The 55,678-nt window shown below is 70.1% G+C and carries 48 protein-coding genes and 11 pseudogenes (1 of these 59 cut by a window edge); 33 read left to right on the forward strand and 26 right to left on the reverse strand.

Annotated elements, in window-relative coordinates; all coding sequences use genetic code 11:
- From ABZZ38_RS23040 to ABZZ38_RS23050, 3 genes are all read left to right on the forward strand, one after another.
- The coding region (locus tag ABZZ38_RS23040) for a hypothetical protein (protein ID WP_356742981.1) at nt 1–1,142 on the forward strand (1,142 nt) is incomplete at its 5' end.
- Entirely contained in the window at nt 1,139–2,440 is a 1,302-nt protein-coding gene (locus ABZZ38_RS23045) for an ATP-grasp domain-containing protein (protein ID WP_356742983.1), read from the forward strand. The genes ABZZ38_RS23040 and ABZZ38_RS23045, both read left to right, overlap by 4 nt.
- Before the next feature lie 5 nt (nt 2,441–2,445).
- Nucleotides 2,446–3,588, forward strand: a complete 1,143-nt coding sequence (locus ABZZ38_RS23050) for a GNAT family N-acetyltransferase (RefSeq protein ID WP_356742985.1) — start codon at nt 2,446–2,448, stop codon at nt 3,586–3,588.
- Between the two features lie 416 nt (nt 3,589–4,004).
- On the opposite strand, the pseudogene ABZZ38_RS23055 reads toward ABZZ38_RS23050, so the two are convergent.
- Nucleotides 4,005–4,686, reverse strand: a pseudogene (locus ABZZ38_RS23055) (PP2C family protein-serine/threonine phosphatase); the annotation flags it as partial.
- A 720-nt stretch (nt 4,687–5,406) separates the two neighbouring features.
- Here ABZZ38_RS23055 and ABZZ38_RS23060 point away from each other — a divergent pair.
- The 3 genes from ABZZ38_RS23060 to ABZZ38_RS23070 all read left to right on the forward strand — a co-directional run bounded on the left by ABZZ38_RS23060 (nt 5,407) and on the right by ABZZ38_RS23070 (nt 7,668).
- Complete coding sequence (locus ABZZ38_RS23060; RefSeq protein ID WP_356742987.1) at nt 5,407–5,748, forward strand: STAS domain-containing protein; 342 nt, start codon at nt 5,407–5,409, stop codon at nt 5,746–5,748.
- Nucleotides 5,749–5,820: 72 nt separating this feature from the next.
- Nucleotides 5,821–6,537: a MarR family transcriptional regulator gene (locus ABZZ38_RS23065; protein WP_356742989.1), complete on the forward strand. Its 717-nt coding sequence runs from the start codon at nt 5,821–5,823 to the stop codon at nt 6,535–6,537.
- A gap of 258 nt (nt 6,538–6,795) precedes the next feature.
- A complete protein-coding gene (locus ABZZ38_RS23070; protein WP_356742991.1) occupies nt 6,796–7,668 on the forward strand; it encodes a DUF1963 domain-containing protein in 873 nt (290 codons plus the stop codon).
- A gap of 342 nt (nt 7,669–8,010) precedes the next feature.
- Here the strand turns inward: ABZZ38_RS23070 and ABZZ38_RS23075 are convergent, their stop codons facing one another.
- The gene (locus ABZZ38_RS23075) at nt 8,011–8,199 is read right to left on the reverse strand and encodes a hypothetical protein (RefSeq protein ID WP_356742993.1); all 189 of its coding nucleotides are present in this window, start codon (nt 8,197–8,199) and stop codon (nt 8,011–8,013) included.
- 224 nt (nt 8,200–8,423) lie between these two features.
- The gene (locus ABZZ38_RS23080; protein ID WP_356742995.1) at nt 8,424–9,842 is read right to left on the reverse strand and encodes an MFS transporter; all 1,419 of its coding nucleotides are present in this window, start codon (nt 9,840–9,842) and stop codon (nt 8,424–8,426) included.
- Between the two features lie 96 nt (nt 9,843–9,938).
- Here ABZZ38_RS23080 and ABZZ38_RS23085 point away from each other — a divergent pair, with 96 nt between their 5' ends.
- The 5 genes from ABZZ38_RS23085 to ABZZ38_RS23105 are packed head-to-tail and all read left to right on the forward strand — an operon-like array spanning nt 9,939 to nt 13,851.
- Nucleotides 9,939–10,523 carry an XRE family transcriptional regulator gene (locus ABZZ38_RS23085; protein WP_356742996.1) on the forward strand — a complete coding sequence of 195 codons (585 nt, stop codon included), beginning with the start codon at nt 9,939–9,941 and terminating at the stop codon, nt 10,521–10,523.
- Nucleotides 10,524–10,577: 54 nt separating this feature from the next.
- On the forward strand, nt 10,578–11,396 hold the full coding sequence (locus ABZZ38_RS23090; protein ID WP_356742998.1) for a hypothetical protein: 819 nt from the start codon (nt 10,578–10,580) through the stop codon (nt 11,394–11,396).
- A 29-nt stretch (nt 11,397–11,425) separates the two neighbouring features.
- Nucleotides 11,426–12,064 (forward strand): PadR family transcriptional regulator, encoded by a 639-nt coding sequence (locus tag ABZZ38_RS23095; protein ID WP_356743000.1) that lies wholly within the window; start codon nt 11,426–11,428, stop codon nt 12,062–12,064.
- Between the two features lie 59 nt (nt 12,065–12,123).
- On the forward strand, nt 12,124–13,086 hold the full coding sequence (locus ABZZ38_RS23100; RefSeq protein WP_356743002.1) for an ATP-binding cassette domain-containing protein: 963 nt from the start codon (nt 12,124–12,126) through the stop codon (nt 13,084–13,086).
- Nucleotides 13,087–13,098: 12 nt separating this feature from the next.
- Nucleotides 13,099–13,851 (forward strand): ABC transporter permease, encoded by a 753-nt coding sequence (locus ABZZ38_RS23105; protein WP_356743004.1) that lies wholly within the window; start codon nt 13,099–13,101, stop codon nt 13,849–13,851.
- A gap of 83 nt (nt 13,852–13,934) precedes the next feature.
- Here ABZZ38_RS23105 and ABZZ38_RS23110 read toward each other — a convergent pair whose 3' ends face one another.
- From ABZZ38_RS23110 to ABZZ38_RS23120, 3 genes are all read right to left on the reverse strand, one after another.
- On the reverse strand, nt 13,935–14,324 hold the full coding sequence (locus ABZZ38_RS23110) for a cupin domain-containing protein (protein WP_356743006.1): 390 nt from the start codon (nt 14,322–14,324) through the stop codon (nt 13,935–13,937).
- The gene (locus tag ABZZ38_RS23115; protein ID WP_356743105.1) at nt 14,321–15,520 is read right to left on the reverse strand and encodes a serine hydrolase domain-containing protein; all 1,200 of its coding nucleotides are present in this window, start codon (nt 15,518–15,520) and stop codon (nt 14,321–14,323) included. The genes ABZZ38_RS23110 and ABZZ38_RS23115 overlap by 4 nt, the downstream gene beginning before the upstream one ends.
- Before the next feature lie 113 nt (nt 15,521–15,633).
- Complete coding sequence (locus ABZZ38_RS23120; protein WP_356743010.1) at nt 15,634–16,530, reverse strand: alpha/beta hydrolase; 897 nt, start codon at nt 16,528–16,530, stop codon at nt 15,634–15,636.
- A 107-nt stretch (nt 16,531–16,637) separates the two neighbouring features.
- Between ABZZ38_RS23120 and ABZZ38_RS23125 the strand changes: the two genes are divergently transcribed.
- Nucleotides 16,638–17,672, forward strand: a complete 1,035-nt coding sequence (locus ABZZ38_RS23125; protein ID WP_356743015.1) for a helix-turn-helix domain-containing protein — start codon at nt 16,638–16,640, stop codon at nt 17,670–17,672.
- Nucleotides 17,673–17,792: 120 nt separating this feature from the next.
- Here the strand turns inward: ABZZ38_RS23125 and ABZZ38_RS23130 are convergent, their stop codons facing one another.
- From ABZZ38_RS23130 to ABZZ38_RS23145, 4 genes and pseudogenes are all read right to left on the reverse strand, one after another.
- The gene (locus tag ABZZ38_RS23130) at nt 17,793–18,623 is read right to left on the reverse strand and encodes a nucleotidyltransferase domain-containing protein (RefSeq protein WP_356743018.1); all 831 of its coding nucleotides are present in this window, start codon (nt 18,621–18,623) and stop codon (nt 17,793–17,795) included.
- A 117-nt stretch (nt 18,624–18,740) separates the two neighbouring features.
- Nucleotides 18,741–19,040: pseudogene (locus ABZZ38_RS23135) on the reverse strand (IS5/IS1182 family transposase); the annotation flags it as partial.
- 256 nt (nt 19,041–19,296) lie between these two features.
- A pseudogene (locus tag ABZZ38_RS23140) lies at nt 19,297–20,127 on the reverse strand (family 1 glycosylhydrolase); the annotation flags it as partial.
- 68 nt (nt 20,128–20,195) lie between these two features.
- A pseudogene (locus ABZZ38_RS23145) lies at nt 20,196–20,528 on the reverse strand (ABC transporter permease subunit); the annotation flags it as partial.
- Nucleotides 20,529–20,531: 3 nt separating this feature from the next.
- Between ABZZ38_RS23145 and ABZZ38_RS23150 the strand changes: the two are divergent.
- The 4 genes and pseudogenes from ABZZ38_RS23150 to ABZZ38_RS23165 form a co-directional block, all read left to right on the forward strand.
- Nucleotides 20,532–20,714: pseudogene (locus ABZZ38_RS23150) on the forward strand (transposase); the annotation flags it as partial.
- Nucleotides 20,715–20,800: 86 nt separating this feature from the next.
- Nucleotides 20,801–21,781, forward strand: a complete 981-nt coding sequence (locus ABZZ38_RS23155) for a YihY/virulence factor BrkB family protein (protein ID WP_356743107.1) — start codon at nt 20,801–20,803, stop codon at nt 21,779–21,781.
- A gap of 585 nt (nt 21,782–22,366) precedes the next feature.
- A complete protein-coding gene (locus tag ABZZ38_RS23160) occupies nt 22,367–22,885 on the forward strand; it encodes a hypothetical protein (RefSeq protein WP_356743021.1) in 519 nt (172 codons plus the stop codon).
- A gap of 159 nt (nt 22,886–23,044) precedes the next feature.
- Nucleotides 23,045–23,476 carry a hypothetical protein gene (locus ABZZ38_RS23165; RefSeq protein WP_356743023.1) on the forward strand — a complete coding sequence of 144 codons (432 nt, stop codon included), beginning with the start codon at nt 23,045–23,047 and terminating at the stop codon, nt 23,474–23,476.
- 71 nt (nt 23,477–23,547) lie between these two features.
- On the opposite strand, the pseudogene ABZZ38_RS23170 reads toward ABZZ38_RS23165, so the two are convergent.
- A pseudogene (locus ABZZ38_RS23170) lies at nt 23,548–23,732 on the reverse strand (DDE-type integrase/transposase/recombinase); the annotation flags it as partial.
- On the opposite strand from ABZZ38_RS23170, the gene ABZZ38_RS23175 reads away from it, so the two are divergent.
- From ABZZ38_RS23175 to ABZZ38_RS23190, 4 genes and pseudogenes are all read left to right on the forward strand, one after another.
- On the forward strand, nt 23,652–23,858 hold the full coding sequence (locus ABZZ38_RS23175; protein WP_356743109.1) for a hypothetical protein: 207 nt from the start codon (nt 23,652–23,654) through the stop codon (nt 23,856–23,858). The pseudogene ABZZ38_RS23170 and the gene ABZZ38_RS23175 sit on opposite strands and share 81 nt — an antisense overlap.
- Nucleotides 23,859–24,067: 209 nt before the next feature.
- Entirely contained in the window at nt 24,068–24,493 is a 426-nt protein-coding gene (locus ABZZ38_RS23180) for a DUF3592 domain-containing protein (protein ID WP_356743025.1), read from the forward strand.
- A gap of 110 nt (nt 24,494–24,603) precedes the next feature.
- Nucleotides 24,604–25,890, forward strand: a pseudogene (locus tag ABZZ38_RS23185) (IS1380 family transposase); the annotation flags it as partial.
- Nucleotides 25,891–26,402: 512 nt separating this feature from the next.
- Complete coding sequence (locus ABZZ38_RS23190) at nt 26,403–26,606, forward strand: relaxase domain-containing protein (protein WP_356743027.1); 204 nt, start codon at nt 26,403–26,405, stop codon at nt 26,604–26,606.
- Nucleotides 26,607–26,632: 26 nt separating this feature from the next.
- Here ABZZ38_RS23190 and ABZZ38_RS23195 read toward each other — a convergent pair whose 3' ends face one another.
- A complete protein-coding gene (locus ABZZ38_RS23195) occupies nt 26,633–27,037 on the reverse strand; it encodes a transposase (RefSeq protein WP_356743029.1) in 405 nt (134 codons plus the stop codon).
- 224 nt (nt 27,038–27,261) lie between these two features.
- On the opposite strand from ABZZ38_RS23195, the gene ABZZ38_RS23200 reads away from it, so the two are divergent.
- From ABZZ38_RS23200 to ABZZ38_RS23210, 3 genes are all read left to right on the forward strand, one after another.
- Entirely contained in the window at nt 27,262–28,518 is a 1,257-nt protein-coding gene (locus tag ABZZ38_RS23200; protein ID WP_356743031.1) for a cation:proton antiporter, read from the forward strand.
- Nucleotides 28,519–28,722: 204 nt separating this feature from the next.
- Nucleotides 28,723–29,103: a hypothetical protein gene (locus ABZZ38_RS23205; RefSeq protein ID WP_356743033.1), complete on the forward strand. Its 381-nt coding sequence runs from the start codon at nt 28,723–28,725 to the stop codon at nt 29,101–29,103.
- Nucleotides 29,104–29,281: 178 nt separating this feature from the next.
- The gene (locus ABZZ38_RS23210; RefSeq protein WP_356743035.1) at nt 29,282–29,905 is read left to right on the forward strand and encodes a PH domain-containing protein; all 624 of its coding nucleotides are present in this window, start codon (nt 29,282–29,284) and stop codon (nt 29,903–29,905) included.
- A gap of 25 nt (nt 29,906–29,930) precedes the next feature.
- Here ABZZ38_RS23210 and ABZZ38_RS23215 read toward each other — a convergent pair whose 3' ends face one another.
- Nucleotides 29,931–31,082: a helix-turn-helix domain-containing protein gene (locus ABZZ38_RS23215; protein ID WP_356743037.1), complete on the reverse strand. Its 1,152-nt coding sequence runs from the start codon at nt 31,080–31,082 to the stop codon at nt 29,931–29,933.
- Between the two features lie 212 nt (nt 31,083–31,294).
- Here ABZZ38_RS23215 and ABZZ38_RS23220 point away from each other — a divergent pair, with 212 nt between their 5' ends.
- From ABZZ38_RS23220 to ABZZ38_RS23245, 6 genes and pseudogenes are all read left to right on the forward strand, one after another.
- A complete protein-coding gene (locus tag ABZZ38_RS23220; RefSeq protein ID WP_356743039.1) occupies nt 31,295–32,590 on the forward strand; it encodes an NfeD family protein in 1,296 nt (431 codons plus the stop codon).
- Complete coding sequence (locus ABZZ38_RS23225) at nt 32,587–33,375, forward strand: slipin family protein (RefSeq protein WP_356743041.1); 789 nt, start codon at nt 32,587–32,589, stop codon at nt 33,373–33,375. The genes ABZZ38_RS23220 and ABZZ38_RS23225 overlap by 4 nt, the downstream gene beginning before the upstream one ends.
- A 17-nt stretch (nt 33,376–33,392) precedes the next feature.
- On the forward strand, nt 33,393–34,025 hold the full coding sequence (locus ABZZ38_RS23230) for a DUF3040 domain-containing protein (protein WP_356743043.1): 633 nt from the start codon (nt 33,393–33,395) through the stop codon (nt 34,023–34,025).
- Between the two features lie 24 nt (nt 34,026–34,049).
- Nucleotides 34,050–35,435, forward strand: a complete 1,386-nt coding sequence (nhaA, locus tag ABZZ38_RS23235; protein WP_356743045.1) for a Na+/H+ antiporter NhaA — start codon at nt 34,050–34,052, stop codon at nt 35,433–35,435.
- Nucleotides 35,436–35,978: 543 nt separating this feature from the next.
- Complete coding sequence (locus ABZZ38_RS23240) at nt 35,979–36,488, forward strand: hypothetical protein (RefSeq protein ID WP_356743047.1); 510 nt, start codon at nt 35,979–35,981, stop codon at nt 36,486–36,488.
- A 73-nt stretch (nt 36,489–36,561) separates the two neighbouring features.
- Nucleotides 36,562–37,994, forward strand: a pseudogene (locus tag ABZZ38_RS23245) (SPFH domain-containing protein).
- Nucleotides 37,995–38,993: 999 nt separating this feature from the next.
- Here the strand turns inward: ABZZ38_RS23245 and ABZZ38_RS23250 are convergent.
- Nucleotides 38,994–40,055, reverse strand: a complete 1,062-nt coding sequence (locus ABZZ38_RS23250; RefSeq protein ID WP_356743049.1) for a helix-turn-helix domain-containing protein — start codon at nt 40,053–40,055, stop codon at nt 38,994–38,996.
- Between the two features lie 373 nt (nt 40,056–40,428).
- On the opposite strand from ABZZ38_RS23250, the gene ABZZ38_RS23255 reads away from it, so the two are divergent.
- Nucleotides 40,429–40,578: a hypothetical protein gene (locus tag ABZZ38_RS23255; protein WP_356743051.1), complete on the forward strand. Its 150-nt coding sequence runs from the start codon at nt 40,429–40,431 to the stop codon at nt 40,576–40,578.
- Between the two features lie 795 nt (nt 40,579–41,373).
- Here the strand turns inward: ABZZ38_RS23255 and ABZZ38_RS23260 are convergent.
- The 3 genes and pseudogenes from ABZZ38_RS23260 to ABZZ38_RS23270 form a co-directional block, all read right to left on the reverse strand.
- The gene (locus ABZZ38_RS23260; RefSeq protein ID WP_356743053.1) at nt 41,374–41,766 is read right to left on the reverse strand and encodes a hypothetical protein; all 393 of its coding nucleotides are present in this window, start codon (nt 41,764–41,766) and stop codon (nt 41,374–41,376) included.
- Between the two features lie 134 nt (nt 41,767–41,900).
- Nucleotides 41,901–42,070, reverse strand: a pseudogene (locus ABZZ38_RS23265) (IS5/IS1182 family transposase); the annotation flags it as partial.
- A 358-nt stretch (nt 42,071–42,428) separates the two neighbouring features.
- Nucleotides 42,429–43,328 carry an alpha/beta hydrolase gene (locus ABZZ38_RS23270; RefSeq protein ID WP_356743055.1) on the reverse strand — a complete coding sequence of 300 codons (900 nt, stop codon included), beginning with the start codon at nt 43,326–43,328 and terminating at the stop codon, nt 42,429–42,431.
- Between the two features lie 183 nt (nt 43,329–43,511).
- On the opposite strand from ABZZ38_RS23270, the gene ABZZ38_RS23275 reads away from it, so the two are divergent.
- Both ABZZ38_RS23275 and ABZZ38_RS23280 read left to right on the forward strand, forming a co-directional pair.
- On the forward strand, nt 43,512–44,300 hold the full coding sequence (locus tag ABZZ38_RS23275; RefSeq protein ID WP_356743057.1) for a group II intron maturase-specific domain-containing protein: 789 nt from the start codon (nt 43,512–43,514) through the stop codon (nt 44,298–44,300).
- 232 nt (nt 44,301–44,532) lie between these two features.
- Complete coding sequence (locus ABZZ38_RS23280; protein WP_356743059.1) at nt 44,533–45,360, forward strand: hypothetical protein; 828 nt, start codon at nt 44,533–44,535, stop codon at nt 45,358–45,360.
- Between the two features lie 114 nt (nt 45,361–45,474).
- Here ABZZ38_RS23280 and ABZZ38_RS23285 read toward each other — a convergent pair whose 3' ends face one another.
- From ABZZ38_RS23285 to rhaI, 4 genes and pseudogenes are all read right to left on the reverse strand, one after another.
- Complete coding sequence (locus tag ABZZ38_RS23285) at nt 45,475–46,176, reverse strand: (Fe-S)-binding protein (RefSeq protein ID WP_356743061.1); 702 nt, start codon at nt 46,174–46,176, stop codon at nt 45,475–45,477.
- Nucleotides 46,176–47,705 carry a rhamnulokinase family protein gene (locus ABZZ38_RS23290; protein WP_356743065.1) on the reverse strand — a complete coding sequence of 510 codons (1,530 nt, stop codon included), beginning with the start codon at nt 47,703–47,705 and terminating at the stop codon, nt 46,176–46,178. Before ABZZ38_RS23290 ends, ABZZ38_RS23285 begins: the two co-directional genes overlap by 1 nt.
- Nucleotides 47,706–47,851: 146 nt before the next feature.
- Nucleotides 47,852–49,894, reverse strand: a pseudogene (locus ABZZ38_RS23295) (bifunctional aldolase/short-chain dehydrogenase); the annotation flags it as partial.
- Between the two features lie 72 nt (nt 49,895–49,966).
- A complete protein-coding gene (gene rhaI, locus ABZZ38_RS23300; RefSeq protein ID WP_356743067.1) occupies nt 49,967–51,136 on the reverse strand; it encodes an L-rhamnose isomerase in 1,170 nt (389 codons plus the stop codon).
- A gap of 126 nt (nt 51,137–51,262) precedes the next feature.
- Between rhaI and ABZZ38_RS23305 the strand changes: the two are divergent.
- A pseudogene (locus ABZZ38_RS23305) lies at nt 51,263–51,527 on the forward strand (LacI family DNA-binding transcriptional regulator); the annotation flags it as partial.
- A 102-nt stretch (nt 51,528–51,629) separates the two neighbouring features.
- Here ABZZ38_RS23305 and ABZZ38_RS23310 read toward each other — a convergent pair.
- From ABZZ38_RS23310 to ABZZ38_RS23330, 5 genes are all read right to left on the reverse strand, one after another.
- Nucleotides 51,630–52,079 carry an SDR family oxidoreductase gene (locus ABZZ38_RS23310; RefSeq protein ID WP_356743070.1) on the reverse strand — a complete coding sequence of 150 codons (450 nt, stop codon included), beginning with the start codon at nt 52,077–52,079 and terminating at the stop codon, nt 51,630–51,632.
- Nucleotides 52,076–52,822, reverse strand: coding sequence for an SDR family oxidoreductase (locus tag ABZZ38_RS23315; RefSeq protein WP_356743075.1), 747 nt, complete (start codon nt 52,820–52,822; stop codon nt 52,076–52,078). Before ABZZ38_RS23315 ends, ABZZ38_RS23310 begins: the two co-directional genes overlap by 4 nt.
- Nucleotides 52,819–53,790 (reverse strand): fumarylacetoacetate hydrolase family protein, encoded by a 972-nt coding sequence (locus ABZZ38_RS23320; protein ID WP_356743079.1) that lies wholly within the window; start codon nt 53,788–53,790, stop codon nt 52,819–52,821. The genes ABZZ38_RS23315 and ABZZ38_RS23320 overlap by 4 nt, the downstream gene beginning before the upstream one ends.
- A gap of 183 nt (nt 53,791–53,973) precedes the next feature.
- A complete protein-coding gene (locus tag ABZZ38_RS23325) occupies nt 53,974–54,915 on the reverse strand; it encodes a VOC family protein (protein WP_356743082.1) in 942 nt (313 codons plus the stop codon).
- A gap of 11 nt (nt 54,916–54,926) precedes the next feature.
- Nucleotides 54,927–55,678, reverse strand: the 3' portion of a protein-coding gene (locus ABZZ38_RS23330; protein WP_356743085.1) for an amidohydrolase family protein. It continues 253 nt past the right edge of the window; the window shows 752 of its 1,005 coding nt (coding positions 254–1,005); its start codon lies beyond the right edge, outside the window — the gene reads right to left on this strand; the stop codon is at nt 54,927–54,929.

A 55,678-nucleotide genomic window follows, 5' to 3' on the forward strand; every position in this document is an offset into this window, starting at 1 on the left:
TCTGGGAGTTCCATATGGCCGACACCGCGCACACGGAGCTGTCCACGACCTACGCGCCGAGCCGGGTCCTGCGTGCCAGCGCGCCGGCGGCCGGGCTGCTGCTGATCGCGGTTGCCCTCGGCGCGGGCACGGCGCCGGTCTGGGCGCTGCTCGTCGGCGCGTGCGCGGCAGGGCTCGTCACGGCGCCCGTCGGCGCGTCGATGCGGGCGCTGTGGCCGCACCTGACAGCGGATCCAGGTCTGCGCCAGCGCGCGTACTCCTTCGAAGCGACGCTCAGCGAGCTGCTGTTCGTCCTCGGGCCCACGGTGGTCACCTTGTTCGGCGCTCTCGCCGGCGCCGGCAGCGCCTTGCTGGTGACGGCGGTGCTGCTGGGCGCCGGTGGCCTCGGATACGGGCAGGCGCCAGCGGTACGCCGCCGCCCCGGCGCGGCACGTCGCCCGGCCGGCCCGGTCCGGGGAACGGCGGACGCCGAGCAGCGTGGTGGACCCGCGCGGGCCGCGGCGCTGTCGGTGCTCGTCGCGATCGCCCTCACGGCGGCGCTGTCGAGCGCCCTGGCGATCGCCGTCACGGCGACCCTTCAGGACCAGGGCTCGCCCGCCGCGTTCGCCGGCACTCTGGTGGCCGTCCAGTCGGTCGGCAGCGTCATCGGCGGTCTGCTGTACGGCGCCCGCACGTGGGGCGGTCCGACCTACCGCCGCTATCTGCGGCTGCTGGTCGTCCTGACGGTCGCGCTGGCCCTGCTGCCGTCCGTCCGTCCGGCTCAGAACGCCGGAGCGGACGAGACCTGGACGATGCTGCTGCTGGGCGGACTGCTCCTGTTGAGCGGCCTGCCCATAGCGCCGGCCGGGGCGGAGGAGTTCCAGCTCATCGGTGACATGACCGACCAGGAGAAGGCGACACAGGCCTTCGCGGGCGTCGGCAGTTTCATCGCGATCGGGGGCGCGACCGGGTCCGCCGTGGGAGGACTCGTGGCGGAGAACCTCGGTGCGACCGCCGCGTTGTCCCTCCCGGCCGCCTTCACCCTCGCCGCCCTGCTGGTCAGCCTGGCGGCACGTGGCCCTATCCTCGCGGCTGTGGCGGCCGCCGGCCGGACCCCGCCCCGCCCGCATCCCACCCCTGAACACGGAGAACAGCGCGTATGACCCCCTCGTCCTCCCCGGCCCGGCCGGGTGTACTCGCCGTCGTCGAGAGCCAGTTGTCCAACTTCGGTCTCACCCCGCTGCGCGCCGCCCACGAACTCGGTTTCCACGTCGTGCTGGTGAGCAACGACCCCGACCGCTACCGCGTCGTCAGCCTCGCCCAGGAGGTTTTCGCGCGGCACATCGACGAAATAGTCCGAACGGACACCAACTCCGTCGACGCCGTGGCCGCGGCCCTGGAGCCCTTCCGCGCCGCGGGCCGGCTGCGTGGCGTCATGACGGTGACCGACTACAACATCCCGATCGTCGCCGAGGTGGCCGCCCGCCTCGGTCTACCCGGCCTGAGCCCACAGAGTGCCAGGACCTGCCGGGACAAGCTCCTGATGCGACAGGCCTGCGCCGCCGCCGGTGTCGCCGTGCCGGGCTTCCACCAGGCGACGAGTGAGGAGGACGCGCTGGCCGCCGCCGACCGGTTCGGCTACCCCTGCGTCGTCAAACCGATGACGGAATCGGCGAGCATCGGCGTCACCCTGTGCCGTACGCCCGCCGAAGTCAGGGACGCCTACCGGGAGATCAGCGGCAAGCCGACCGACTTCCGCGGCCAGCCCCGACGGCCCGGAGCCCTGGTCGAGGAGTACCTGATCGGCTTCGAGGTGAGCGTCGAGTCCGTCCTCGCGGGGGGCGAGCGGACCTTTCTCGGCGTCACGGACAAGGCGCTCGGGTCCCATCCGCACTTCGTGGAGATGGGCGACACCTTCCCGTCGATGCTGTCGCCATCGGTGCGTGAGGAGTGCACCGAACTCGCCCGCCGCGCGCTGGAGGCGGTCGGCCACGACTTCGGGGCCGCGCACGTCGAGGTGAAGATGACCGAGAAGGGCCCTTTCATCGTCGAGGTCAACGGCCGCATGCCCGGCGCCGAGATCACCCAGCTCATCCGCGAAGCCACCGGGATCTACCTCCAGCGTGAGGTCGTCCGGCTGCACGCCGGACAACCCGCGGACCTCACCGCGACCCGGAGCGGGGCGGCCGCTTCCCGCTACCTCGCCGCGCGGGAGTCCGGAACACTCACCTCGATCGACGGAGTGGACCTGGCCCTGCGCGTCCCGGGTGTCGTGGACGTGGACCTGGAGGCGCACCCCGGCGACACCGTACGTCCCGCTGAGAGCAACCTCGACCTGCTCGGCTACGTCGTCGCGGTCGGCGACACCACGGGCGACGCGGTGCGGCGGGCGGAGGCCGCGCTGGGCCAGCTGACGCCTCGGATCGAGGCCTCGGCCGGAACGCGCGGGGGTGGACGATGACCACCGTGACGGGCCGACGTCCGAAGTCTCCCGACGTGACCGTCGGCCGTGCCCTGGAGGAAGGGGGCACGGAACGGTGGGACGAACTGCTCGGCCCGCGCGGCTTCTATGCCGCGAGCCCCTGGCTCCGCCACGCCCAGGCCACTGCCGATCCGGCGCCGTACTACTTCACCGCCGCGGTAAGCGGTGAGGTCGTCGGGGTCCTGCCCGCCTACCCGCTGCATTCGGGCACGCCGTTCGTCTTCTGCAGCCCGGGCCGCGTGGTCGACACCATTCACCGGGCGGCGACCGGTGAGGCGGCGCCCTGGGCCGCCGAGCTGCTGCCGGCCCTGGCCTGCGGCGGGCGAAACCCCTCGCACACCAAGGCGGGAGTGGCCCGCGAGCTGGGGCCGGACGGGCAGCGCGAGACCCTGACGGCACTGGTCGAGGCTGCGGAAGCGGAGGCCTGGGACGCGGACATGGAGTCCGTTTCCTTCCTGTACGTGGACGAGGACGACACGCTGCTGCGTTCCGTCCTGGACGGGCGCGGATACGCCGCGATGCCCGGGCAGACCGCCTATTCGCTGACCGTGCCGAAGGAGGGCGGCTTCGATGCCTATCTGTCCCGGTTCGGCTCCCACCGCCGGCGAAACATCACGCGCGAGATGCGATTGCTGGACGCGGCGGGCGTCAGCTACCGTACGCAGCCGCTGAGCGAGGGCCTGATCGACGAGCTCGTCCCACTGGAACTGGCGCTGTACGCCAAGCACGGCACGCCGGCGGACCCGGACGCGTTCCGGTCCGTGCTGCGGAGCGTCAGCGTCAACGCCGCGTCGGCGGCCCGCGTCACGACCGCGCACCTGGAGGGGCGACTGGCCGGCTTCGCTCTCACCTTCACCCACCGGGGCGAGCTGTACGCGCGCCAGGCGGGCTTCGACTACGACGCGCAGGGCAGGGTGCCGCTCTACTTCGGCCTCGTCTACTACGAGCTGCTCCGGCTGGCGTTGAGCGAGGGGCTCACCGAGATCCACTACTCCACCGGGTCGGACCAGGCGAAACTGTCGCGTGGCTGCACACCCCGTCGGCAGATCGCCTATGTGAAGGCCCGTCGCGGCGAGCGGCAGGCGCGGTTGGCCCTGCTGGCGGAGCACTGCGCGACCGTGCGATGAAGCGAGTGGGGTGAGGGGAGTGGAGTGAGGGAGACACCCCTCACGCGGACTTCGCTTCCGTCGCCAACGACAGCCGCTCGGTGCGGAACCGACGACGCGGGAGAGGACGAACGTCACCGCGGAGAGAGCCGCGGTGACGACCAGGAACCAGGAGCACGAAACCCGGAGCCCGAGCCGGCGTCCTGTCGCCGGCTCTTCGGGGACGATGCGGCACCCGAGGTGTCACCGTCGCCGCGCCCCGAGAACCCGCCGGGCGGCCGTCGGGCAGGTCCGGGGCCGGCCTTCGAGTGCGCGGCCCTGTGGCGGAACTCGGTGGCTCAGCGTGGGGCGTTCGCCTGGGCAGGGGGTGAGAGCAGCCGGGCGGCGATGGCGAGGGTGTCGTCCTGGTGGAGGGTGTCGGTGAGCATGTCCGAGGCGATGGCGCTGGGGATGATGGCGGTGGGGTGGGGGTGGTGGCGGCGGGCGGCTTCGATCAGCCGGGCTTCTCCCTCCAGGGGGTTTCGGCGGCTTTCGGTGAGGCCGTCGGTGTAGAGCAGAAGCAGATCGCCGGGGTGGAGGGTTGTGGTCAGCAGGCGGTCGCTGCCCGGTGAGGGAAAGCCGACCCCCCGGCCGCGCTTCGAGGTAGTCGGCTGTGTGGTCCTCGCGGACGACGAGAGCTGGGGGGTGGCTGCCGTTGGCGAGGGCGAGGCGGCCGGTCGTGGGATTGAGGCGGGCAAGAAGCAGGGTGGCCATGACGTCTCGGTCGAAGGGCCTGAGGATGGTGTCGGTACGGGCCACGATGCTGCTCAAGGGGTGGCCTTCCAGGGCGAGGGTGCGCACGGCGTGGGTGACGGTGAGCGCGGTGCGGGTGCTGGTGACGCCGTGTCCGAGGGCGTCGACGAGGGTGATGTGGATGGTGCCGTCGGGAAGGGCGAACCAGTCGTACAGATCTCCGCCGCTGGGGGCGTCGTCGCTGACGGGTGCGTAGCGGACGGCCAGTTCGAGGCCGTCGACGTGGAGCGGCCTGGGCCGCAGGGCGTCTTCCAGGGCACGCAGCGTCTGGCCGTGGGCCTGGCGCAGAGCCTGGTCGCGTTCTTCCAGTTGCACGTACAGTGCCATGACGCCGCTGTTGGTTTCGGCCAGCTCGTGTTCCAGCCGGTGAAGTTCCCCGGCGAGGGAGTCGGCGCGTTCGAGCGCCGCCAGTTCCAGTGCCAGCGCCGGCGCCCCCCACCACCGCCTCCGCCGCACGCCCCGGTGCTGCGTGCGTCCCGCGCGTTCCGTGCTGGGTGGTCGGCCGCGCCGTCCGGCAGGCAGGCTCTGCCGGCTGGCCGAGGTGGCGCCACGTCCTCCGGTGCCCGGGCCACCGTGCCGCTGTCCGGCCGCTGCCGTTCCACCGCGCGCGGCAGACCCAACGGGCCGGCTCGGCGCGCCACACCGAGCCGACTGACGGGCGCCATGCCCGCCCGTCAGGGCCTGCAGCCGGGCCGGCGCTCCGCCGAACTGTCCGGCGGGCCGATGCACACAGCCGTGTCGCCCAGCCGTCGACACGCTCGTACCACCCACACCGCATGACACGGCGGTCACGGTTGGGCGAACACCCCATCGGCCAGGCGCATAGGGAAACAGTTGACAGGAGGCAATGGTTTTGTGCCATGCTGGTGGCAAGCCAGCCTGGTCTCGTGGGAGGCCTCACGCCGTCCCCCGTCACACCACTTCGGTGGCCCGGGAGCGGTACAGGTGGTCTTACTCGGCTGTGTGCGGCCGCATGCCGCACGCTTGACGGCGTCAGGGTCCTGCTGACCGCCGTGATGGGCTCGACCCCTGATTGGGGGGCGAACCGTGCACGACTTCGCTGTAACCGTCGAACAACACCCCGACGTGATGTTGCTCAAGGTCGTTGGGGAAATGGATCTGGCGACTGCGCCCGCAGTCGCCGACGCCGCCCTGGTTCTCCCTATGGGCGGCAAGACCTTGAGGGTGGATCTCTCAGGGGTGTCCTTCATGGACTCCAGCGGCCTCAACGTGCTGCTGCGCCTGCGTCGCCGCATGTATGGAGAAGCAGGTCACCTGCTGGTGTCCGGGCTTCAGGAACAGCCGGCCGCCCTGCTGCGCCTGACCGGAACCTATGAACTGCTCACCGCGGCCGACACCATCGGTGCGACGCTGCTCACCAGCGGCTGAGCGCCAACTCGGTTGCGGTACGCGCCCCGCCGTTGACGTGGTGTCGCGGCAGGCCGAGGCAGCGGAGGGTCCATGCCGGCCGCAGTGACGCGACGGGCCGCCCAGTGGTCCGGGTTCGTCCCCGGTCCGACATGCGGTCGCGCATCTGCTCTGGATGCGACCGCGTCGCCCTCTTCTCGATCGCACGTGCGCTACGACGGGGTTGGAGAGACGACCGTACCGGCTGGCTCCTGGTGGGAGACCGGGCATCGTCCACAAGAAGGTGACGGCGAGTTGAGACACGCGGGTTTGCCTGAGGATCCTCTGTACGACTTCGCCCGCGCAGTGGCGGAAGCCGCCGAAGCGCTGGTCACCACGTGGGCCGGCGCCGCTCAGGCCACCTCTCCGCCGCGGTTGTCCGCACTTCAGTGGCAGGCGCTGCTGAGCGTGCGGCGGTCTCCCGGTATCAACCTCACATGCCTTGCCGAGGCGGCCGGTGCGGTCGTGCCTGCCGCGAGCAGACTGTGCGACAGGCTGGAGGCGGCAGGGCTTCTGCGTCGAGAGCAACAACCCCCCAACCGCAGGGAGATCGGCCTCTTCCTGACGACCCCCGGCCACGACGCCGTGAACGCACTGGTCGAACAACGCTCGCGGGCGATTCACCAGGTTCTCACCGCTGTGGCCCCTGGCCAGCGAGCACAGCTTCTCGCGGGACTGAACGCCTTCGCGCACGCTGTGACCGACTCGGCCGAACGGCCGGAGGAGCCCCCAGCTGAAACACGAGACGCTGTGCTGCGAGAGACGCGATGACGCTGTCGCCCGAACTCTCCTCGCCCCTCCTGACGCCTGTGTGGGAGGAGATCATCTGGTTCCGGAAGGGCCGGACGCCCTGCCAGGCCGGGCGGAGCCATCGTCCGATAACGGCGGCACCACGAAGGGCGCGCCCAAGCGGCGGCGGTTAGTACTGCACCGCATCTGGGGTGGCGGCCGGGCGCGGCTTCACCTGATCGTTCCGGATGGTTCCCGTGGCCGCAGGTGCCCCGGTCGGGGAGAGTAGCGTGTGGCCGTATGCTTCTCGACACCGTCACATCCCGCACGCTGGCCGTCCGCCACCTCGGCGAGGGACTGGGCAACCGGGTCGCCGATCTGGCCCGTCCCGGATACCGCCTCGACCTCATCACCGAGGGTGAGCCGACCCGGGGCCATAACCGCTTCGGCGGAGGCGCGCTGCTGGAACCGGGCACGCCATGGCCCGTGGCCGACGGGATGCCGCTGAGTCTGCTGGCGGTGCTCGACCTCGCCGAGTTCACGCCACTGCTGGCCGATGAACTGCCGCCGGACGCGGACGGCTTGTTGCTGAACTTCTTCCACGGCACCCTGAACGCCGCCGACTCACGTGGTTCCTGGGAGGATCCCGCGCTGTGGCGCGTCGTCCCCGCCGCCGTGACCGAAGCCGTCGAAGTCAGTGCCCCGGACCCGGCTGCGCGCTTTCTGCCTACCCCGGTGCGGCCGGTCCCCGTCGTGACGCTGCCGGACTGCGAGGAAGTGGAGGTGCAGGATCTCATCCAGGGGCCCGGCTCGGACCGCTTCGACTACGACGTGTGGGTCCGGTACTCCACCGAGATGAGGGATTTGACCGAAGAGGACCACCGGCTGCGCTGGCCCGTCAGGGGCGGGAAACACCAGGCGTTCGGCTGGCCGTGGGCGCTGCACTCGTCCCCGACCGCGGACGCCCGCAAGCAGTTCGCCAGACGGACTCCGGACATCGCGGTGCCCGAGGACTGGCGGCTGCTGCTGCAACTCGACTCGGACGGCATTCGTACGGACGCGGGCTTCGCGGGCTGGCAGTGGGGCGACATGGGTCAGTTGCACTTCACCATCCCTTGCGCCGACCTGCGCGCGGGCGTGTTCGACCGCGTCGAGGCCGGCGAGCAAGGGTGACGCCGTTCCAGCGGCCGAGCGTCAGCTTCGCCACCACGGCCGAGCCGCCCTACTAATGCAACCGCATCTGGGGATGGTGGCCTCGGCGTTTGTAGTGGCAGCGGCGGGCTCGGGCTTGGCTGGTGCGTCGGTAGCGTGACCAGCGCAGGCGGAGATCGTTGCTGGGGCAGTGGGGCAGTGGGGCAGTGGGGCGTGACGACGACGTGTGCGATCATCCGGCGGATTTCCGGGACGCTGAGGGGTAGGGGGTTCGGTCGTCGCATCCGCTGCCCCTTCTGGTTTCTCGGGCGCGGACGGCAGTCAGGTAGACCATGGCCGCCATAGCGGAGTGATGCGCCGGTATCAGGCCCGGTAGCGCCTGACCTGGTCGTGGTCCAGGCCGCACTCGCCTTTGGCGGCCTGGAAACACTCCTCCGCCTGCCATCGCGCGCCCGCGATCCTGGCCAGGTCCTTCAGGCGGGAGGCGACGGGACCGTAGCAGACGAAGGAGGCGAATTCGCTCGGGCCGCTGATGCTGCGCCGGGCCGGCACCCAGTGCCCGAAGCCACCTATGGCAGCCGCGCATCTTGAACGTCATGCTTGTCCTCCCCGCTCAGGCAGCGAGATCAGTGCCGATACCGCTGTGCGGCGGGGCCTGGTGCCACCCCATGCGCTGCGTCAGGCTGCGCCTGGACGTGCCGGTGGCCGACGTCCCGTCCTTCGGGAGGCACCCAAGGCCTTCCAGCAGCTGACGCCTTCGGCGGCCGGCGTGCGGCTCAACGCGCCGGCGCGGGCCCGGGGCGCGGGGTGTTGTTCTTCGGACCGGCTGCGCGGGCGATGAAGAGGAGGAGTACTCCGCACGCGGCGACCAGGACCCAGCCCGGGCGGGACGCGTGGGCGAGCTCCGCAGGGTCGGCGGCCGTGACCAGACCGCCGGCGATGGCGATGCCGACGGCGGAGCCGAACTGGCGTGCGGTGGAGGTGATCGCGCCGGCGACACCGGCGCGGGCCGGGGGCAATCCGCTGACGGCCGTGTTGGTGATCGGGGCGTTGGCGAAGCCGAAGCCGACGCCGATAAGCGCGTAGGCCACCAGGAGCAGGGCCACGCTCGTGTGCGTCTCCAGCCGGACCAGGCACAGTCCGCCGGCCGTGAGGAAGCCGCCGGCCAGGGCCAGTGGCAGCCGCGGTCCGACGCGACCGACCAGGCGGCCGGACCAGGGCGCGCAGACGGTCGCACCGACCGCCATGGGCAGGGTCGCCAGACCGGCCGCCAACGGTGTCCATTCACGGGTGTGCTGCAGGTAGAGGGTGTTGAGCAGCAGCGTGACGTTCAGCGCGGTGAAGACCGCCACGGCGCCCACAACCGCACCGCCGAAGACCGGGCGCCGGAAGAGCGCCAGGTCCATCAACGGTTCGTGCAGACGGGACTCCACCCGTATGAAGGCGGCCATCGCCACGGCGACCACCGCGTATAGGGCCAGTGCCGCCGCCGACGTCCAGCCGATGCGCGGTCCTTCGATGAGGACGCCGACCGAGGCTCCGATGACCACGGTCAGCAGGGCCTGACCGGGAAGGTCGAGCCGCCCGGCACGCCGCGCCCGGGACTCCGGCACGAACACCGCGGTGAGCACCAGGGCCGCCACGACAACCGGCACGTTGATCCAGAACACCGACCGCCAGCCGAGCGCGGCGATGAGAGCGCCGCCCGTGACCGGGCCGGCCGCCATGCTCAGACCGAAGACCGACGCCCAGATACCGATGGCCTGCGCTCGCTCCTTGGGATCGGGCATCGCGTTCACCACGATGGCCAGGGCGACGGGACTGAGCATGGAAGCTCCGATGCCCTGCGCCGCGCGGGCCGCGATGAGCACCTCCACCGAAGGGGCCACCGCGCAGACCAGCGAGGCCGCCGCGAATACGACCAGCCCCGTCCGGAACACCCGTCGGCGTCCGAACCGGTCCGCCAGAGCACCCGCCGTGATCAGCAGGGCCGCCAGGACGAGGGTGTAGGCATCCACCGTCCATTCGAGGCCGTGCGTCCCGACGCCCAGGCCGTGGCCGATCGCGGGCAGGCCCACATTGACGATGGTGGTGTCCAGGCCCACCAGGAACATGCTCAGGCAGCAGACGGCCAGCACCGTCCAGCGCCTGCGCGCGCTGAGGAGGGGTGGAGCGGGATGGGTCGTCGTGGTCACGGTCTGCCTCTCACGTCCGGGAGTGTCTTCCCGGTCAGAATCCAGCCGGACGGCGACCACGGCCCAGCTTTTTTGCGAAGGCTGCAAAATGGGCCCATGGACGCGGAACTGGAGCAGATAATCGACAGCATCGGGCCACGTCTGCGTAGGTTGCGCCGGGACCGCGGACTCACGCTGGAAGCGCTCGCGATCACGACCGGCTTCTCGGTGAGCACGCTGTCCCGGCTTGAATCCGGCAAGCGCCGCCCCACGCTGGAGCTGCTCATCCCGCTCGCGCGGGCGCACCGCGTCGCACTCGACCAGCTGGTCGCCGCGCCGGCCAGCGGCGACCCGCGAGTGCACCTCCAACCCCTGCGCAAGGGGCACGGCAGCGTCCTGGTGCCGCTGACGCAGTATCCGGGCCGTGTGCAGGTGTTCAAACAGGTACTGGCTCCCCGTGAGCCGAAGCTGGTCACCCATGAGGGCTACGAGTGGCTCTACGTCCTCGCGGGCGAGCTGCGGCTCATCCTGGGGCAGAGGGAACTCGTTCTGCGTCCCGGTGAGGCGGCCGAGTTCGACACCGGGGAGCCGCACTGGTTCGGCCCGGCCAACGCCGAGGCCGCGGAGATCCTGCACCTGTTCGGGCCACAGGGCGACCAGGCAGTCCTCCGTGCGAGGCCATCCCCGCCCGGCCAGCCGTGAACGCCCCCTGCGTGCTCACCGCAGGGGTGAAGTGCCCGCCTCTATCCCGAACGGGTGGCTGGGTCGGGAAGCGCGACCGTGGTCGACCAGGAGCCCATCGGCAGGACGCCGCGCTCCAACCCCGCGACGTACACCAAGGCGTTCAACCTGATCCGCAATCTGTTCGCGGGTACCGACGCGGCCGCTCGCCGCGGCCTGACGGCGAGCTCCTTCTCCTTCAACTCGCCGGGCGGGCGCTGTGAACCGTGCACCGGGTACGGCGTACGGCAGGTCGACATGAACTTCCTGCCCGACGTCTGGGTCACCTGTGACGTCTGCGACGGCAGGCGGTTCGGGCCCGATGTACTGGCGGTGACCTGTCAGGGGCTGGCCATCGACGAGGTGCTGGACCTGACCGTGGACGAGGCGGCGGAGCTTTTCGACACGCCCGCGCTACGGCCGGTGCTCACGGCGCTGCGCCGAACGGGCCTGGGCTACCTGCGGTTGGGGCAGAGCGCCACCGTGCTGTCGGGCGGCGAGGCGCAGCGGCTGAAGCTCGCCGCCGCGCTGGCCAAGGGGGCGCGGCAGCCGGGACTGGTGGTGCTGGACGAGCCGGTCACCGGTCTCCACCCGGCGGACGTCCAGGTGCTGGTAGACGCGTTCGACGCGCTCCTCGCCGCGGGCAACACCGTGGTCCTCGCGGAACACGACCTGCATCTGGCCGCCGCCGCGGACTGGCTGATCGACATGGGCCCGGGCAGCGGGGCGGCCGGCGGCGGCGTGCTGCACTGCGGACCCCCGGACGCCCTCCGCCCGGGCTCGGGTCCGACTGCCGCGTACTTGTGCGAACTCCTCGAGCCGACCACCCTCGGAGGATCACTCGATGCCGTATAGTCGGTTCCGACTAAAGGAGGTGCAGGCAGATGGCGGTGCGCAAACGGCCGGTGTCCAACCTGCTGGGACTCGCGGTACTCGGGCTGCTGCTGGAGCAGCCGATGCATCCGTACGAGATGGCCGCGACCCTGCGGGAGCGCAACAAAGACACCAGCTTCAAGGTCAAGACCGGCTCGCTCTACGACGTGGTCGAATCCCTGGCGCGAGCGGGCTGGATCGCCGAGCACAGCACCGAGCGCGCCGGACGCCGGCCGGAGCGCACGGTGTACGCCCACACGGAGCTGGGCCACCAGGAGTTCATGAGCTGGCTCGATGAACTCGTCCGGACTCCGGTGAAGGAGTACCCCAGCTTTCTCGCCGCGGTGAGCTACCTCGGTGCCCTGGGACCCGAACGCGCCGTCCAGGCCCTCCAGGAACGCATCACCCGCCTGGACGACCAGATCGACCAGGCCCGTCAGGCGCGGGCCGCGGTGCTGGACCAGCAGACGCCACGGCTGTTCGTGATCGAACTCGAATACGCCTTGACCATGGCCGAAGCCGAGCGGGACTGGGCCCGGCGGATCGTCGGCGAGATCCACGACGGCACGCTCTCGTGGCCCGAACTCACCACCAGGGATGGGCGCGAGGTATGGACCGATCAGGACGAGATGGAGAAGCAGCAGGCATGAGCGCATCACCCGCGACCCACCAGCGGGCCGAACCGAATCCGCCAAGGAAGGCATTACCCATGATCCAGGCCAAGGGGCTGGCCAAGACGTTCCACACCAAGCAGGGTCCGGTCGAGGCAGTGGCCGGAGTCGACTTCACCGTCCAGGCGGGCGAGATCGTGGGCTTTCTCGGGCCCAACGGTGCCGGCAAGACGACCACCATGCGGATGCTGACCACCCTGCTCCCGCCGAGTTCCGGCACCGCCGTCATCGCCGGCTGCGATCTGCTGCAGCGCCCCGCGAAGGTCCGCACGCACATCGGCTACGTCTCCCAGGCGGGTGGCGCCAAGCCCAGCTCCCTGGTCCGCCGCGACCTGGTGCTCCAGGGCCGCCTCTACGGCATGTCCCGCTCCGAGGCCGAGGCCCGCGCCGACGAGGTGATCGTCCAGCTCGGCCTCGAGGAGCTCGCGGACCGTGTCATCCAGACGCTTTCCGGCGGCCAGCGCCGCCGCGTCGACATGGCCCTGGGCCTCATGCACCAACCCAAGCTGCTCTTCCTCGACGAGCCCACCGCCAACCTCGATCCGGAGAGCCGCAACGACGTCTGGGAACACATCCGCCGTCTGCGCGACGAGCACGGCACCACCGTGTTCCTCACCACCCACTACCTCGATGAGGCCGACAGCCTCTGCGACCGCGTCCTGATCATCGACAAGGGCCGCATCATCGCCGAGGACAGTCCGCGCAGTCTGAAGGCCGCCATCTCCCACGACACCATCGAGCTCGAGGTCGACGGCGACACCGCACGCGCCACCGATCTGCTCACCTCTCACCGCGACGTCCACGATGTATCGGTCAACGGCACGGTTCTGTCGATCAGTTGCCGGGACGCCGAGCGCCTCCTCGTCGACCTGCTGCGCACGCTGGAATCCGCGCATGTCCGGGTGGAGTCCCTCCGCGTGCTGAAGCCCACGCTCGACGACGTTTTCATGACCATGACCGACCGGCGTTCGCAGCGCGGCGCCGACGCGGTCCACGCCTGAGGGGAGCCGAGGATGCACACGATCCGCGACGCGGCCATCATCTTCCGCGATGAGGCCGCCGCCGTGGCCCAGAAGAGGATGGGACTCCTCATCGGTCTCGTCCAGCCATTCGTCTACATGGCCCTGTTCGGCCCCCTCCTGGTCAAGATGCTGCCGGAGAACGGCCCGGCGGCCTGGCAGGTCTACATCCCGGGCCTGCTCGTCCAACTCGGCCTGTTCGCCACCGGCTACGCCGGCTTCGGCCTCATCCCCGATGTCCGCTCGGGATACCTCGAACGGCTGCGGGTGACCCCGGCGAGCCGACTGGGGTTGCTGCTGGGCCGAGTGCTCTGGGACGTTCTGGCGCTGCTCATCCAGTCGGTGGTCATCGTCCTCATCGCCCTGCTCTTCGGACTGCGTGCCCCGGTGGGGGGCGTGCTGGCCGCCATCGCCCTGATGATGCTCGTCGGCATCAGCCTGGCCTTCCTCTCGTACTCGCTGGCGCTCAAGCTGACGTCGGAGTGGCTTTTCGCACCCGTCCTCAACGGCATCGCCCTGCCTCTGATGCTGCTGTCCGGCATCCTCCTGCCCCTGACCTACGCTCCTGGCTGGCTGAAGGCCGTCGCCTCCGTCAACCCCCTGCGCTACGCGGTGGACGCCATGCGCGGCCTCTTCGCCGGCGAGTACGGCTCATCCGCCGTTCTGACCGGGGTGGCCGTGGTACTCGGTCTGATGGTCGTGTCGGGGCTGGCGGGGACCCGCATCTTCGCCAAGTACAACGCGTGAGCTGACGTTCACGGCGGCGCGCCGGGGCATGCCCACCAACTCAGTGCCATGCCCCGGCGCGCCCCCACACAAAGCCCAGGCACCTAGGCTTCGGTCCGCTTCTCCAGGCGGCTGCCACGTGGCAGGGTGACCGACATGATGTCGCTGGGAGCGTCCAGCGCGATGCGGTGCCATCGCCCGCGCGGCACGATGACCGCGGTTCCGGCCGTCACCTTGATCTCCTCCTCCTCTTCCCCCGGCTGCTCGGGACGGAGGTGGAGGCGTATCCCGCCGGTGAGGCAGGAGACGACTTCGTCCGCGTCGGGGTGGATCTCCCAGTGGTCTCCGTGGACATCGGCGTCGGTCTCCACGTGGAAGGCCATGAGCTGCCAGCCGTCCCGCTCGGGGTCGAACACGGGCTGCTCCGCGTGGACCTGTCCGCCGGGGCGAAGGTGGATGAAGGAGGTGAAGAGATCGATCGGGGTCACGGTCATGACGGGATGCCCTTCCTGCGGTGGTCGTGGGTCTGATCGTTTCCGTTGCCGCACAGCGCCTCTCGGTACAGCGTCGACAGCGCGTCGTCGATGGGGTGGTGCTGCGGCGTCCCCGAGGAGTCCACCTTGTTCCACCTCTGGAGGTTGACCGCGAAGGACATCCGACGCGTGCCGTCGGCCCGGGTCAGGGACACCGTTCCGGCACCCCATACCGTGCCGTCGTGGCCCCAGAAGGTTCCGCAGTCCGTGCTGACCTTGTGCAGACCGAGGCCGTACTCGATCGTCGATCCGTCGAGGGCGATGACCGGGATCGTGCGCTGCATCTGCGCCAGCGACGCTCGGCCGACGATCTTGCCGTCGAGCAGCTTGCCGTAGAAGCGGTTGAGATCCTCCATGGTCGACACCAGAGCGGCGCCCGTCCCCGTCCAGGACATGTTGTAGACGCTGTAGTCGCGCGGCGGGTCGATCAGGCCCCAGAGAGCCTCGTACATCCGCGAGTGCGGTCCCTTGATGCGCGGCCCGGCGGGGAACCCGGTGTGCCGGAGCCCGGCGCGCTCGACGACGTTCCGGGTGATGTACTCGTCGGCCGTGGTACCGGTCACTCGTTCCAGGAGCCGGCCGAGGAGCAGGTAGTTGGTGTTGGAGTACACCCCTTTCGGGCCTCCGGGCTCGCCGGTGGGAGGCGCGTCGAGCCCCAGCCGGATCAGCTCGGCCGGGCGGAACTGCCTGAACCGGTTGTCGTCCAGGCTCTTGGACGAGACGTCCGGCCGAGAGGGGAACCCCTGGAGGGACGGGAACGCGTAGGGGATGTAGTCGGGAATGCCGCTTGTGTGGTTGAGCAGCATCCGCACTGTGATCTTCCTACCGCGCTCTCCCGGCACCAGGCGGGGCAGATAGCCGCCGATCGGCGCATCGAGCCCGATCCGACCCTGCTCGACCTGCTGCATGATCGCGGCGGCGGTGAAGGTCTTGGTGATGCTGCCGACACGCTGCCGCATGTCGGGCGTGACGGGACGGCCGGTCCTGACATCGGCGACCCCGGAGGCGCCGCGCCATGTCCGGCCGCCATCGCGCACCTCGGCGTACACACCCGGTATCCCCGCGCGGTGGACACCGTCCAGGGCGGACTGCAGCCCCGCACGATCGAAGCCGGTGGTGGAGTCGATCGACGGCACGGTCCTCGTCTCGTGGGGCACGGGCGCTGCCGCCACCGTGCCGGCACCCACACTCAGTGCGGCCACGCTCGCGCACCACACCATTCGGATCTTCAAGGCATTGGTCCTTTCGTGATCAATACGGGGAACGGCGCTCACTCGGCCAGAGCGCGGCGCAGCACGGCGCAGAGGTCGGCGATCTGCCGCTGGGAGATCTCGGCGGAGAGGATCGCCTGCGACCCGTGGAAGGTTCCGGGCCACTGGTGCAGCTCGACGGAGACACCCGCCTGCAACAGGCGCAGCGCGTAGGTGATGTCCTCGTCCCGGTTCGGGTCGAACTCGGCGGTGGCGATGTAGGCGGGTGGCAGGCCGGACAGGTCGGTCGCCCGGGCCGGGGCGGCGTACGGCGTGGCGGGGGCGGAGCCCAGGTAGTGCCGCCACGAAGCGGTGACGACATCGCGGTTCGACCAGGGCGTGTCGGTGAAGTGCCGTGCCGACCACGTCTCCTGACGGTCGTCGAGCTCGGCCTCGTTGAGCAGCTGGAAGCAGATTCGCGGCCCCCGCTCGTCACGCGCCCGCAAGGTCACCGCTGCCGTGAGCCCCGCGCCCGCGCTGTGACCGCCGACCGCGATCCGCTCCGGGTCGATGCCGAGTTCGGCCGCGTGCTCGGCCGTCCAGGTCAGTGCGGCGTAGGCGTCGTCCAGTGCGGCCGGGAACGGGTGCTCGGGGGCCAGGCGGTAGCCCACCGAGATCACCACCGCGCCGGAGTCCTTCGCCAGCCGGGTGGCCCACGGGTGCTCGGTGTCCACGTCACCCATGACGTATCCGCCGCCGTGCAGCCAGACGACGGCACCTTGTGCGCCGCTCGGGCGGTAGATCCGCACCGGCACGTCCGGATCGCCGGACACCGTGCGGTCCTCGATCTCCATGTCCGAGGTGTCCGGCGCCGGCTTCGCGGCGGCCAGCTCGGCGTACTTCTCGCGCCCGGCGACCGGGTCGGTCACGGGGAGACGGGGGAACAGCGGGATGAACGCTTCGAGTTCGGGATCCATGACGATCATCCTCGGGGTCGTCGCCCGAGAGCACATCCGCCATCCGTCGCGCATCCCGCCCCGATGACGCGCCGTTCGGCGCGCCCCCGGCCTTCTATCCTTCTGTCATGGAGGCACTGGCGGTGCGGTTGTCGGGACTCGATCCGTACGTCGACGGCGCGATCCGCATCGTCGCGTTCTACGACACGCTGATGCGCCGACGGGTGGACCTCCCGGCGCTTGCGCGGGCCTCGGCGGGCCTGGCCGAGTGCGTGGCCGGGATCCGGGTGCACGGCACGGGGCGGGCGATCCGCGTCTCCCCCGAGGGCAGGGACGTCGCCGCCCCGCCGGCACCCGCCACGACCACGCTGCCGATCGCGCTCGACGAGGAGGAGATCGGCACGGTGTGGCTGGAACGCGCCGGCCCGGCCAACCCGCTCGACGACGTCCTCCTCGAGCGGTTCGCCATCGCCGTCGCCGCGGCCGTCGAGCGGTACGGCCCGGCCCGCACCACCATGTCCGACCCCGCCCTCGTCGAACTGGCGATCAGCTCCGACAGCGACGAGGCGGCCAGAGCACGGGCGTTACGGCTCCTGGGGTTCGCCGCCGGCCTGCCGGTCCGCGTCGTCGCCGTCCGCTCCTCGCTCCCGCTCGACCGGATCGGCAGCCTGGTCTGCCGGGCCCGCCTGGTGAAGGCGGCACCGCTCGGCGACGTGGGCGTCGTCCTGGCGACCACCGTGGACCGGGCCCGGTTTCCGGCAGGCGCACGGGCGGGCATCGGCGACGCCGGCAGCCCCGACCGGTCCTGGCGGGAGGCCCGCACCGCACTCCGCTTCACCACGCCGCGCGAACCCGTCGTCCGCTACGCCGACTTGGGCGCGCTGGCGCTCCTGGCCGAGGTACCCCGGGACGCCTTGCGCGACAACGCCGATGTGGCCGGGATCGCCCGCGTCGCCGACAAAGCGGAAGACCTGGAGACCCTGGACACCTACTGCGCCACCGGCTCACTCCGCCGGGCCGCCGACCTCCTCCACCTGCACCACAGCAGCGTCGCCCGCCGCGTCGAACAGATCGGCAGGACCCTGAACATCGACCTCACCGAACCCGCCGGCCTGACCCGGGCCAGGCTCGCCCTCACCGCATGGCGGTTGCTCGACGACTGAGGAAGTCCCACTTCGCCACTGAAGCACCCGTCGAACTCGCCAGGCCCAGTCAAGGGTGGTCTCGATCGGCGTTGCGGAGGAAGGGCCCAGGCTGGGGCCGGTGGCCCCAGCCGAGGGCGGTCAGCGAGGGTCGTCGAGGAGGCTGCTGATCCGTTCGTGAAGTTCGTGCGGCAGGCGGGTGGTCCATCGGTGGGCTGCCTCGGCTGCCAGGTCCCGGCTCCAGCGCCAGCTGTTGCGCGCTGCCGTGCGCACATCCTGGTCGCGGGCGGCGGCCGTGGTGGAGGCGTAGCGGTTGCGGTCGGTGGTGGGAAGGTCCTGTTCGAGCGCGCGGCTGGGGGTGAGCCAGTGGGCCGTGCTGTCGCGCAACAGGCGGCAGAGCTGGAGTTGCTGGGGGGCGATGACGGTGTGCAACAGGGCGTGGGCGCGGGCGATCTCGCCGCGGGCCAGGACGTGGGCGAGCATGAGCGTCCAGTTGGTCAGCTCGTCGGTGAGCTGCTGGGCGGTGGTCACCGGCTCGGGCGGACGGAAGACGGCCAGCTGCCGGGCGGCACGGGTGAGCCGGCCGGTTCGGTCGAGCAGGACGGCGTCGTCGGGGCGGGGCAGGTGCACCATTCCTTGCCAGGTGGGGACTTCGTCGATGCCGGGACCGGCCGGGGTGAGGTGGAACTCGCCGCGCATCAGGTCATCGAAGACGACGGCGAGGATGCCGTACATGTTGGTGTAGGCGAGCTGGAGCGGTGCGAGCTGTGCCAGGAAGGCCGGACCGTCGAAGTCGGCGAGGCGATCGTCCTGGATGTAGAGGTATGCCTCGATGTCGGAATGGGCATCGGCCTCGCCCACGGTCCACGAGCCGTAGAGCAGTACGCCCTCCAGACGGGAGTCGGCGTGGGCGAGCTGTCGCAGGCGTGCGATGCGGTCGTCCAGGGCGGAACGGGCAGAGTGAACGGACATGGTGTGGTTGTGTCCCCTGAGGTGAGCGTGCGGGCACGCTGACGGGGCCCGGCACCTGCCGGGCGGATGTCTGTGGACCGTCACGGCCCGCTCAGGAGAAGTTGCCCATAATCGAGATCATAAGGGACGTGCACAGCCGCCGAGTCGGCGGTGGCAGACCAGGGTGGCCCCGAAACCGACGAGAGCCAGAAAATGCTCGGCTTTGCGCTCGCAGCGGCAGCGCGGGCGGCGGCACCCGGACAGCCACGCCACCGTCCGCTCCACGGTCCACCGGTAGTGAACCGGCTTCCGGGAGGACTCGATGCCTCTGCGGGCGAGGCGTGGCGTGATGTTTCGCGAGCGGAGCCGTCTCCGCATGTGGTCGTGGTCGTAGCCCGTGTCTCCATGGAGCTCGGCGGGCAGCCGTCGACGGGGCCCGCCTGGAGGTACGCTCCGCTCGACCTGCGTCCTGACGATGCTTTCAGCCGCTTCATCACCGGCCGCGGCCTGTTTCGGGCGCGGCCGGAGAAGGGACTCCCGGCGAACCCGCCGCAGCGCCGCGCGCTCGGTTACAGCATCGGCTGAAGGGGCGGCGGTCCGCTTGCTCCGGCCGCCTACCTCACCCAGGTCGCCGAGACCGGCAGGGCGTACAACGGCCGCCGACGCCCCGTACGAGCAGGCGCACCCCGCGATCCTCGGCGGGGATGCCGCGGCCGTACACCGGGTCGAGCCACCAGCGGTTGGTGTGGCCGTCCATGCGGGCCGCGGCGGCGATGTCCTCGGGCCGGGTGGAGGCGGCTTCGACGGTGGAGTGATTGGTGACCAGGCCGACCTGGGCCCCGGGTGCGGCGGCGCGAATGGCCTGGGTGGCCAGGCCGTGCCCGAGGAGGAGGTGGTACGAGGCGCGGACGGCGGCCGTGAGGTCGGTCAGGCCCGGGGCCATGCGTCCCTCCAGGTGGCCGATCCAGCCGGGGCAGAGCGGCTCCTTGAGGGTGGCCCACTGGGTGACGCGGTCACCGAGGCGCTCCGCGACGACGGAGGCGTACGCGGCGAGGTGCTCGGCGGTGGCCCGCTCGGTCCAGCCGCCGTGGCTGTCCCGGACCCGGTCCTGGAGGGCCTGCGGCAGGTCCCAGTGGTACTGGGTGACGGAGGGCGTGATCCCGGCGTCGAGGAGCCCGTCGACGAGCCGGTCGTAGAAGTCGATCCCGGCCGCGTTCACGGGCCCGTCGCCGCCGGGGACGGCGCGCGGCCAGGCGACGGAGAGCCGGTAGGCGTCGGTGCCGAGGCCCTTCATCAGGGCGACGTCCTCGGGCCAGCGGTGGTAGTGGTCGCAGGCGGTGTCGCCGTGGTCACCGTTGTCGATCGCGCCGGGGACGCGGGAGAACGTGTCCCAGATGGACGGAGCCCTGCCGTCCTCGGCGACGGCGCCCTCGATCTGGTACGCGGAGGTCGCCGTGCCCCAGGCGAAGTCCGGAGGGAAGGCCTCCAGGTCGAGCGAGGCGGCGGAGTCGGTGGATTCGGACACGGAGAACCTCTTCGTGATCGGTGCGGAGATGGTGGGGAGAGCCGCGAGCAGGGCGGTGGAGAGGGACGTCACTTGACCGCGCCCGCGGTGAGGCCGGCGACGAGGTAGCGCTGGAGGAGGAGGAAGCCGACGACGACGGGCACGCTCACCACGAGCGAGGCGGCCATCACCTGGTTCCAGTAGACGTCGTTCTGGGTGGCGTACCCCTGGAGACCGACGGCGAGGGTCCGCGTCGTGTCGTTGGTCATGACCGAGGCGAAGAGGACCTCGCCCCATGCGGTCATGAACGCGTAGACGGCGGCGATGATGCCGGGGGACGCCGCCGGGACGATGACCCGGAACAGCGCGCCGATCGGCCCGCAGCCGTCGACCTTCGCGGCCTCGTCGAGTTCGCGCGGGAGTTACTGCCCGAGCCGGGGCCGAAGCTGGTGGCGGGCCGGCCGCGAGTGCCGGACCGGCAGGCCCTGTGCGGGATCCCGTTCGTGCTGCACACCGGCATCCAGTGGGAGTACCTGCCCCAGGAGCTGGGCTTTGACTCGGGTATGACGTGCTGGCGACGCCTGGCCGAGCATTCCGAGGCCGGGGTGCCTCCGCCCCGCCACAGAGTGTGATGGGGCTTCGCTGCTGGATGTATCCGCTGTCGCCGTGGGTACGCTGGGAGTGGGTGTTCTTCATGGAATGGCTGACGAGGCTACCCGGCATCGCACGGCTGCGGCGTACGCACGTGTGGCGGGCGTTCGAGCGGTTGACCACGGTCCACTGGGCCCGGCTCGCCGCCGCCATCACCTTCACGAGTTTCGTCGCTCTCTTCCCGCTGATCACCGTGGGCGCGGCGATCGGCGCCAAGCTGCTGAGCGAGGACCAGCTCGGGAAACTCCAGGACAAGATCGTCGACCAGGCGCCGGGCCTTTCCGACCTGCTGGACCTGGAGCGCCTCGTCGCGCACGCCGGAGCCGTCGGGCTTATCGCGGGCGCGCTGCTGCTTGTGATCGGCATCAACTGGGTCGGCGCCCTGCGCGGGTGTTTGCGCGCGGTGTGGGAGAAGGAGCAGGACCCGGGAAATCCAATCCTGCTGAAGATCAAGGACACCGGGGTGCTGGTCGGTCTCGGCGTGGTCGGGCTCCTCGCGATCGGCAGTTCGGTGTTCGCGAACAGTGCGGTTGGCTGGGCCGCCGACAAGGTCGGGATCGAGGGCGGGGCGGGACGGGCGCTGCTGTTCTTCGCGGGGCTGGCCATCGCCCTGCTCGTCGACTTCCTGCTGCTTGTCTACCTGCTCACCCGGCTGGCGCGGGTGCATCCCAGCCGGCGCGCAGTAGTGGTGGCCGGTCTGATCGGTGCGGTCGGCTTCGAACTGCTCAAGTGGTTGCTGACGGACTATCTGCAGGGTGTCGCGGGGAAGAGCATGTACGGCGCTTTCGCCGTGCCGGTCGCCGTCGTGTTGTGGATCAACCTCATGGCCAGGCTGGTGCTGTACTGCGCCGCCTGGACGGCGACAGAGACGGGGATGTCGGTGCAGTCCGGCGAGACAGCCGAGGGTGAGAGCCCGGAGCCCGGGATCGGCCGCCCAGCTGGCGATGCACCACAGCAGGCGTCGGCCAACAGCGGCGCATCAGCAGCACCGCGCCGCACGACGCCTCCGGCGCACGACCCGTGATCCGAGCGCGGTAGCTGCGGAGGGTATGACATTCGAACTCGTAAGGATTTGCCCCCGCTTTCTGAGCGGGCGGCCCTCGTCGACAACTTCCGCCTGGGAAAGCACGTGGCGCTCAAGCCGTCGAGCATGGGGTGACTCATGACCCCTGACCCTAACGTTCCGCGCCCCTCATTCGTTAGGAGTTCTAAAGACCCATGCCATGTGTGGTTCGGTGAACGGTCCGTTCACTGTGCGCATCCTCCAGGCCGGGGTGGCCGCAGTGCGATCTGGCGAAATCAAACCCCTCATGTCCAAAGGCGTTCCCAGCACAGGAGGGCTTCGACCGAGCCCCGACGGGGGGAACTGCTGCAAGCGCTGGGGATCTTTCAGAGGGCGACGCCCGCTCAGGTGTGGAAGCTGACCCGCCCGGACAACCGGCACGACAAGCTCACGCGGGCAACCTCCTGGATCTTCAGGATCACCACCTGGTGAGGACGGAGTCCGTCCAGAGCAACCAGCGACAGGTATGGGTGCTCACCGCCCGAGGACACCGCTGCTGAAGCCGAAGGGCATACGGATTCGGCATTACGCAAGGAGGACGAGCCGATGAGCGACTTCGGTCTGGAAGCCGAGCCGGTGCCCGATCCCGGCGCGGTGCAGTTCGGCGGCCGTGGAGGTGACCGCTGCGGCGTGGTCGTCGTAGCGGGTGCCCAGCAGCTCCCCGTGACGGGGGCGGTGCCGGTGCTGCTGCTGGAGATCGACCGCCGCACCGAGGACGCGCACGAGCTGGTGCACAAGCTGCGCCGGTACTGGGAGTGGGGCCGGCTGCCGGCGCCGGACGTGGACAAGTACACCGCGGACCTGGTCCGCTCGCGGCCGGACGCCATTGCGAGCGTCGACCATGAGAAGCGGCTGTGGCGCCGGGTCTACCCGCCGACCGGCCGGGAGGGACACCCCTCGTTTCCGCAGGTCACTCCTTCTGGCGGGAGGGGCGAGCGCGGCGGCGCTGACTACCGGGCGGCGATGCCCTCCGCCGCGTCCGGCCCACCCCACACCGTGGTCCGGATGCTGGAGTCGTCCCCGGGCGTCGAGATCGGCAAGCGACCTGGACAACAAGTTGTGTAGTTCTTATGGAGACAGCCTCGTCGGCCCGCCATAATCGAGGTGCCCACAGCTCGTCCGTCGGTGCGCCACCGCGATCCTGGCAGCAACGGATCCGGCAGTCGCATGGACACCCGTGTACGCCCAGGCCGCCGCAGTTGTCGTCCAGTCACGGAGACTCTCATGCGCACTCGCGGGTTCGCGATCACCGCCGTCCTCTTGCTTGCTGCCGGTTGCAGCTCATCACCGAAGGACGATCTCGACAGTTGGTACACCTCAGGCGGGAAGGACCGGATCAACCGCGTGCTGGATGGCGCCAGCCGGGTCAACGAAGCAAGCATGTCTCCGATCAGCTCGCTGGAGCCTGCCTGCCACGACCTCGCCAAGCAGGCGGCTGAGGGCGAGGCGCACGACCCCATCCCGCACGAGGGCGCTCAACTGGCCTGGTCAACCGCGCTGAAGAGTTTCCGCAAGGGTGCCTCGGAGTGCACGGCAGGGGCCTCCGCACAGGACCAGCCACGGGTCTCCAGCGGTGTCGTCGAGATCCAGACCAACGGGCTTCCCGCCCTCCGACGCGCCCTTTCCTACATCAAGGACAGCCTGGGCGCTGATTAGCCAGCCAAAGCCTGCTGTCCCGCCCGGAGCACCGGCTTACGGACCAGGCCGCCCGCCGCAAGCGCCGTGGCCAGCTTGGACTTGTAGCTGGACCCGTTGTCGGTCAGCACCCGCTCGACTGTGATGCCATGGGCGGTGAAGAATGCCTGGCCCGCTGCCAGAACGCTGTGGCGGTGTGCTGGCGTTCGTCGGTGAGGATCTCGCTGTAGGCCAGGCGGGAGTGGTCGTCGATGGCGGAGTGGATGTAGCTGTGGCCGATCACCGGCTAGCAGCTCTTGCGCTGGTCGGTGGTGGCCTGCCGGTTGCGGTCGCCGGCCTTTCTGCCGACCGCGAGCTCATAGGCGCCCTCGAACGTCTCGCACTCCTACCGAACCCCGGCTGACCAGCGGATTCACCCGTCCCCGCGAGAGAACGTCCCAGCCCGGAGCAGTGGAACCCGGCGTCCACCCGAGACGATACCCGGGCCCACAGCCTGCCCGACCGCGGTCACCGGCAACGAAATGGGTGGCCAACTCCGTCGGCGGCCCATCACGAAAGATCGAGGTTAACCAGACAGACGCCTCCGGCGGTCCGGCGTGCGATCATTGGACAATGAGAGGATTGATATGGGTAGCGGTGGTATGCGTGTTGGTCCCGCTGCCATTTCTTGTCTGGTTCGGCATCTACCCATTGTGGTTGCGGCGGCGCCTCAAGAGTGTGGGTGTGACCGCCACCGGGAAATGCCGCACCATCTCGGCTTCAGAAGGGCGTTACTCGACCAGCTTCGAGTTCCGGACGGATTCCGGCAGGCGCGTTATATACATCTCGCCGCTCAGTGGACAGAGCTGGGGGGAGCCGGGACAGGAGGCCGCTCTTGTGTACGACCCCCTGCACCCGAGCCGTTTCGTACGCAGCAGGAGAGAGCTGAACGCCCCCTATGAGGACTGGTTCTCGCTCTGGGTGATGACGGCTGTGGAGGTGTTGATGCTGCTGGGCCTGATGCTGGTCCTGCTGCACGAGAATGGAGTCATTCACTGACCGCTAACCTGTGCGTTTTGCTTGGGCTCTGGTCCGGATCATGAGCGGTAACGCGAAAGTGCCTTCTCATCTGGGACGATGAACCTTGTCGAGGGGTTCTGTCGGTACAGGTGGAAGGTACTTTCTGCGCGCAGGGTATTGGTTCTCGTCCCAGGCTTCATGTCTCCGCCGACGGCATGGGGGTGGTCGGGCATGCCGGGGCGACGGTTGCTGGCTGATCCTGCCGGCGCACCGGGCTGACCAGCGCGTGCTCCGTCGCCCTCAGGCAGCTTCGGCCACGCGGCACTGGTTATGACCCCGGCCGAATCGCGACCGATCTCGCGGTAATGCTGGCTGATGGCGGCGAGGCCATCACGGATCTGGCCGTACTGCGGGACCAGCACGAGGTATTCGGTCCGGTCGCCTCGACACCGACGGCCTGGCGTCTGCTGGACGCCGTCGACGAACTCATACCGGACCGTCTGCGGTTGGCCCGCGCTCCGGCACGGGAAGTGGCCTGGCTTCAGGCATCCGAGACCCGGTCCGGCATACCGGCGGCGAAAGCCGGCGGACGGGAGGTGTCCGGCCTGGTCCTGGACATCGACGCCACGCTGGTGACCTGCCACTCCGAGAAAGAGGCGGCCGCACCCACCTATAAAGGAGGCTTCGGCTTCCACCCTTTGGTGTGTTTCCTGGCGCATACCGGCGAGGGCATATCCGGGCGGCTGCGGCCCGGGAACGCCGGAGGAAACACCGCCGCGGACCATATCGCGGTGCTGGACGACGCGCTCGCGCAGACCCCCGACGCCCACCGGCACGGCACCGACATCCTTGATCGCACCGACAGCGCCGGATCCGCGAAGGACTTCCTCACCCACGTCCGAGACCTGCGGATGCGCGGAATCCGGACCTTCTTCTCCGTCGGATACGCCATCACCGAGCCGATCCGGCGCGCGATCCGGACTCTGCCCGAGCAGGTCTGGCATCCTGCCCTGGACCAGAACGGGACGTTGCGGGCCGGCGCTGAGGTCGCCGAACTCACCGGCATGATCGGCCTTTCCGGCTACCCGGCCGGCGCTCGGATCATCGTGCGCCGCGAAAGACCGCACCCCGGTGCCCAACTCTCACTGTCGACCAGGACGAGGGTCTGCGGCACCAGCGTTTCTCACCGACGCCCCCTTCACGAGTGGCGGTTCCGCCCAGTTCCTGGAGGTTCGCCACCGCGGACATGCCACCGTCGAAGACCACATCCGGTGCGGCAAGACCACCGGTTTCGGCCGCTTCCCCTCCCGCCGCTTTGACATCAACGCGGCCGGGCCCGAACTCAGCCTCGCAGCGATCGACCTCCTCGCCTGGACCCGCATCCTGCTGCTGGACGCTGAGCTGGCCGACGCCCCGAGCCCAAGAGACTCCGCTACCGGCGTCCAAGAAGGCCATCTGCCGCGTGGCCTGCTTGAAGTGGGGCCGCTTCGAGGTCAGATTCGGCTCGGCATAGAAGTACCGGTCGCCATCAGCGTTGCGAAGGTCCAGAAGCGAAATGCCTGGCGGTACTACGTGCGCGGGGACGGCCGTCGTCCGGCCCGTCAGCCGATGAAGGACGCCCAGGAGAAGGCCGGCCTGCCGCCCAGGGTGTGGATGGGGCGTGGCCTGTCCGCGCTTGGGCTCACCGCCGGACAGACGGTGGCGGAGCGGCAGAAGGAGCTGCTGTTCGGGATGGGCCGGCACCCGGACGCCGACCGCATGGAGCGCGAGGAACGGGTGGAGGCCGCCGCCGTCCACGCGCTGCGCGGCGTCTCGTTCGAGCGGTGCCGACCCGGAGGCGGCACGGCTGGCCACCGTCCTCGGGCAGCCGATCGAGGAGATCGAGGCACGCAAGCAGACCCCGCTGCTCGCCCTCGTCTTCGCCTTCCGCCCGCAGGCGTCCCTGATCGTGCTGTGGGCGCTGGGGGACAAGAAGACAGGCCGGGTCATCGAGCGGGCGCACGAGCGGGCCATCGCCTTGACTCTCGGCTGGCTGGAGGATGAGGTCGCGGAGGTCCGGTGGGGTCCGGCCGGAAGCGTGCGAAAGCACCGGCCATGGGGTCGCCCGGTGGCGGCACTTCGACAACCGCGACGGTTTTCCACTGCTTCCTGACCACTGCCTGATACTCATCTTGCTGGTCAGCCCGCCTCTGGAGCGTCCAAGCGCCGGGCTGCGGCGCCCCCTTTTCGAGCGCCGGCCGCGTGCTGGTGGGCCCGGACGATGCCGGAGTCGACCGACACCGGCCAGTCAACGTCCCCGGCCGCGTCCACCCGGGCCTGCGCGGTCTGCAGCATCCTGTCGAACGTGCCGTCCGCCGCCCAGCGGCGGAAACGGGTATGCAGGCCGGCCCAGGATCCGTACCGCTCGGGCACAGCCCGCCAGGCCACCCCGGCCCGGAAGTTCCACACGATCCCGTTGAGCATCCTCCGGCGGTCATCCAGCCGAGGCCGCCCCATCGACGTCCGGGGCAGCAACGGCTGCACGAAGTCCCCCTCGGCAGCGGTCAGTTCATGGCGACGTATCACCCGGCCATACTCCAGCAACCAAGATCACATTGACGGCAGACCCTAGCGCCGCCAGGATCCGGAGTGTCAGACCTGCCGTATGTACGGTGGTTGTCGCGTTCCGGCAGCGTGGGCCGACCGGGTACGCCCGTCTCAGACCTGTCAGGAACGCGTAAGAACCATGTAAAATCCGCAGCGGTGTGCCGGGAAGCCTGGTCGGCGAACAAGGGACAGTTGTCCTTGCCGATCGGGGGATTCCGCTCATGGTGCTTGTAGCCGTCTTCGGTGCTGCTCTACTCGTCGCGGTGCTGCTCTCCGGGCTCGCGGCCCGGACCGTGCTGTCCACCTCTTTCCTGTTCCTCGTCGGCGGCGCGCTCGTCAGTGACGGGTTCCTCGGGCTGATCCACATCACGCCGGACAGCGAGATCGTGGCGGTCACCGCCGATCTAGCGCTGTTCGCGGTGCTGTTCACGGACGGCATGCACGTGTCGTTCCCCAAGCTGCGTGCCAACTGGAAGAACCCGGCTCGTGCATTGGGTCTGGGTATGCCGCTCGCCTTCGTCGGCATGGCTCTGGTGACCCACTACCTGGTCGGGCTGGACTGGACGACGTCCTTCCTCGTCGGTGCCGTTCTGGCGCCGACCGACCCGGTGTTCGCCTCGGCGATCGTGAGCCGCAAGGAGGTTCCCTCCAAACTGCGGCAGCTGCTGAACGTGGAGAGCGGCATCAACGACGGACTCGCGCTCCCAGTCGTGCTGATCCTCATCGTCGCCGCCGGCCCGACCACTGGCCACGCCGAGACATCCTTCGGGAAGATTGCGCTGGAGCTGGGACTCGGGCTCGCCTTCGGGGTCCTGCTGCCGCTGCTGGTCAACGGGCTCGTCCGCTTCCGCCTGCTGGGCGCGGAGCCGAAGCTGCAGCCGCTGCTGCCGCTGGCCACCGGGATCACCCTGTACGCCCTGTGCCACCTGACCCACGCCAACCCCTACCTGGCGGCGTTCTCCGCGGGCGCGGTGATCGTCGCCGTATCACCGCAGGCCAAGACGGCGTTCGAGCCCCTCGGCGAAGCACTGGCGGAGCTGGCGAAGTTCGCCGCCCTGCTCGTCTTCGGCGCGCTGCTGACGCCGCAGCTCTTCGGTGATCTGTCCTTCGGCGGGTACGTCGCGGTGTTCCTCGCGATCGTGCTCATCCGCCCGGCTTCGCTGCTGCTGTCGCTGATCGGCACGCGCTTCGACCGCCGCGAGAAGCTGGTCGCCGCCTGGTTCGGGCCCAAGGGGTTCGCGTCGGTCGTCTACGGGCTGCTGGTGTTGCAGGCCGGGATCCCGCAGGGCGAGCAGGCGTACACCCTCATCGCCGTCTGCATCGCCTTCTCGATCATCGCCCACAGCAGCACCGACGTACCCATCGCCAGGCTGTTCCATGTCGATGACCTCGCCGGAATTCCGGAGAGCCGGGACGGATCGCCGGCCGACCGCGCGGGCCAGGACGACGGCGTATCCGCTGCTCCTGGCCCGCGGTGATGACACCGTGCGAACGGTCGAGCCCGGAACTGCGGGCATCAGCCTGTGCCGGGTCGGCTACGGCCCGGCAGCCGACGGCGGACAGGACTGCCGTGCACAGGCAATGACCGGCGGGCGGAACCGGTGTCACCATCGCCGCATCACGGTAGGCGCCAGCGGAGGTTCCCCGCCGCCCCTTGGTTCCGCGCGTCCTTTAGGAGAACAATGTTCTATTGGCTGTGGATGGCCTTCTGGTCGGCCATCATGCTGCCTCTCGCCGCGGCATTCCTGGCCGGGCGTGTGCCGGGGTGGATCCGGCGGCAGTCCACGCTCGGCGGGCTCAAGGTGAAAGGGATCGCAGCACTCGTTCTGTACCTCGGCCTGCTGGTTCCGCCCCTTACGGCTCTGTCCGGAATGCCGGCCGAGAACGCGAACCTCCTGCGCATGGCCTTGGTGCCCATGACCGTCTTCGCGGCACAAGGACTCATTGTGGGGGCAGCCCTCTGCGAGCGTTTCAGCCGCCGTGAGGCGGAGCGGGCGGCCTCAGCCGCCGTTCCCACGCCCTGGTCGGCCGCCACGTCCGGCCGACGGGGATGTGCGTCGTGACAGGGCGGCCGAGGCGCGCGTCCATTCGGTGGTTGGCCGTGGCAGGTGTGGTTCTCCTGGTTGCCGGGAGTGTGATGTACGTGCTTCCGGGGCCGGGCTCGCCACTGCTGGGAGCTGGAGCGGCGCTTCTGGTCATCGCCGCGGTTCTGCGCCTGTTCGGCGGTAGACGGTGACGGCTGTGGACCGGCGCAGCGCACAGCGGCGGGAGCGGCAGGAGCGGCGGCTGCGCATCGAGGAGCTGGCGGCCGGCATGGAAGCACCGTCCGGGCCGCTCGTCTGGCGCGCGGGATGGATCGGTGGGGTCACAGCCGCGGGGTGGTGTGTTGTGTTCGTGGCGTTCGTCGATCGTCCGGCCGGTGGGTTTCTGGCCGATCCGCAGCCCGGCCCGTTGTTCTTCGCGGTGTGGACCTCGGTGGTCGCCGCGTGGGTGTGCTGCCGTTTGGGCATGTGGCGCATCACCGCCGACCTGGACGGGGTGCACATCCGCAGGTTCTGGGCGGTGAGATACGTGCCGTGGTCGGTGATCGATCGCGTCGAGCTTCGCCGCGACGGATTCCTCGAGTTCCTCGGCCCCGGCCCGGTGCCCATGGCCGGCTTCTTCTTGCCACTGTGGGCGAGCCGTCCGCTCCGCCGCTCCAGCGTCGGCACGCAGGCGGCGGACGCGCTGACGGCGCTGTCCAGACGCCCCGACCTTCGCCCCAAGGGCCAGGCCGGCCGGGCTGTGACGGGCGGGGCGTTCGCCTGGTGGACGCTGCCGCTGGCCGTCGCGCTCTTCGCCGCGGCAGAACTTCTCCACCGGTGACGTCTTCGGCCGGGAGGAGGCCGGGTCAGTCGGCAGGCTGGAGCGGGCGGGACGGCCAGTCGAGGAGGCGGGCGCCGAGTGCGGCGGTCTGCAGCACGTAGCGCTGTTCGGGATCGGTGGGATCGTGGCCGGTGAGCTGCCGGATCCGGCCGAGCCGGTAGCTGACGGCTCGTACGCTCAGACCCAGCAGTCTCGCCGTGGTGGTGTTCAGGCAGCCGCTGGCGAAGTAGGCGGTCAGTGTTTCCAGAAGCGGCTGGGGGCCGCCGCGGGCGTCTTCCAGCCCGCCCAGCACCGTGGCGACCAGGTCGGTGATGGCTGCGCGGTCCCTGCCGAGCACTTGGTAGACCAGGACGTCCGAGGCGTCCACGACCCGGGGGCCAAGGCCGAGTGTGGCGGCGAGGTCGAGGGTGCTGCGGGCCTCCTGGTAGGAGCGGACGATGCCGCTCGGGCCGGGCCGGGGCCGGCTGACGGCGATCCGGTACTGCTCGTCGACCGCGTTCCGTACGGTCGCGGCGAGGAAAGGCGGAACCTTCGCCGTCGCGCCCGGTGACACGCACACCAGCAGGCCGTCCTTGGTGGTGGTGAGCACATCCCGGGCGCTGAACCGGGCGGTCAGCGCCTCCTCGACGTAACGGGTGGCCGCATCGCCCGCTCCGAAGGCGTCCCGGGCGCGCACGACGGCGACGACGTGGGGGCCGAGCAGGCGGAGACCGAAGCGCTCGGCCCGCTCGGCGAGCCGGCCGAGGTCGGTGCGACCCTCCAGCAGGTCGTCGACGAACTCGCGCCGCGTCGCCTCCTCCCCTCGGATGGCGGCTCGGTGAGCGGTCTCGTACCCCTCGGTCAGTGCCACCGTCGTATCGCCGACTGCCCGCATGAGTGCGGACACCACCTCTTCCAGTGCTTCAAGATCCCGCGCCTGCCTCGTACCGGGAAGCTCCGTCCAGATGTGACAGGCGGAGGTGAGGTAGCTGCCGACGAGGGTCCGCAGGGGCACGCCGTCGGCCGCCGCAGTCGCCGCCAGGTCCTTGAGGGGCGCGAGGTCCGCGTCACGCAGTCGTCGTTTGCTCAGGGAGATCCCGGCGAGCTGCTCCGCGTAGCGGTCCAGCGCATCGGTCGGTCGCAGACGATCCTGCGCTGCGGCCGTACGTGGATCGAGGCGTCGCTTGCCTGTCCGCATAGGGCCATTTTGCCGTAGGTCGGCAACATATGGCGGTACGAGACGGCCGTCCTTGTACGCCTTCGGCAGGCGTCCCGCCGACTGGCACGGGTAGTCCGCGAGTACAACGCGCACCCTGCGAGGTCCGCGCCCCGGACTTGAGGGGGTACCGCGCCGTGCCTCGAAGCCGCCCCCAAGCCCCGATGCGGAGGCCGGCCCAAATCCTCATGCTCGTGCTGGCCTGCCTGTTCGCCGCACCGGCCTTCGGCGCGGCGCAGGCGCCGACGGTCCTCGTCACGCGGGTCGACGACACCATCACCCCGGTGGTCGCCGATCACCTCGCCGAAGGGCTGCGTACCGCCGAGCGGGAGCGCCACGCGGCGTATGTGGTGGAGGTGGATACGCCGGGCGGGTTGCTGCAGTCCACCGGAGAGATCGTCCAGGACTTCCTCGCGTCGGACGTCCCCGTCGTCGTCCACGTCACGCCGCCGGGAGCGCGAGCAGCGTCCGCGGGCGCCCACATCGCCATGGCCTCGCACGTCGCCGCCATGGCGCCCGGCACCCACATCGGGGCCCGCACGCCGGTGACCGGCCAGGGCGAAGAGGCGAGCGACAAGGTCGTCAACGACTCGGTCGCCTTCGCGGTGTCGATCGCCGAGCAGCGAGGGCGGAACACGCGGTTCGCCGAGGACATGGTGCGCAGGGGTACGGCGGTCTCCGACCAGGAGGCCGGCCGGACGGACGTGGTCGACCTGGTGGCGCCGTCCCGGGAGGCCCTTCTCACCGAGCTGGACGGCCGCCGGGTAGTCGTCGGTCCGGCGGATGCCGCGCACGAGGTCGTCCCGCACACGGCCGGGGCCCAGGTGGTGGAGCACGACCTCGGGTTCTTCGGTGAGCTGCGGCAGCTCCTGGCCAGCCCCGAGCTGGCGTTCCTCTTCCTGTCGATCGGCACGCTGGCCGTGATCTACGAGCTGGCCGGCCCCGGCATGGGCCTCGGAGGCGTCGCGGGAGCGATCCTCCTGGTCCCCGGGTTCGTCGCGCTCAGCGTGCTGCCGTTCAGCGTCGGGGGCCTGCTGCTCCTCGCACTGGCTGCCGCGCTGTTCGTCGCGGAAGTGCTCACCCCAGGGGTCGGGATCTGCGCCGCCGGGGGCCGTGTCGCTGGTGTTCGCCGGCGTGCTGCTCTTCCGAGGAGAGCTGGGTGTGGATCCCGCCGTGCTGTGGCCCACCGCCGTGGTGGTGGGCGGCGGCGCAATGCTCGCCGGCCGGCTGGCGTGGCGTGCCCGCCGGGCCCCCGCCACCACCGGGCACGAGGGGCTGCTGGGCTCGAAGCCGTTGTGCGCCGTGCCGATGCCCGCACCGGCACCGGCCAGGTGCTGCTCGAAGGCGCCTGGTGGACGGTCCGCGGCCGCGAGGCCCCTATCACCCTGGGCCAGCGCGTCCGCGTCGTGAAACGCGAAGGGCTCAACCTGATCGTCGAAGGCACCGACCCCGAGGAGGGCCGGGACACCGAACAGGAGGACGGATCATGAACTCAGGACTGATCGGCATCATCCTTGGCGCAGCCGTCCTGCTGCTGATGGCCGCCGTGAAGGTGGTACCGGAGTACGAGCGCGGGGTGATCTTCCGGCACGGACGGATCATCGGCGCCAGAGGGCCGGGACTGTTCGTCATCATTCCCGTGGTGGACCGAATGGTGCGCGTCTCCCTGCGGACCGTCACCATGGACATCCCGCCGCAGGACGTCATCACCAAGGACAACGTCACGGTGCGGGTCAACGCCGTGACGTACTTCAACGTCGTCGACCCCAACCGCTGGGTCCTGGCGATCGAGGACCACATCAAGGGCACCTCACAGATAGCCCAGACCACGCTGCGCAGCATCCTCGGCCAAGTCGACCTCGACGAACTGCTGATCAACCGCGACGAGATCAACCAGCGACTCCAGCAGATCATCGACGACGTCACCAACCCCTGGGGCGTCAAGGTCACCCTGGTGGAGGTCAAGGACGTCGAGCTGCCCGAAGCCATGCGCCGCGCGATGGCCCGGCAGGCCGAGGCCGAACGCGACCGGCGCGCCAAAGTCATTCACGCCAAGGGAGAGTTCGAGGCAGCGGAGACCCTCGCGCACGCCGCCGAACGGATCGAAGGCCACCCGGCCGCCATGCACCTGCGGATCCTCTCCACCATGGCGGAGGTCTCCTCCGAGCGGAACTCCACGCTCAGCTCCCCGCTGCCCATGGAGATTCTGCGCCTGGTCGACATGCTCCGGCCGCCCGACGGTGGGCCGCAGGCACCGCGCCCCGTACCGGCATGAAAGCGTGAGAGGTCGGCATGAACCCGTCGATGGACGACCGGCACATCCTCGCGGAAATGGAGAGGCATCTCGCCCGGGAGGACCCCGAGCTTGCCTCGCTGATGGACACTCTCAACCACCAGTTCCCCGACAGCAGTGATGAGGGGCGTGGCGGCAACAAGGCCCAGCACGACTGGCATGGGAAGCTGGCCATCGTCTTCGCCCTCGTGGCGGTGGTCGGCATGATCCTCACGGCGATCTTCAGCCGCCAGGCTCCCCCCGACGACAACAACGGCCCGCCGAACGGCATCACTCCGGCCCACTCGGTACACGTCCAGCGCCGCACGGCGGCGGGCACACCGATGCGGCGGCGGCGCACGACTCCCACCGCCACGGCGCGCCCCGCTGATCCGCCGTACGGACCGGGGCGGATCTTCGCACTTGTGCCTGACACCGACGGTGGGGCCTCGTCAAGGACGCCTCGGCCACGTGACGGGGGACCGTCTGAGAATTCGTCGGCCGATGCCGTGGCGTCAGTTGTGCACGGGGTGATCGCGGACCACCAGACGGCCGCGGGCGCGATCGGCGCCTCGTATGCCGACTGCCCTGAACGTGCGCCTCCCCTCCGCTGGCCATCTGCCGGTCCGACGTCTACGAAAACCGCTTCCTGATCAGCGAGAGGAGAGGTCAGCCGCATGCCTCGGAACGACCGTAAGACCCGCACCTTCCTCGGGCGGCTCCCCCTTCCGGAGCGCACCTTCGTGGCAGACGCTTTGCGGACGGAGACTGTCGGTGGCATGGTCCTCCTCGCCGCGGCGGCCGTCGCGCTGGTGTGGGCGAACACGCCGCTGAGCGGTGCGTACGAGTCGGTACGGGACTTCCACTTCGGCATCGAGGCACTGGGCCTGAACCTCTCCGTGGCCCATTGGACGGCGGACGGGCTGCTGACCATCTTCTTCTTCGTCGCCGGCGCCGAACTCAAGCGCGAGCTGGTCATCGGAGAACTGCGCCATCGGGAAACCGCCCTCCTGCCCGTCGTCGCGGCGGCCTGCGGCATGCTCGTACCGGCCCTCGTCTACGGGCTCGTCGCCACGTCCATGGGCGGTACGTGGAACGGCTGGGCCGTCCCCATGGCCACGGACATCGCCTTCGCGCTGGGCGTGCTCGCGGTGATCAGCACGCACCTGCCCTCCGCCCTGCGCGCCTTTCTGCTTACCCTCGCGGTGGTCGACGACCTCGGGGCCATCGTCGTCGTCGCTATTTTCTACACGTCGACGATCCACCTGCCCGCACTCATCGCCGCCGTACTCGGCCTCGGGCTGTTCTTCCACCTCCACGACCGGAGGCGTGTGCACGGCTGGTACTGGTACCTGCCCCTGGCGCTGGTCATCTGGGGGCTGACCCATGCCAGCGGCGTGCACGCCACCGTGGCCGGAGTAGCCATGGGGCTGCTCCTGCGCGTGGCGAAGGACGGCGAGAGCGGCAGGCGTCCGGCTGAACGGATCGCCCACCTGATACGTCCCGTGTCGGCGGGCGTCGCGGTCCCGCTCTTCGCTCTCTTCGCGGCCGGAGTGAGCATCTCCGGCGACACCCTGAGCCAGGTCGTCGGACGCCCGGAACCCCTGGGAGTCGCACTCGGCCTGACCGTCGGCAAGGTCGTGGGCATCGCCGGCGGCTCCTATCTGGCCGTGCGCTTCACCCGAGCCCGCCTCAGCGCGGACCTGGCCTGGGCCGACGTCGTAGCCGTGGCCATGCTGGCCGGCATCGGCTTCACCGTCTCCCTTCTGATCGGCGAACTGGCCTACCCCGACCCGGCCGAGCTGGAGCCCATCAAGGCCGGCGTCCTCCTCGGATCACTGACCTCCGCCGTCGTGGCGTGCCTGCTGCTGAGGCTGCGGAACAACAAATACCGGCGGTTGTACGAGGCGGAGACGGTTGACGAGAACGCGGACGGTATCCCGGACAGCTACCAGCAAGACGATGCGCACGCGCAGCAGCACGGCTCCTCACCGGAACCCGGGGAGGCCGCAGGGCCGGATCGCGGTGACGGCCCTGGCGGCCCCTCCAACTCCGACGGGTGATGACCCGCGCCTGTGAAGGGGGCGGTCAGTCCTGAGGCGGGCGGCGGTGCACGACGGAAGCGACGAGTACACCGGCGAGCATCGACCACGCGGCCGCCGCGTATCCCATCGCAGGGTGAGCAGTCCGCCGGAGGTCCAGTGACCGAGGTGTGCGCGAGCCCGCTCAAGGAGCCAGGCCGCCGGGGGGACGGTCAGACGGTGCCCCGACCTGGCGAGCCCGCACTCGTCGGGCGGCGAACACCATGCCACCGGCCTCGTCTGGAACCTCCACCCCGGATACGTCCTCAAGCCCGACGACCGCGCCGTCCTGGCCCCCACCCGCCAGGGCCTGGCCGAACTACTCGGCCGGCACCACGCGTCCGAGGCCCGAGCGGTGCGTGACAGCGAATGCTGAGCCCGACCGCAAACGCGCAAGCGCCCACGGCGCACGAGGTCGGCATTAATGAGGCGTAAAGACTGCCGGTGGATGGCAATGAACGCGCGCGCGTGCAGGTGGGATCATCCGGTCACCTCGGGGATCACCCGCGGTAGGGAGGTGCGCGCATGGGCTTGTTTCTCGGTCTCGGCATAGCGGGGATCGTGCTGCTCGCTGCCTCGCTCGTCCTGGACGGAGCGCTGGAAGGTTTCTTCGACGGGGCCTTGGACGGGCTCTTCGATGGCTGGCTGTCGCTGCCGGTCATCGCCGGGTTCGTCTCGATGCTGGGCTTCACGGGCGCGATCGTGCTCGGCAGCACCGGTCTGGGGGCGGGCCCGGCCACGGCGGCCGGAGCGCTCACCGGCATCGGCGCCGGGTGGCTGACCTGGAGGCTGAGCCGGAGCCTCATGAGGGACCGGAGCGCAGTGGCTCCTCGCAGTGATGACCTCATCGGCACCGCTGGGTCCGTGGTCACGGCCATCCCGGCGGACGGCTACGGCGAGGTGCTGCTCAGGGTGGCCGGCCAGCCGGTGAAGTTCGCCGCCAAGGCGGACGATCCCGTTCAGCGCGGCGCCGAGGTGTGGGTCGAGGAAGCGCTGTCGCCCAGTTCGGTTCGCGTACGTCTCGTCGAGCGCTGACCGGCCCGTTCCTCCCTCCCTCTAGAACACCCCACTCAATCTGCCCTCCTCAGGAAGGCAGGAGGGATACGCCATGAGTCCAGTCGTCATCGCAGTGGTGGGAGTCGTCGTACTCCTCGTACTGCTCGCCCTCGTCGTGATCACGCGATACAAGGTCGCCGGTCCGAGCGAGGCCTTCATCATCACGGGCCGCCGGGGGAAGAAGTCCACCGACCCGGAGACGGGACGCGTCTTCACCGACAACAGCGGCCAGAAGGTCGTGGTCGGCGGCGGCGTCTTCGTCGTGCCCTTCGTCCAGCAGAAGTTCACCCTCGACCTGTCTCCCGGCACATCCCCGTCGCCGTCCGCGGAGCGGTGACTCTGCGTGGTGTGAAGGCCAACCTCGAAGGTGTCGCCATCGTCAAGGTCGGTGGCGGTGAGGACTCCATCCGAGCGGCCGCCCAGCGGTTCCTCATGCAACAGGCCGGCATCGTCGGCTTCACCCAGGAAGTGCTGTCGGGTGCGCTGCGCTCCATCGTGGGCCGGATGTCGGTCGAGGACATCATCCGCGACCGGGCCGCGTTCGCCGGGCAGGTCGCCGAGGAAGCCGAGGCCAGCCTGTCGGGGCAGGGCCTGGTTTTGGATGCCTTCCAGATCCAGGACATCACCACCGAGGGCTCCTACCTGGAAGACCTCGGCCGGCCCGAGGCCGCGCGGGCCAAGCAGGAGGCCGACATCGCCGAGGCGGTCGCCCGCCGGGCCTCCGAGCAGGCCCGGCTGAAGGCCGAGGAGGAGATCGCGATCGCCCAGCGGACGTTCGCGCTCAAGCAGGCCGAGATCAAGGCTGAGACCGACGAGGCCGCGGCGAAGGCCGCGGCCGCCGGACCGCTCGCCGAGGCGGACCGGCAGCAGGAGATCCTCAGCCAGCAGGAGAAGGTCGCCGAGCGGCAGGCCGCGCTCACCGACCGCGAGCTCGACACCAAGGTCCGCAAGCCCGCCGACGCCGCCCGCTACCAGGCCGAGCAGGAGGCCGAGGCCCGCCGTATCGCCCAGGTCAAGGAGGCCGAGGCGGAAGCACAGCGTGCCCGGCTGACCGGTGAGGGTGAGAAGGCCCACCGCGCGGCGCTCGCCGACGCCGTACGCATCGAGGGCGAGGCTGAGGCCGCCGCGATCGCCGCCAAGGGATCGGCCGAGGCCGAGGCCATGCGCAAGAAGGCCGACGCCTTCGCCCAGTACGGCGACGCCGCGGTCCTCCAGATGCTGGTGGAGGTCCTGCCGCAGGTCGTTGGCAAGGCGGCCGAACCGCTCAGCGCCATCGACAAGATGACGGTCATCTCCACCGACGGGGCGAGCAGGCTGACCCGCACGGTCACGGACAACGTCACCCAGGGCATGGAACTTCTCGAGTCCGCCACCGGCGTCGACCTGGCCCAACTGCTCAAGGGCATCACCTCCGGCACCGGCGGTGCGGCGCCCGCACCGGAGCACTCCTCGTCGCACAACGGGAAGATCGACATCACCGACTGACCCAACCGGGATGGGGCGGATGGCGAAGGGAGCGTGTGCTCGCTGCCGGCATCCGCCTCGGCCTGTGCTGGAGCACGATGCGGCACGGCGGGAGGGGTGGATTCGGGAGGGAGTTCGATGCGCCACGCGGTGTCGGTCTACAAGAACGACAGATTCCGGGAACGTGTGCGCAGGTGGTGTGTCGAGCAGCTCGACGCCGGGGCGGTCGATCACGCTCGCTCGGAGGTGACGACGCCAGTGGGTGTCACCAGCATGGTCACGGCCAGCCCTGCCCCTACCGGTGGCGCGCCGAGCATCGTGCTGGTGCAGGGAACCAACTTGAACGCGGCGATGTCCCTGGCAGCGGTCACCGCACTGTCCGCCGGCCGGCACACGGGCGTCCTTGATGTGCCGGGCCAGCCAGGGCTGAGCGGGGGGCAGGCCACGTCGTGGACGCATGACCCGGTACGGCAACTGGCTGAGCGAAGCACTGGAGTGCGCGGTCCCGTGCCCTGCCATAATAGTCGGTCACTCCCTCGGCAGGGCCATCGCGTTGGCCTGTGCGTCGTCAAGAATCACCGGCCGCGTCCTGGTGTCCCCCGCCGGTCTCACTCGCCTCAAGGCCAGCCCTTCGATCCTGCCGGCCACGGTTCCCCGGCTTGTACGCCCGTCGGCCCGACATGCGAGACAACTGCTGGACCACATGGTCGCCCCGGCAGTCCCGTGCCCGAAAGCCTCGCCACCTGGACGGACACGGTCGCGACCTGCTGCCACAGCAGCCTCGCCCCCGCACCGCTGCCCGCAGCGGTTCTGAGCGACCGGCGCGCCACACGCCGTGTGGTCATGACCGGGCGTCATGACGTCTTTCTCCCGCCGTGGACCATGAGGCCAGCCGCGCGCCGTGGCCTCGGCGTCGGCGTGCACGTCGTGGAGAGTGCCGGGCACCTGCTCATGGAGGAGCGGCCCGACGCGGTGGCGGGCGGTCGTGTTCGGTGACGCTGTCGGGAGTTGACGGACTGCTCAGAGTTCCTGGTCGGGCCAGTCCAGCAGGCGGGCGCCGATGACGGCGGTCTGTAGCGTGTAGCGGTGGACGGGGTCACCCGGGTCGGCGCCGGTCAGCTTGTGGATGCGTTCCAGCCGGTACGTCATGGCCCGCACGCTCAAGGAGAGGCGCCGGGCCGCCTCCGCGGACACGCATCCGGTGTCGAAGTACGCGGTGAGGGTGTCCATGAGCGGTTTGGCGCCGCCTCTGGCCTGCTGGAGGGGGCCTAGCACGCTGCGCACGAGGTCGGCCATGGCCTGGCGGTCGCGGGTGAGCACCGGGTAGACGAGAAGGTCGGCGGCGTGCAGCACCGGGTCGTCCAGCTGCATGCGCTCGGCCAGGTCGAGGGCATTGAGCGCCTCCTCGTAGGAGTGGACGACTCCGCCGACGCCAGGGTGGGGGCGACCGATGGCGATCCGGCCGCCATCGGTCGCGGCGTACGCCTGCTTGGCGAAGAAGGTCAGGACGTCGGCCTGGTCGCCGGGCGCGATGCAGATGAGTCTGCCGTTCTTCGTGGTCAGCAGGATCCGGCGGTCCCCGAAACGGCCTCCGAGGGAGGCCTGGATGCCGCGGGTGACCGCGTAGCCGTCGTCGTAGGGCTCCGGTCCCTGAGCCACGGCGACCGCGTGGGCGTGGGACAGCAACAGGCCGAAGCGCTCGGCCCGCTCCGCGAGGCGGCCGAGGTCGCTGCGGCCGTGGAGCAGGTCGTCGATGAACTCGCGGCGGGCCGCCTCCTCCTGGCGGATGGCGAGCCGCTGCGCCCGCTCATGCCCTTCCGAGAAGGCGTCCACGGCCTGCTCCACTGCCGCGAGAAGGTGGTTGGGGGCCGCACCGCGCAGGCTCGCCCGTACGTCCTGGGCGGCGGACAGGTGTGCCCGTACCAGGAGGCGCAGGCCGAGGCCGGCCTCGGCAGCCCGCTCGCCCTGTGCGCGCAGCGCTTCCAGCTCGCCTCGGGTCAGCCGCCTGCCCGTGGCGCAGGCACCGGTGAGTATCTGGGCATACCCCTCCAGATACTCCTCGGCTGAGTGCTGCTCCGCCATGACCCCTCCCTGTTCTTGACGCGCCGATGAGGTGTTCCTGACGCGTGGACGTCAAGGGTGACACGCGTGCGCAGGCGGGCAGTCACCGGCATCAAGGGGCTGTGAATATTGCCGGTAGACGGCAACGCGAACAGGTGTACCGCCCTGTCAGCATGACCAGGCCGGGGGCCGGTCCAGACATCGATGCCAGGGAACCAACCGCATGGCCAAGGAGCTGCACTGCGGCGACCGTATCCATGACCAGAAGAACGCCGGCAACCTCTACGACGTCACCACCGCCTGAGGCAAGGACCGCGACGAGAACAGCAGCCGCTGGCAGATCTTCGACCAGACCACCAGCCCCCATGACGGCCTGGTCCGCTTCAACGACACCGTGCTGCTGTGGAACACCTACCAGGGACGCGGCGGCTTCCTGGAGACCAACGGCAACGGCACCGTCGGCGGTGCCCGCTTCGAAGTGGACTCCAACCCCTACTTCAACCGCGCTGCGGACGTCACCCTCTGGAAGATCCAGCGCGCCTGACCCGCTCCCGGGGGCACCGTGTGCGGGGCCTGTGGCCCTGCACACGGACCGCGGGTGCACTCGGTCCTCACCCAGCCGGGGCCACGAGGCGCAGCCAGCTGCACTGATAGGCACCAGCAAAGGCGGATGGTGAACCGGCCATCGGGCATTTTGAGCAGCCAGCCGCGGTCAGCCAGTCTGACCAGCTTCCCGCGTAACGGTTCCAGCTTCGCCCGCACGCTGACGTCCACTCCCAACACTTCGCCGACCTGTCGGGCCATGACCGGTCCGGCGGCCTGTCGCACAACGGCAACGATGCGCTGGTAGTCGGGTGGGAGCGCGGCGTCCTCCACGTCTGGTGCGCGGTGCGGGACCGGCATCACCGCCTGCCCACCCACCTGCTCGCACGTCGGCGAGGCCGAGGCGCGCTCGTCGGCGAGCTGATCGCTCATCCGCTCAAGAGCCTTCTCGGCGACGGCGAGTTCGTCCCGCTCGACCCTCACCGCCGCCGACTGTCTGACCAGCTGTTCTTCGAGTTCGTCCAGCTCCGTGCGCGCGCGGTGATCCGTTCCAGCAGCTCGGGATCCAACATGCACCGGAGCGTAGAAAGCCACCCGGCCACAAGAGCAGGAACAGGCGAACCGACCGCGCTGGCAGACGATCTACTCCGCAGGCTGCCGCCCACGACCAGCGAGAGCACCTCGGAAGGCAGTCACGCCACCCCTTTTGACCTGCAGCCTCAAGTTAACGGAGGCTCAGTGGACTCCACCCGATGCACGACATCGGCCGGGAGTGCGCGACATCGCAGTGGGCAGGTCAGTCCGCCGCAGACTCTGCCTCTGGTAGCGCCGGATAGTCGGTCGGGTAGAGCCCGGCTGCGAAGCCGTACACCACATTGCCTCCGCGCGGCAGTTGCGCGTAATCGTTGGCGAGTTCCAGGACCCGTGCCCAGAACTCGCGGGCCTGCTCCTGCGGGATCCGCACATGCCGCACGATCGAGGACAGTTGATCTGCCTGGTGCGCCGGGGCTGACTCGGCTGCGGCCGTGGCGAGATCGTTGGTGCAGTGCGGCGTGACGCCCCCGTCCGTCGGGCTTACGGCGCCAACCCGAAAGATGCGCGCGGAGCGGCCGTAGAAACGTTCCTCGATGGCCCGCACCCGGCGGGTCCGCACGACCTTCAGCAACTGGGCGTCGACCAGGACGCTCACGTGGTGCGCGACCGTATCCCGGAGACCAGCATCTCTTCGCGGACCATTCGCTGCCGTCCTACGACCCGAACGCTGCCAAGCTCCTGACCCAGCGGACGATCGAGTTCCTCGGCTCGCGCTAGGTTGTTGGCGGGTCATGCGCAAAGCCAGAGGCGCAGGGCTGCGACGACCACGGTGCCGTGAAAGACGTACGCCCTCTTGTCGAAACGCGTGGCCACTGCCGGAGACCCGCCGGGAGAAGGACGGCGCGCTGGTGGTGGCTGGGTCTCCCTGATCGCCGGCGGCCCGGCCCGCGCCTCGACCTAACTCGCCAGTACGACCAATTCCAGTCACGCCCCCGCCGCATGGCCGGAACAACGACCCGGACACGGAGCAGTCACATGATCGCCCGGCCAAGTCCTAGTCATACCGCCTGAAGTGTCCCGTCTCTGCGGGCGCGCTTCCGCGTTGGTCCCGTCGTGGGCGGAGTGCTCGGGGGAGAAGCCGCTGGCCAGTACCTCTGCCGCCCGGCGGCTGGGTCGTCGCCTGGCCGTTCGCCCCGTGGGCACTGCGGAGGCCGGGTGGGGAGACCGGGCCAGCGGTCGGACCCGTGTAATCGAGCTCCGTCATCACACTGGCGCGGGACCGAGAAGCTGGCCGACGAGCTCAGATGATTATCGGGTTCAATGGTCTGTCGGGTGCGCGAGCATGCCTCGGCGGGCCGTCTCCTGCAGGAAGAACTTGAGGGTTTCGGTGAGTTCCGCAGAGCGCTCCTCCTGTACGTGGTGCCCTGCGTCCAGCTCCCGGGAGTGGACGTCGGTGGCCCAGTCGTGCCAGGGCTCGGCCGGGTCGCCGTAGAGGTCGGGCAGGTCGTCGTGTTTGCCCCACACCACGAGGATGGGGCAGTTGATCTTCCTGCCCGCCGCCTTGTCCGCCTCGTCATCTCGTCGGTCGGCCGTCAGTCCCGCTCGGTAGTCCTCGCACATGGCGTGCACGACCCGGGGATCGTGTCGGGCTGTGCGGTACTCGCTGAACACCTCGTCCGCACAGTGGTCGGGCTTGCCGCCGTACCAGGCGTCGGGATCACGGTTGATGAACTCCTCCGCCGGTTTCTCGGTCTGGCCGAGGAAGAACCAATGCCACCACTTGCGGGCGAACCGTTCGTCAGCCAGCCGCAGGGCGTCGTAGGCCGGAGGGCCGCCGATGTTCACCAGGTGGCTCACTGCCTCGGGGTGGTCCAGTGCCAGGCGGAACCCGACGAGGGCGCCGCGGTCGTGTCCCACCACGGCGAAGCGACGGTGTCCCAGCCTGTGCATGAGGGAGACAACATCCCCTGCCATGGCCTTCTTTGACATCTGGGCATGTTCGGGCTGGTCCGCTGGCACGCCCGAGCCGCCGTATCCCCTCAGGTCCGGGCAGACGACGGTGAACTGGTCGGCGAGCGCGACCGCCACCTCGTGCCACGTGGCGTGAGTGCAGGGGTGACCGTGCAAAAGGACGACCGCAGGTCCGGCGCCGCCGTGACGCACCCGTAGGACGACGGGCCCGACATCGATGTGTTCCAGCGTGCAGCCCTCGAACATGAGCGTCCCTCCTCCTCTCGCCCGGCAGATCCGTCCTGCATACCCAGCGTTGTAGGGTCGATGCATGACGCAGTTACCGGGCATGGTCTTCCGATCACATGCCGAAGCACTGCGCGAGAAAATCTCCGACGTGCTGAAACCGATGGGTCTTCGCCTCTCTGAGGCAGGACGAAGGTGGTGCGCATGTCGGAAGGGTTCGACTTCCTTGGGTTCCGCATCCAGAGGAGCCGCAAGCGCGGATCGGACAAGTGGTACGTCTGCACCTTCATCGCTGCGCGGCCCATCCGGCAGCTGAAGGACAAGATCCGTGCCCTAACGAACAGAACGTCGCAGATGGACCCGAGGACCGTGCTGATCAGGCTCAACCAGATCATGCGCGGCTGGGCTAACTACTTCAAGCACGCAGTCCCGAAGACCACCTTGAAGGTCATCCAACGCTTCGTATGGCGTCGGGTGATGAGGTGGTGGATGGTGCTGCACCGCTGGAGCAAGAAGGACGTTCGTCGGTGTTTCACCGACCACAGCGGTCGGCGGGAGCGACCGTCGACGGACGGGATCGGGTTGTTCGACATTTCGACGGTGGCGATCACTCGCTACCGATATCGCGGCAACACGATACCCAATCCCTGGGCCACTCCAACCACGCCCGAAGGGCAGAGTCCGCAGAGAGCCCAGTGCGGTGAGAGCCGCACGCCGGTTCGCAGAGCGGCGCGGAGAGACGGGCCGGTGGTCAACACCGGATTCGCGCTCCGGGTCGACTCAACCCGCCGGGAGGGGAGAAACCTCCTCCCCCTCGTGCCGGCCGGACCCCGGCCGACGAGGTCGGGGCCGAGGCGGTCCGCAGCAGTGTCCGCGATTGCAGCCACCGCGTGGGGCTGTCCGTCGGCGCTCATCGCGTCGGCCAGGTGGCGGGCGGCACGTGCTATGACGACCGGGTCATCGGAGCGCTCCGCAGCGGTCACCGCGCGGTGACCGGCCAGGGACCCGAGATTGGTGGCCCGGCCTTGATGGCGAGTGCCTCCATGAGTTCACCAACGACAGATCCTCGTTGGAGTGAGTCCCGGTGTCCTGCACGCCGGGTCGCCTGTTGGCCATCTGGGTGCCCCGGGGGCCGGTTACTCAACCGGCTGGCCCGAACGCCCCTGACCTCGAAACGGTGGAGCCCATGCACAGTCGTACCCCCCGATTTTCCTACCGCGGTCTGATGGCCGCAGCCGCCTTGGCCGTCGGCAGTCTCATGGCCCTGCCCGCAGCGGCCGGTGCCGACGCACCAGCCGAAGGGAAGTTCGAGCGGGAGGCCAGTGGTGCTTTCACCTCGCCTCGCATTCCAGCCGGCGCCAAGGTCACGATCACCGCCATGGGCGCGGGCGGGGGCGGGGGCGGCGCCTACGGCGGGGGCGGGGGCGGTGGAGGCGGCGGCCGGGTCGTTTGCGAACTGAAGAACTTCGCGGGCGGCACCATCCGCGGCTTCGTGGCCGGTGGAGGCGGAGGCGGAAAGTTCCATAACCGTGCCGGGGCGAACGGCGCCGGCGGTATCGGCGCCACAGCCGCTACGACCGGGACGCCCGGCGATAGCGGTGTGGGCGGCCGGGGCGCCACCCCTGCGGGCAACCGCGTCGGCGGGAACTCGGGGGCAGGCGGCACCGGAGAAGAACACAGCGCCGACGGCAGCGGCGCGGGCGGCGGCGGAGGCGCAACCACCGTCGACGGGTTCGTCACCGCCGGTGGCGGCGGCGGTGGCGGAGGCGGCGCATCCCGGGGTGGCGGCGGCCGGGGTGGCGGCGGTGACTTCACCGACCGGTGCAACCTGCTCGGCGAGGTCAAGGCCGGCAACAAGGGAGGTAACGGCGACGGTAACCGGGGCGGCTCCGGAGGCAACCGCGTCGGCGGTGACGGCGGCGGCAGCGGCAGCAGCTACAAAGAAGGCGGCGGCGACAACGGCAGGCGTGGCGGCGGAGGCGGCGGCAGCCTCTTCGGCGCCGCCGGCGGAGGCGACGGCGGCCACGGCCACATCACCATCACCTGGACCTAGGGAGTGTCTTCTGGATCAAGTCCGGGGGAGAGTAATGCCTGGCTGGTGGACGCCAGCCCGGCATCATCGCGGCATGGGTAAGGACATCTGGGGCTTCATCGAGGGCCACCGTGACTATCGAGACCATGAGGCGGACTCGTTCTGGCACGCCGCCATCGACTGCTTCCCAGCGCCAGGCGGCCCGGCGCCGCACAGGATCTCAACTCCGGTGGACAGGGAGTTGTGGATCTTGTCGGCGCCCATCGCCGCCGAGACGTCCGGGTTCTTCACCGCGAAGGTGCCGCCGAAGCCGCAGCACTCCTCTGCGCCCACCAGCTCCAGCCCTTTCACTGCCTCCAGGAGCCGGCGCGGGCGGTCGCCCAGGCCGAGCATCCGCAGTCCGTGGCAGGACGGGTGGTAGGTCACCGCATGCGGGAAGTACGCGCCCACGTCCGTCACTCCCAGGACGTCGACGAGGAACTCCGTCAGTTCGTACGTCCTCGGGACCAGGGAGTCGGCGACGTCCGTGAGCGCGCTGCCGCGTCCCTCGGCGCGGGCCTTCCGTCCGATCCGCGGGTAGTTGTCGCGGACCATGGCGACACAGGACCCGGATGGGGTGACCACGTAGTCGTAGCCTTCGAACGCTTGGACCATGCGGTGTACCAGTGGCTCGGTCTCGCGGCGGTAACCGGTGTTGTACTGGGGCTGTCCGCAGCAGGTCTGGGCGGCGGGGAAGTCCACGTCGACGCCGAGGCGTTCCAGGACCTTCACGGTGGCGATGGCCGTGGAGGGGTGGACCGCGTCGTTGACGCAGGTAGCGAAGAGGGCGACGCGCATCAGGAGTTCCTCGGAGCGGATTCGAGTCGGGCGGCGGCCGAGTCCCATGAGCCGCTGTCACCCTGCGGGGTGTAGTGCCGCAGGGGCTGGGTGGAGGCGATCAGTCGGCGCATGTCCGCGAGGTCGCCGACCAGACCGGCGGCCCGTGCCTGGACGAGGATGTTGCCGAGCGCGGTGGCCTCGGTGGGGCCGGCGACGACCGGGAGCCCGGTGGCGTCGGCGGTGAGCTGGCAGAGCAGGTCGTTGCGTGATCCTCCGCCGACGAGGTGGATGCGAGTGACGTCGCGGTCGGCGAGCTCGGCGGCCTGGCGCAGGGTGCTGCGGTGGGCGAGCGCCAGGCTCTCGAGGATGCAGCGGACCACGGCACCCTGGCTGTCGGGGATTCGCTGGCCGGTGCGGGCACAGAAGTCGCGGATGCGGGACGGCATGTCGCCGGGGGCGAGGAACTCCGGGGAGTCCGGGTCGACGATGGAGGCGAACGGCTGGGCCCGGAAGGCGTCGGCGAGCAGCGTGGGGACGTGGGTGGAGAGGTTCTCCTTGTCCCAGGTTCGCCGGCACTCCTCCAACAGCCACATGCCCATGATGTTGCGCAGGTAGCGGATCGTGCCGTCGACGCCGCGCTCGTTCGTGAAGTTCGCTGCCCGGGAGGCCTCGTTCAGGACCGGGGCGTCGAGTTCGAGGCCGGCCAGCGACCAAGTGCCGCACGAGATGTACGCGAAGCCGGGCTCCGTGGCGGGCACCGCGGCGATCGCGGAGGCGGTGTCGTGGGAGGCGACCGTTGTGACCGGGGTCCGGGCGTCGAGCCCCGTGTACGAAGCGACGTGAGGGAGCAGGGTGCCGGCCGGGTCGCCGGGGGAGCGCAGCGGCGGGAACATGCCGGCGTCGAGCGCGAGCCGCTCCAGGAGATCCTTGGACCAGGTGCCGGTGCGGGCGTCGAACAGGCCGGTGGTGGACGCGTTGGTCTCCTCGGCTCCGATGGTTCCGGTCAGCCAGTGGATCAGCAGGTCGGGGACGAGGAGCAGGGTGCGAGCGGCGTCGCGCTGCGCGGTGCCTTCGCACGCGGCGAGCTGGAAGACCGTGTTGAAGGGCAGGTGCTGCAGGCCCGTGATGCCGTAGAGCTCCTCGGGGCTGGCCTTGGCCCAGACACGGGCGGCGGCGCCGTCGGTCCGGGTGTCGCGGTAGTGGAACGGGTGACCGAGGAGGGCACCGTCGGCGTCGAGCAGCCCGTAGTCCACGGCCCAGGTGTCGACGCCGATGGAGGCGACACCGCCGGAACGGGCAGCCTCTCGCAGCCCGTCGAGAACGCCCTGAAACAGGGCCAGGACGTCCCAGCGCAGGCCGTCCGGCAGTCGCACCGGTGTGTTGGGAAAGCGGTGAACTTCGGTGAGGTCGAGGTTGTCCTGGCCCACCCGGCCGACGATCACCCGTCCGCTGGTAGCGCCGAGATCGACCGCGGCGAACGCGGACGTGAAGGCGGAGGACGGTGGAGTGGTGGTCACGTGGATACCTCTGTGGTGCGGGCGGCTCATCGGGGAACGGGAAGAGGAGAGAGGGACCGGCGGCGCCCGCCCGGGCCCGGTGTCAGGGCCGGGTTCCGGACGGCGCTGCGCCGCCGGTCCGCGGGGGCACCCGGGGCGGGTGCGTCAGTCACCCGCCCCGGGGCGATCAGGGGGCCTCAGCGCAGGAAGGCCGCGGCGACGCCGGCGTCGACGGGGACGTGCAAGCCCGTGGTGTGGGTGAGGTCGCCGCCGGTGAGGGCGAAGACGGCGTTCGCGACGTGCTCGGGCAGGACCTCGCGCTTGAGCAGGGTGCGCTGGGCGTAGAACTCGCCGAGCTTCTCCTCCTCGATGCCGTAGGTCGCGGCACGCTGGGCTCCCCAGCCGGCGGCGAAGATGCCCGAGCCGCGGACCACCCCGTCGGGGTTGACGCCGTTGACGCGGATGCCGTGCTCGCCGAGCTCGGCGGCCAGGAGGCGGACCTGGTGGGCCTGGTCGGCCTTGGTGGCGGAGTAGGCGATGTTGTTCGGGCCGGCGAAGACGGCGTTCTTGGAGGCGATGTAGATGATGTCGCCGCCGATCCCCTGCTCGATCATGATCCGGGCGGCCTCGCGGGAGACGAGGAAGGAGCCGCGGGCCATGATGTCGTGCTGGAGGTCCCAGTCCCGGGCCGTTGTCTCCAGCAGCGGCTTCGAGACGGAGATGCCGGCGTTGTTGACGACGAGGTCGACTCCGCCGAATGCGAGGACGGCCTCACGGAACGCGGCGCTGATCTGCTCCTCGGAGGTGACGTCCACCGTGACCGCCACGGCCTTGTCAGGGCCGCCCAGCTCTTCGGCGACCGCTGCGGCGTTCTGGCCGTTCAGGTCGGCGACGACGACACAGGCGCCCTCGGCGACCAGCCGGTGCGCGATGGCCTTGCCGATGCCCGAGCCCGCACCCGTCACCAGGGCCACCCGCGTGGCGAGTGGCTTCGGCTTCGGCATGCGCTGCAGCTTGGCCTCCTCCAGGTCCCAGTACTCGATGCGGAACTTCTCCGACTCCTCGATCGGCGCGTACGACGACACCGCCTCGGCGCCGCGCATCACGTTGATCGCGTTGACGTAGAACTCGCCGGCCACGCGGGCGGTCTGCTTGTCCTTGCCGAAGGAGAACATGCCGACGCCGGGGACCAGGACGATCGCCGGGTCCGCGCCGCGCATCGTGGGGGAGTCCGGCAGGGCGTGCCGGTGGTAGTAGGCGGCGTACTCCTCGCGGTACTCCGCGTGCAGCTCCCTGAGCCGGGCGACGGTCTCGTCCAACGGGGCCGTGGGCGGCAGGTCCAGGACGAGCGGGCGGACCTTGGTGCGCAGGAAGTGGTCCGGGCACGACGTGCCCAGGGCGGCGAGACGCGGGTGCTGGTCGTGAGCGAGAAAGTCGAGGACGACATCCGTGTCCGTGAAGTGACCGACCCGCGGGCGGTCCTGCGAGGCCAGCGAGCGGATGACGGGAGCGAGCGCGGCGGCCCGCTTCCGTCGCTCCCCGTCGCCCAGCGCCGCGTAGCCGGTCAGCGGATCCCCGAGCGGCTGCTCCTTGCCGCGGTCCGCGAGGAAGGTCTCCGCGGTGCGGATCATCCACAGGGCGTTGGTCTCGCACTCCTCGGCGCTCGCGCCCCAGGCAGTGATTCCGTGTCCGCCGAGGATCACGCCGACGGCCTGGGGGTGGGCCTCCTTGACCGCCGCGATGTCCAGGCCGAGCTGGAAGCCCGGGCGGCGCCACGGCACCCAGGCCACCTTGCCGCCGTAGCACTCCTTCGTCAGGGCCTCGCCGTCCGCCGCGCAGGCGAGCGCGATGCCGGAGTCCGGGTGGAGGTGGTCGACGTGTGCGGCGTCCACCAGGCCGTGCATGGCGGTGTCGATGGACGGCGCGGCGCCGCCCTTGCCGTGCAGGCAGTAGTCGAAGGCGGCGACCATCTCGTCCTCGCGGTCCACGCCCGGGTACACGTCCTTGAGAGCCCGGAGCCGGTCGAGTCGCAGGACGGCGAGACCGTCCTCGGTGAGGGTGCCGAGGTCGCCGCCGGACCCCTTCACCCACATCAGCTCGGTGTCCGAGCCGGTGACGGGGTCGGTGACGGTGCCCTTGGCGGAGGCGTTGCCGCCTGCGTAGTTGGTGTTGCGGGGGTCGGAGCCCAGCCGGCGCGCGCGGTCGAGGAGCGCGGCGACTTCGGGGTGGGTGGCCATGTGCGATCGGTCCTTCGGGTTCGAGGCTGCGGGGGAGGAGAGGGTGGAGAGCGCCTGCGCGGGACGGCCGCGGGTTCAGGCCCCCCAGCCGGCCTGCTCGCCGCCGACGCGCTCGGCAACGATCTGGTCCTGCCATCCGGAGGCGGCGTAGGCGGCGACGGGGTCGGGGTTCAGCCCCTGCTCCTCGCGCACCTCTCGCAGGAGGGGGCGGACATCGGTGCTGTACGCGTCCATCAGCACGGCGTTGGCGGCGAGCACGTCACCGGCACGCTGGGCTGCGGTGAGCGCGTCGAGGTCGACGAGCAGGGCCTTCGCGGTGGCTTCCTGGACGTTCATCACGGAGCGGATGACGGCCGGGATCTTGGCCTCGATGTTGTGGCACTGGTCGAGCATGAAGGCGACGTTCCCTGAGACGTCCAGACCGCCGTTCTTGGCCACCTCGTGCAGGATCCGGAAGAGCTGGAAGGGGTCGGCCGCGCCGGCCATCAGGTCGTCGTCGGCGTAGAAGCGGGAGTTGAAGTCGAAGCCGCCGAGCTTCCCCTCGCGGAGCAGGAAGGCCACGATGAACTCGATGTTGGTGCCGGGGGCGTGGTGGCCGGTGTCGACGACGACCTGCGCCTTGGGGCCGAGCTTGAGGCAGTGGGCGTACGCGGTGCCCCAGTCCGGCACGTCGGTGGTGTAGAAGGCCGGCTCGAAGAACTTGTACTCCAGCAGGATCCGCTGGTCCTCCCCGAGCCGCTCGTACACCTCGGCGAGGGACTCGGCGAGCCGGTCCTGGCGGGCGAGGATGTCGTCCTGGCCCGGGTAGTTGGTACCGTCGGCGAACCACAGCTTCAGGTCCGACGACCCGGTGGCGTCCATGATGTCGACGCACTCCAGCAGGTGGTCGACGGCCTTGCGGCGGACCTTCGGGTCGGGGTGGCAGACGCTGCCGAGCCGGTAGTCGTCGTCCTGGAAGGTGTTGGAGTTGATCGCGCCCAGCTCCAGACCGCGGTCCTTCGCGTACGCGGCGAGGGCGGTGTAGTCCTCGACCCGGTCCCACGGGATGTGCAGGGACACCCTCGGGGCGGCACCGGTGAACTCGTGGACCTTCGCCGCGTCGGCGAGCTTCTCCCACGGAGTCCTCGGGATGCCGGGCTGAGCGAACACCTTGAAGCGGGTGCCGGAGTTCCCGTAGCCCCAGGAGGGGGTCTCGATGCTCTGGGCCTTGAGCGCGGCCTTCACGGCGTCCCGTACGACAGTCATTGGGCAACCTCGTAACCATGGCCGCGCTGTTCGCGTCGGCGGATGAATCGTTTCATCGCTACGGAAGCATGACTGTGTTGATCGGTCAAGAAGCTAGGAGTGCCTGAATGTGAAAGGATTCATTCAATGGGAAGGTGCGGCGGCCTACGATGGCGGTTGCATAGAACCGCAGTGAACGGACGGTCGGCAGCGGTGGGCATCAAGGAGGTGGCGCGCCAGGCGGGCGTCTCCGTAGGCACGGTCTCCAACGGTCCTGAACAGACCCGAGCGGGTTTCGGGCGAGGTCCGCGCTCGTGTCCACGCCGCGATCGACCGTCTGGGGTACGTCCGGAGCGAGTCGGCGCGGCAGCTGCGCGCCGGACGGAGCCGCATGCTCGGGCTGCTCGTCATGACGCAGTTGGCGCGGACGCCGTGCGCGGCGCCTTCGGCGGCGAGCCGGCGGGTCAGGGCGATCACTCCGCCCTTCGCGGCGGAATGCGCCGTGCGGTGGTTGTCAGGGAGCCGCTGATCCCGGCCGTCGAGCCGATGGTGACGATGCAGCCGCGGCTACGTGCCAGGTGCGGCCACGCGGCACGGGCGGTGAGCCACCCGAGTCCAGCTCGGAGCGCACAGTGGACGCGTAGTCGTCATAGGACTGTTCGACGAGGGGGCCGAACCGCACCGAGCCCGCGCTGGTGAGGACGATGTCGACGCCGCCGAACGCCTCGACCGCTTCCGCCACCCACGCTTCGACGGATTCGGGGCGGGTGACGTCCAAGGGGCCCGCCGTGAGAGCCGTGCCGCCTTCCCGGCCGATCTCCCGCTGCGTCTCCAAGGCTTCGTCATGCAGGAGGTCGCCGCCGACGACCAGGGCGCCCTCGGCCGCGAACCGGAGCGCCGCGGCCTTCCCCAGCCCGCGGGCCGTACCCGGGACCAGGGCGACCTTCCCTTCCGGCCGCCTCATCGCGCGGCCCCGTCGAGCAGCGCGTCGGACACGGACTTCACCCCGCCGTGCGAGGTGAGGCCACCGTCGACGGGGATCTCCGCACCGGTGATGAACGACGACTCGTCGGAGAGCAGGAACACGACCAGCGGCGTGACCTCGTCGACGGTGCCCACCCGGCCCAGCGGCGTCTCGCGGATGTTCGCCTCCCGGAAGGCGGGCGCGGCCGAGGCCGTCATCGCCGTCTCGATGAACCCGGGGTGGATGGTGTTCACCCGGATCCCCCGGGGACCGAGTTCCATTGCGGCGGTTTTCGACAGGCCGCGCAGGGCCCACTTGCTCGTCGTATAGGCCACTGGGTAGTGGGCGGTCAGTGCGGCGGAGGAGCCGACGTTCACGACGGACGAGCCCGGGGGCATCAACGGAGCCAGGTGCTGGATTCCAAGGAGCGGACCGTTCACATTGACGGCGTGGACGCGGCTCATGTCCTGGGCGGTGACCTCGCCGATCCGGGCCCGCCAGGTGATGCCGGCGTTGTTGACCAGGCCGTGCACCGCCCCGTACGTCTCGCGCAGGTGACCGGCCAGGTCGGCCCAGTCGTCGGCCAGGGTGACGTCGAGCCTGCGGACGCCTTCCCTGCCTTTCACGTCCGTGGCGACGACCGTGGCGCCCTCCCGCTCCAGGGCGGCCACCTCGGCGGCGCCCTGTCCCCGGGTTGCACCCGTGACGACCACGACCTTTCCCGCGAGGCGCGCGCCGTTCACGGCCGCTCCCGGTCGCGGCGCCGCCCCTTGGGCAGGGCGACCGGCTCGGTGCCGGGGACCACCCGGGTGGTGAGGGACCCGATTGCTTCCACGGTGAGGGTGACGGTGTCGCCGGGCCCCAGCGGCGGCGGGACCTGCTCGCCGGAGCGGCCCCACAGTTCGGCGAGGCAGCCGCCGTTGCCGCAGGTGCCGGAGCCCAGGACGTCGCCGGCGACGATCCGGGTGCCGCGCGAGGCGTAGGCGGCCATCTCCTCGAAGGTCCAGCTCATGTTGGACAGCAGGTCGGAGCCGACCTGCTCGCCGTTGACCTCGGCCGTCAGTGCCAGCCGCAGGAACCCATCGGTGTCCCGGTAGGGCTCCAGCTCGTCGGCGGTCACCAGATAGGGGCCGAGGGTGGTGGCGGAGTCCTTGCCCTTGCACGGTCCGAGGCCGACCTTCATCTCGGCGGACTGCAGGTCCCGCGCGGACCAGTCGTTGAAGACCGTGTATCCGACGATGTGGTCCCGTGCCCGCTCGGGGGTGAGGTCGCGGCCGTCTCGGCCGATGACCGCCGCCACCTCCAGCTCGAAGTCGAGCACGGACGAGCCGGGCGGCATCGGCACGTCGTCGTGGGGGCCGAAGACGGCGTGGGGGTTGGTGAAGTAGTAGGTGGGTGCCTCGTACCACTGGGCGGGTACCCCGGATTCGCCGTTCACGGAGCGGCGCACGCCCTCGACGTGTTCTTCGAAGGTGACGAAGTCCCTTACAGAGGAGGGCTGGAGGGGGGAGAGCAGCCGGACCTCGGAGACGTGCGGGCCCGGTGGCACGTCCAGGGCCGCCGCGCCGGCGGCGAGGAGACCGGGGAGGCCGTCGGTGTCGCGGATCAGATCAGTCAGCGAGGTGACTCCGGGCAGGGGGAACAGCGTGCCGTCGTCCTCGACGACGGCCACACGGTTCCGGTGCCGGTGGGCGAAAGCGGCGAAGCGCATGATGCGGCTCCCAGGTGGAGAACGGGGGACACGGGACCGGGCCGTCCGGGACGGAGAGGAAAGCCCGTTGCCGGCCCTCTTCGGACGGCTCCGATCCCGTGGACCGGGGCCGGGAACGCGGCGGCGCGAGTCAGGGCGGGACACCGCCGGCCGCGTTCCCGGGGATCGGACGGTCGGGGACGATCAGACCGGCGGGGCGACGAAGCAGCCGCGGTCGGGGTCGTTGAACGACTCCTTGGCGACGAGCTCGTTCATCGGGTTGGCGGTGCCCCACTGGTCGGTGACCTCGGGCTGCGAGAAGTCGTAGACGTGGGGGTGCCAGGTGTCCTCGTCGAGGTTCTCCAGCTCGGTGGTGTACTCGACGGTGTTGCCGTGCGGGTCGAGGAAGTAGGTGAAGGTGTTGTCCCCGGCCATGTGCCTGCCCGGCCCCCAGATCTTCGTGTGACCGGCCCGCAGGACCCTGCCCGAGCCGCGCATGTACTCGTCGATGCCGCGCATTTCGAAGGAGATGTGGTGCAGGGAGGTGTGCGGGCCCTTGGCCAGCGCCATGGAGTGGTGCTGGGAGCTGATCCGCATGAAGTGCATGACCTCGCCCATGTGGGGCGAGCTGAGCGTGTCGGACAGCCGGAAACCGAGGTGCCGCTCGTACCAGGCGCGGGTGCGCTCCAGGCCGGGGGAGTTGAGGACGACGTGCGACAGCTTGACCGGGATCGACTCCTTCTCCTCGATCTTCCGGTGCTTGCGGACCTCGACGTCGGCGGAGACCTCAATGGTGCGGCCGTCGACGTCGAAGAACCGGAAGCCGTAGCCGCCGCCGGGGGTGTCGACAGCGCCGGGCTGCGAGATCAGCTGGACCCCGTCGGCCAGGAGCCGCTCGGCGAGGGTGTCCACGTCGGCCGGGGTCGCGGCGCCGTAGGAGACGAGGTCGAGACGCTTCTCGTCGGCCTTGCGGAGCCGGACGACGTACTGCTCGGGGCTGCCCTCGGCGGCGAGGAAGGAGATGCCGGAGTCCTCGGCGATCTTGGACAGGCCCCATACACCGGCGTAGAAGTCGAGCTGCTTCTCGTAGTCCGGCACGGCGAGGTCCACGTGCCGCAGATGGGTGAGCAGGCGGGTGTTCGTCATGGGATGCCTCCTCAGGCGGGGGAGAGGTTGAGCAGGGCGGCGGCGTTGGCGCCACGGACGGCGTGGAAGTCGGCCTCGGCCAAGTCGGCCGCGCGCAGCGCGCCGACGGGGTCGTCGGATCCCATGTCGAAGGGGAAGTCCGAGCCGAGCAGCACCCTGTCCGCTCCGGCCGTCTCCACCAGCGCCCGCAGTACGGCCGGGTCGTGCACGAGCGAGTCGAAGTACAGGCGCCGCAGGTAGCTGCTGGGCAGCTGGGCGCATCCGGCCGACGCGTCGGTCCGGGCCCGCCAGGCGTGGTCGCTGCGCCCGATATGGGTGGGCAGGTAGCCGCCGCCGTGGGCCGCGACGATCTTCAGCCCGGGGTGCCGGTCGAGGACTCCGGAGAAGATCAGGTGCGAGAGCGCGACGGCGTTCTCGGTGGGCTGGCCCACGGTGTTGGACAGGTACCACCGGTCCAGGCGCTCGTCGAGCGTGCAGCCGAACGGGTGCAGGAACACGACCGCCCCGGTCTCCTCGGCCCGCGCCCACAGCGGCTCGTGGACCGGATCGGACAGCTCCCGGCCGGGGGCGTGGCTGGAGATCTCCACGCCGGTGAGCCCCTGCTCCAGCGCGTGGTCGAAGGCGGGCACGAGCTGATCGGGATGCTGCAGCGGAACCAGCCCCAGGCCCCGCAGCCGGTCGGGCGCGGCCGCACAGTGTGCGGCGGTCGCCTCGTTGGCCAGCCGGTAGACCTTCTCTGCCGTGTCCGCGTCCGCCCAGTAGT

This window comes from Streptomyces sp. NPDC006368, assembly GCF_040612535.1.
Lineage (GTDB): Bacteria > Actinomycetota > Actinomycetes > Streptomycetales > Streptomycetaceae > Streptomyces.

Excerpts from the sequence above, each read along its gene's own strand:
- ABZZ38_RS23100 (WP_356743002.1), top strand. The coding sequence starts at position 12,124 with ATGATCCAGGCCAAGGGGCTGGCCAAGACGTTCCACACCAAGCAGGGT.
- ABZZ38_RS23160 (WP_356743021.1), top strand. The coding sequence starts at position 22,367 with ATGAGCGACTTCGGTCTGGAAGCCGAGCCGGTGCCCGATCCCGGCGCG.
- ABZZ38_RS23310 (WP_356743070.1), bottom strand. The coding sequence starts at position 52,079 with ATGAGGCGGCCGGAAGGGAAGGTCGCCCTGGTCCCGGGTACGGCCCGC.
- ABZZ38_RS23120 (WP_356743010.1), bottom strand. The coding sequence starts at position 16,530 with ATGGATCCCGAACTCGAAGCGTTCATCCCGCTGTTCCCCCGTCTCCCC.
- rhaI (WP_356743067.1), bottom strand. The coding sequence starts at position 51,136 with ATGACTGTCGTACGGGACGCCGTGAAGGCCGCGCTCAAGGCCCAGAGC.
- ABZZ38_RS23180 (WP_356743025.1), top strand. The coding sequence starts at position 24,068 with ATGAGAGGATTGATATGGGTAGCGGTGGTATGCGTGTTGGTCCCGCTG.
- ABZZ38_RS23270 (WP_356743055.1), bottom strand. The coding sequence starts at position 43,328 with ATGTTCGAGGGCTGCACGCTGGAACACATCGATGTCGGGCCCGTCGTC.
- ABZZ38_RS23280 (WP_356743059.1), top strand. The coding sequence starts at position 44,533 with ATGGCCGCAGCCGCCTTGGCCGTCGGCAGTCTCATGGCCCTGCCCGCA.
- ABZZ38_RS23105 (WP_356743004.1), top strand. The coding sequence starts at position 13,099 with ATGCACACGATCCGCGACGCGGCCATCATCTTCCGCGATGAGGCCGCC.
- ABZZ38_RS23130 (WP_356743018.1), bottom strand. The coding sequence starts at position 18,623 with ATGTCCGTTCACTCTGCCCGTTCCGCCCTGGACGACCGCATCGCACGC.
- ABZZ38_RS23085 (WP_356742996.1), top strand. The coding sequence starts at position 9,939 with ATGGACGCGGAACTGGAGCAGATAATCGACAGCATCGGGCCACGTCTG.
- ABZZ38_RS23095 (WP_356743000.1), top strand. The coding sequence starts at position 11,426 with ATGGCGGTGCGCAAACGGCCGGTGTCCAACCTGCTGGGACTCGCGGTA.
- ABZZ38_RS23200 (WP_356743031.1), top strand. The coding sequence starts at position 27,262 with ATGGTGCTTGTAGCCGTCTTCGGTGCTGCTCTACTCGTCGCGGTGCTG.
- ABZZ38_RS23165 (WP_356743023.1), top strand. The coding sequence starts at position 23,045 with ATGCGCACTCGCGGGTTCGCGATCACCGCCGTCCTCTTGCTTGCTGCC.
- ABZZ38_RS23325 (WP_356743082.1), bottom strand. The coding sequence starts at position 54,915 with ATGACGAACACCCGCCTGCTCACCCATCTGCGGCACGTGGACCTCGCC.
- ABZZ38_RS23275 (WP_356743057.1), top strand. The coding sequence starts at position 43,512 with ATGTCGGAAGGGTTCGACTTCCTTGGGTTCCGCATCCAGAGGAGCCGC.
- ABZZ38_RS23215 (WP_356743037.1), bottom strand. The coding sequence starts at position 31,082 with ATGCGGACAGGCAAGCGACGCCTCGATCCACGTACGGCCGCAGCGCAG.
- ABZZ38_RS23045 (WP_356742983.1), top strand. The coding sequence starts at position 1,139 with ATGACCCCCTCGTCCTCCCCGGCCCGGCCGGGTGTACTCGCCGTCGTC.
- ABZZ38_RS23285 (WP_356743061.1), bottom strand. The coding sequence starts at position 46,176 with ATGCGCGTCGCCCTCTTCGCTACCTGCGTCAACGACGCGGTCCACCCC.
- ABZZ38_RS23205 (WP_356743033.1), top strand. The coding sequence starts at position 28,723 with ATGTTCTATTGGCTGTGGATGGCCTTCTGGTCGGCCATCATGCTGCCT.
- ABZZ38_RS23155 (WP_356743107.1), top strand. The coding sequence starts at position 20,801 with ATGGAATGGCTGACGAGGCTACCCGGCATCGCACGGCTGCGGCGTACG.
- ABZZ38_RS23110 (WP_356743006.1), bottom strand. The coding sequence starts at position 14,324 with ATGACCGTGACCCCGATCGATCTCTTCACCTCCTTCATCCACCTTCGC.
- ABZZ38_RS23320 (WP_356743079.1), bottom strand. The coding sequence starts at position 53,790 with ATGCGCTTCGCCGCTTTCGCCCACCGGCACCGGAACCGTGTGGCCGTC.
- ABZZ38_RS23065 (WP_356742989.1), top strand. The coding sequence starts at position 5,821 with ATGCCGGCCGCAGTGACGCGACGGGCCGCCCAGTGGTCCGGGTTCGTC.
- ABZZ38_RS23230 (WP_356743043.1), top strand. The coding sequence starts at position 33,393 with ATGAACCCGTCGATGGACGACCGGCACATCCTCGCGGAAATGGAGAGG.
- ABZZ38_RS23250 (WP_356743049.1), bottom strand. The coding sequence starts at position 40,055 with ATGGCGGAGCAGCACTCAGCCGAGGAGTATCTGGAGGGGTATGCCCAG.
- ABZZ38_RS23240 (WP_356743047.1), top strand. The coding sequence starts at position 35,979 with ATGGGCTTGTTTCTCGGTCTCGGCATAGCGGGGATCGTGCTGCTCGCT.
- nhaA (WP_356743045.1), top strand. The coding sequence starts at position 34,050 with ATGCCTCGGAACGACCGTAAGACCCGCACCTTCCTCGGGCGGCTCCCC.
- ABZZ38_RS23290 (WP_356743065.1), bottom strand. The coding sequence starts at position 47,705 with ATGAGCCGCCCGCACCACAGAGGTATCCACGTGACCACCACTCCACCG.
- ABZZ38_RS23225 (WP_356743041.1), top strand. The coding sequence starts at position 32,587 with ATGAACTCAGGACTGATCGGCATCATCCTTGGCGCAGCCGTCCTGCTG.
- ABZZ38_RS23125 (WP_356743015.1), top strand. The coding sequence starts at position 16,638 with ATGGAGGCACTGGCGGTGCGGTTGTCGGGACTCGATCCGTACGTCGAC.
- ABZZ38_RS23070 (WP_356742991.1), top strand. The coding sequence starts at position 6,796 with ATGCTTCTCGACACCGTCACATCCCGCACGCTGGCCGTCCGCCACCTC.